We start from the raw sequence: 57,671 nt of genomic DNA, 5'->3' as shown, positions 1-57,671 counted from the left end.
CATCGAAGCGGGCACGCAGAAGGAGGGCTCGATCGAGGGGCTCTTCGATCTGCGTCTCCTGAACAAGCAGCTCGAGGCCGAGGGTGAAGGCACCGTCTCGGCATCAGGGCTCGGCGAGGACTGACATGAGCACCGCTCCCGCATCCGCCTCCGGGGCCGCGCAGGCGACCCCGGAGGCGGGCGCGCCTGCCCAAGAGCAAGCGGGCGCGCCTGCCCAAGAGCAAGCTGGCGCGCAGGCCCGCGCGACGCCCCGCAGTCCTCTCGGCCCCAGCTTCGACAGCGTCACCCCCGTGCCCGCAGCGGCACCCGCGCCCGCACCCGCGGTGCGGATCGACGGCGTCTCCAAGCGCTTCGGCGCCGGACCCGTCGTGCTCGAGGACGTGTCGCTCGACATCGCGCCGGGCGAGTTCGTGTGCCTCCTGGGCGCCTCCGGTTGCGGCAAGTCGACGCTCCTCAACCTCATCGCGGACCTCGACAAGCCCACCGCCGGCCGCATCGACACGCCCGCCGAGGGTGCGGCCGTGATGTTCCAGGAGTCGGCGCTCATGCCGTGGCTCACCGCGCGCCGCAACGTCGAGCTGGCGCTGCGCCTGCGCGGCGTCCCCCGCGGCGAGCGGCGCGAGAAGGCGCTGACGCTGCTGGATGCCGTGAACCTGGCGGACGCGGCCGAGAAGCGCCCGCACGAGCTGTCGGGCGGAATGCGCCAGCGCGTGGCTCTGGCCCGGGCTCTGGCCCAGGACCGCCCCGTGCTGCTCATGGACGAGCCCTTCGCCGCGCTCGACGCGATCACTCGCGACCTGCTGCACGAAGAGCTCGAGCGTGTCTGGCGGGCCACCGGCCGCACCATCGTGTTCGTCACGCACAACGTGCGCGAGGCCGCGCGGCTCGGCCAGCGCGTCGTGCTCATGGGAAGCCGCCCCGGCCGCATCGTGCAGGAGTGGACCATCGCGAAGACCACGGGCCGCCGCATCGAGTCGCCCGAGGTCGCCGCCCTGTCGGTGGAGATCACCGACCAGCTGCGGAAGGAGATCCGCCGCAATGCCGCGTGACACAGTCCGGTCGTTGAGGGAGCGCCCTTCGACAGGCTCAGGGACCGCGAGCGAGACGAAACGCCACGAGCCGACGCACGACGCTTCGCCGACGCGTTTCGACTCGCAAGCTCGCTCAACGACCGAAGCGAACGACCTGCGCAGCCTTGCCGCCGGTCTCGACAACCTCCAGACGGATGCCGACCTGGGGCCCGGCCCCTGGCGCCGGTTCGCGACCAGCGTCGTGCCGCCGATCCTCTTCGTCATCATCCTCATCGTCGCGTGGCAGCTCTACGTCGTGATCGCCCAGCCGCGGCCGGACATCGTGCCCGGGCCGGTGGACGTGTGGAATGCGCTGGGCCTGGCGTGGGACTCGGGCCGCCTGCAGGTGGCCGTCGCGACGAGCCTCGAGCGCGGCATCGTAGGCTTCCTCATCGCGATCGTCGTCGGCACGCCCATCGGCCTGCTGCTCGCCGAGGTGCGGCCGATCCGCCGCGCTGTGGGCCCCATCATCTCGGGCCTGCAGGTGCTGCCCTCGGTCGCATGGGTGCCGGCCGCCATCATCTGGTTCGGCCTGTCGGACGCGACCGTCTACTTCGTCATCCTCATGGGTGCGATCCCCTCGATCGTCAACGGCCTGATCGCGGGCATCGACCAGGTGCCGCCGCAGCTGCGGAGGGTCGGCACCGTGCTGGGCGCCTCGCGGTGGCAGCTCGCGACCGCCGTCATCCTTCCCGCCGCGCTCCCGGGATACCTCGCCGGGCTCAAGCAGGGCTGGGCGTTCTCGTGGCGCTCGCTCATGGCGGCGGAGATCATCGCGACCGGCGGCACCATCGGCTTCGGGCTGGGCTCGATGCTCGACCAGAGCCGCGAGCTCGCCGACCTGGCCGGCGTGCTGGGCACCATCATCGTCATCCTCGCGATCGGCATCCTCATCGAGCTCGCCTTCTTCGGACCTCTCGAGCGACGGATGCTGAAGCGCCGCGGCCTGCTCGTCACGGGAGGCGCCCGATGACCGCGGATGAGCCCGGAACCCTGCCGGTCGTTGAGCGAGCGAGGAACGAGCGAGACGAAACGCCCACGGTTCGCGATGCGGCTGAGGACGTTTCGTCTCGCAAGCTCGCTCAACGACCGGAATCGACGACCGTCGGCAAGGTGTGGCTCGTGGGCGCGGGGCCCGGCGACGCCGGGCTGCTCACCATCAAGGGGCTGCGCGCCCTCGAGGCCGCCGACGTCATCGTGGCCGACCGGCTGGGCGCGCGCGCCGTGCTCGACGGCCTCGCCGCCGACGGCGTGGTCCTGCCGGGCGACGTCGTCGACGTCGGCAAGCAGCCGGGTCACCACGCCGTGCCGCAGGACGCCATCAACGCCCTGCTCGTCCAGCTCGCCCAGGACGGCAAGACAGTGGTCCGCCTCAAGGGCGGCGACCCGTACGTGTTCGGCCGTGGTGGCGAGGAGCTCGCCGCCTGCCAGGACGCGGGTGTGGCCGTCGAGGTCGTCCCCGGCATCACGAGCGCCATCTCGGTGCCCGCGATCGCCGGCATCCCGCTCACGCACCGCGGCGTCGCGACCGCCTTCACCGTCGCGACCGCCCACGACCAGATCGAGTCGCTCGGCGGCGGGCGGGACCACACCGTCGTCCTGCTCATGGGGATCGCCACGCTGGCGAACTCCGCGATCACGCTGGCCCGCGGCGAGCGCGGCGGCGACTGCCCCGTCGCGGCCGTCGAGGACGGCTTCGGGCCGCGCCAGCGGGTGACGGTGGGGACGCTCTCGACCATCGCCCACCAGGCGGCGGCCCGCGGCATCCGCTCCCCCGCCGTCGTGGTCGTCGGCGACGTGGTGCGGCTCAGTCCCTACGCACCCGCAGCGCTGGCGACCCTCGATCTGTCTTCGTACGACCCGCTCACTCCCGAGCGCAGCCCGCGCGCCTGACCGGCCGCACGCGCGCTCCGTCCGCCTGACCCGAAAGAACCCCCACTGTGACTTCTTCGAGCCTCCGCAATCTCCGCGTCGCGATCGTCGGCGCCGGCCCCGCCGGGATCTACGCCGGCAACATCCTCACCAACTCGGTCGTCGAGGCCGGCGGGTCCGTGTCGATCGATCTGTTCGAGTCGCTGCCGGCCCCGTACGGGCTCATCCGGTACGGCGTCGCCCCTGACCACCCCCGTATCAAGGGCATCGTCAACTCGCTGCACGAGATGCTCGACGCCGGCACCACGCGGTTCATCGGCAACGTCGAGGTCGGCCGCGACATCTCGCTCGCCGAGCTGCAGGAACGCTACGACGCCGTGATCATCGCGACCGGCGCGATCCGCGACGCCGCCCTCGACATCCCCGGCATCGACCTGCCGGGCTCGTACGGCGCCGCCGACTTCGTGGCCTGGTTCGACGGCCACCCCGACGTGCCGACCGAGTGGACGCTCGACCAGCGCGAGGTCGCCGTCATCGGCAACGGCAACGTCGCGCTCGACGTCGCGCGCGTGCTCGCGAAGCACGCTGTGGATCTGCGTTCCACCGAGATCGCCGACAACGTGCTGGCCGGTCTCGAGGCATCCGCGGTCACCGACGTCCACGTCTTCGGTCGGCGTGGGCCCGCCGACATCAAGTTCACGCCCATCGAGCTGCGTGAGCTCGGCGAGGTGCCGAACGTCGACATCGTCGTGCACGACGAGGACTTCGTCGACGCCGACCCCGCGAACGCGGCCAACAACCAGCTCAAGGTCATGCTGCGGGTCCTGAACAGCTGGCGCACGCGCGAGTCGACGGGCGCGAGCAGGCGCCTGCACCTGCACTTCTACCACGCGCCCGTGGCGGTGCTCGGCGAGAGCCGCGTGGAGGGCCTGCGCTTCGAGCGCACCGAGCCGACCGGTGACGGGCGTGTGCGGGGCATCGGCGAGTTCCGCGAGATCGCCGTGCAGCAGGTGTACCGCGCTGTCGGCTACTACGGCACGCCGGTCATCGACGCGCCCTTCGACGAGAGGGCCGGCGTCGTCTCGAACGTCGAGGGACGGGTGAAGGACGCCGCGACCACCGGCGACGCCGAGGCTCCGGTGATCCCGGGCCTCTACGCCACCGGATGGATCAAGCGCGGGCCGGTCGGGCTCATCGGCCACACGAAGTCCGACGCGATGGAGACCATCGCGCACCTCGTGTCCGACGTCGAGGCCGGGCGCCTGTCGGCCCCGACCGTCGGCGGCGACGTGCTCGACGTGCTCGGCGAGCGCGAGGTCGCGTACACGACGTGGGACGGCTGGCTCGCCCTCGACGCGCACGAGCGCGACCTCGGCGCGAACCACGTGCACACCCGCGAGCGCGTCAAGGTCGTGCCGCGCGACGAGCAGGTCGGCATCTCACGGGGAGTGCTCGTCCAGTGACGTACGTGATCGCCCTGCCATGCGTCGATGTGAAGGACCGCGCCTGCATCGACGAGTGCCCGGTTGACTGCATCTACGAGGGTGAGCGGTCGCTGTACATCCACCCCGACGAGTGCGTCGACTGCGGCGCCTGCGAGCCGGTCTGCCCGGTCGAGGCGATCTACTACGAGGACGACCTGCCCGAGGAATGGCAGGACTACTACACCGCGAACGTCGAGTTCTTCGACGACATCGGGTCGCCCGGCGGTGCGGCCAAGACCGGCGTCATCGCGAAGGACCACCCGGTCATCGCGGCGCTTCCTCCCCAAGGAGACGGCCATGACTGACCCCCTTCCCGCGGCGGAGTCGACCGAGGTCGACGTCGTCATCATCGGTGGCGGCCCCGCGGGGCTCTCGGCCGCCCTCAACCTCGGGCGTGCCCGCGCCTCGGTCGTGCTGGTCGACGCCGGGCGGCCGCGCAACGCCGCCACGCTGCGCTCGCACGGCTTCCTCACGCGCGACGGCGTGCCGCCGCTCGAGCTGCGCAAGCTCGCCCGCGCCGAGCTCGCCGCGTACCCGAACGTGCGCGTGCTCGATCGCACCGTCGTCACGGCGCTGCTCGAGAACGAGGGCGGCGTCGGGCTGCGCTTCATCGCCGCGCTGCACGGCCGGGGCTCCGGCATCCCGCCCGCCGTCGCGGCGCGATCCGTGCTCGTGGCCACCGGGCTCCGCGAGACCCTGCCCGACATCCCGAGCCTGCGCGCGTTCTACGGCATGACGATCTTCAGCTGCGCCGCCTGCGACGCGTGGGAGCTGCAGGACCGTCCGCTCGCGCTGATCGGCGAGACGCCCGACCTGGCCGCGCGCGCCCGGCTGATCGCCCGCTGGACCGACCGGCTCACCGTCTTCACCAACGGGTCGGATGCCGTCGACACGGTCGAAGAGGCGGAGCTCGCGGCATCCGGGATCGTCGTCGAGAGACGGTCGATCGACGACCTCGAAGGCGACCGCGGTGCGGTGTCGGCCGTGCGGCTCGTCGACGGCACCCGCGTCGAGATCGACGGCGGCTTCGTGCGACCCCAGTGGCACCCGGCGCTCGATTTCGTCGGCGGCATCGAGCTCGACCGCGACGAGTTCGGCAATCTGGTCACCGATCGCTCCGGGCGCACGTCTGTCGCGGGGCTGTACGCCGCGGGGGATGCCGCCTCACCGGGTCCGCAGCAGCTCATCGTCGCCGCCGGCCAGGGAGCCCGCGCCGCCGCGGTGCTCGTGCACGACCTCGTCGGGGTCCGCACCGCCCACTGAGACGCACGGCATCCTCGCCGAGTCCTTACGAAGTCCTTTCGCACCGGCGGGAAGGCGCCTGGACCGGTGCAGGCGCTCCGCCGGAGACCTATCCTGACCACGTGAGCACGGTGCTGGTCGTCGACGATGATGAGGACGTCGGCGACGTCGTCGCCGCGTACCTCCGCCGCGCCGGTCTCGTCGTGCGGCGGGCCGCGGACGGGATCGACGCGCTCCAGGCGGTCGTCGCGGATCGTCCCGACATCGTCGTGCTCGACCTGATGCTGCCCGGCATCGACGGCCTCGAGGTCTGCCGCCGGTTGCGGCAGAGGTCGCCCGAGCTCCCGATCGTCATGCTGACCGCCCGGGGCGAAGAAGACGACCGCATCCGCGGGCTCGAGGTCGGGGCCGACGACTACGTGACCAAGCCGTTCAGCCCGCGGGAGCTGGTGCTGCGCGTGCAGTCGGTGCTGCGGCGCAGCGTCTCGCCCGCCGCCGACCTGTCGGCCCCCACGGAACTGCCCGACGTCGCGGTCGACGGCGACCTCGTCATCGACCGGCGCGCCCGTCGCGTGCACCTGGCCGGCAGCGAGCTCTCGCTCACCGTGCGCGAGTTCGACCTGCTCTCGTGGCTCGTCGCCCACCCCGGCGACGCTCTGCGCCGGGACGACCTGATGCGGGACGTGTGGGGCTGGGACTTCGGCGACCCGTCAACCGTGACCGTGCACGTGAGCAGGTTGCGCGACAAGATCGAACACGACCCCGCGGCGCCGCGGCGGCTCGTGACGGTGTTCGGCGTCGGGTATCGCTGGGATGCCGCGCCATGAGCGTCTCGACGGACGCCCTGCTGTTCTCCGCCGGCGCCGCGGCCGCGACCGGCATCGTCGGCGCGGCGCTGGTGCTGGCGCTCGCCCGCGTGCGCGTGGCGGCCGCCGCCATCGTCGCCCCGCTCGTGGTCGTGCTGTCGATCGCGGTGGGCGTCGTCGTCGGCGCCGCCTCGATGCTCCTCACCGCCGGCGACATGACCGGCCTGCTGCTCGTGCTGCTCGCCAGCGTGCCGGCCGCCCTCGCCGCCGGCATCGTCATCGCCGCCCGCATCCAGTCCGCCGCACGCGCCGCCGAGCGCGCCGCCGCGGCCGCCGAGACGGAGCGCCGGGTCGAGGGACAGCGACGCGACCTCGTCGCGTGGATCTCGCACGACCTGCGCACGCCGCTCGCCGGCATCCGTGCGACCGCCGAAGGCATTCATGACGGCGTGCTGCCCGACACCGCCGCGGCCGCCACCACGATCCAGCGCAACGCAGAGCGCATGAGCGACATGGTGGACGACCTCCTCACGCTCTCCCGGCTGCAGGCGCCGTCGGTCGCCCTCGAACGCACCGACGTCGATGTCGGCGATCTCGTGTCCGACACCGTGGCGTCGCTGCGTCCGCTCGCCGACGCCGGCGGTGTCACGCTGGCGGGGCGCGCCGAGACCGGCGTGCGCGCGCGGGTCGCCGCGCCGGAGCTGCGGCGGGCCGTGGCGAATCTGGTGGCCAACGGCATCCGTCATTCGCCGTCCGGCTCGATGGTGGAGACCACCGTCGAACTGCACGACGGCGCATTCCGCATCGCGGTCGCGGACGCGTGCGGCGGCATCGCCGCGGACGACCTGCCGCACGTCTTCGAGACAGGGTGGCGTGGCAGCGCGGCACGGCCGACGGATGCCGGCGCCGGGCTCGGCCTCGCGATCGTCCGCGGCGTCGCCGACGCGCATCGCGGCTCCGCCACCGTCCGCAATGCGGCGGCAGGATGCGTCTTCGAGCTGGAGCTGCCGCTGCGCTCCGCGGTGTGAGTCTCAGGCCTCCGGGGCGTCGCCCTGCAGGGCGTCGCGTCCGGGGGCGAGCATCTCGCGCACCTGGTCGCCGTGCGTGGTCGCCGGGGTCACCGTGTCGGGCCACGACGCGATCTGATCCTCGGCCCAGTCCGCCCACGCGACGATGTGCTCGTAGTGGCCGATCATGAAGGTGTTCGCGAGCGCGAAGAGGTGGCGCCGCTCGGGGAACGTGCCGCCCGTGGCGCTGATGTACGCGGCGTAGCGGGCGAACATCTCTCGGTTGGCAAGAGCCCGCTCCTTCGTCTGCGCGAGCGTGCGGCGGAGGTCCTCGACCGACCCCTGGTCGGCGAGCAGCACCCGCACCATGCCCTCGAACTCCAGGGTCGGCGGGCGCACCGGCGTGCTCAGCCATGCGGCGAGCGCCTCCCGACCGGCCGTCGTGATCGAGTAGATGGTGCGCGCCCGCTTGCCGGTGTGCTCCTGTCGGGTGTGCACGAAACCCTCGTCGCTGAGGCGGTTGAGCAGGGCGTAGCGACCCCGGTCCGCCGACGGCCACAGCTCGGCGACGCCACGACCGAGCTGCTCGGCGAGCTGATAGGCCGACCAGTCGTGGTCGGCCAGGAGGCCCAGGATGAGGTAGCCCGTGGTCGAGAGTTCGCGATCGGCCACGGTGGGCTCCTTCCTCTTCGCATCGGCTTCCGTCGCAGAGCGTAAAAGAAATCCCGCCGGCGCGCGATCGAGCCTATACTGCGGAGTGCAGTAAGCGTGGGCGCGGCATCCGGTGTGGGGACAGGGACCGTTTCCGAGGACGGGCACGACGTGGGGGCGCGGGCTCGTCCGTGCGGCGGGCGATCTGGGGATCGCCCGCCGCACATCCCTCGCCCGGCACGCTGCCCGACACGATGCTGCGGCCCGTCGGCGCACGATCGCCTTCGCCCCCGGGGTGAGGGAGGATTGCCTCGATGTCAACGCCGACCGACCTGCCGCTGGACGAGCTCCGCGCTCTCCAGGCGCGCGCCTACGGGCGCGATGCCGACATCCACTCCGATCCCGCAGCGCTGGCGCGGCTGCACGAGCTCGAGGCCATAGCGTCTGCCGCGCGAGCCGGGTCGACCGCGCCGGCAGCCGACGCCGCTCCGGTGCTGGAGGCGGCAACGCGCGTCGAGGCGCCGGGGGCAGGCGGCGCGCCGGCACAGATCGGCGCCGATGGGGCATCGCGGGCAGGCGCACCCCGGGCGGCTGTCCGTCAGCCGGCGCTCCCGGGCGAGGACAGAGCGGGGACGGATGCCGCAGCCGGCGTGCACCGCGCCGCCACGGCCTCGGCTGAACCCGCACCGGGATCCGATGCTCCCACGCCGATGGCCGGGGCGGCGACGCCACCCGGTGCCATTGCCGGCGCCGGGGTGCGGCGCGGCGTCTCCGAAGCTGCGGACGCCGATGCCGGACCGGCGGCGACCGACCCCGGCGGTGATGACGCTCCGACCTCGGACATGTCCACGGACGCGCCGGTCCGGCCATGGTGGCGCCGCATCCCGGTGCCGTGGGCGGCCTCGGTCGTCGCCGCCCTGCTCATCGGCGCGGGGCTGTCCACCTGGATCCAGAACATCGAGGAGGGCGGAGTCGCCGTCCTGAGCGAGGATGCGGAGGCCGAGTGGCCGGACGAGTCCTTCGGGGTACGCCCCTCGGGTGGCCGCGTCTTCGACGACTTCCACGGCCTCCGCGTGCTGTCTCTTCGCCAATCCGTCGTACCGGGCAGCTCCCAGACCTGCCTCTACATCCTGACCCCGCCGGATGGGTTCGGTGCGGGCAGCTGTGCTGCCGGGTCGTATCCGGCGTCGGCGTCCTTGGAGGTCGTCCAGTCGTCGCCCGACGAGCTGCGTGAGCGCTTCCCGCTGGGCACGTCGCTCCAGTTCGTGCTCGAGGGGCCGAACGTGCGGGTCTACGCGCGGGAGCCGAGCATCGTCGAGCCGACGCCCTGAGCGTTCAGGAGCCGCGGCTCCCGGCATCCCTGTCCCCCACGTTCGTGCGGTGGAAGTTCTGGAACGAGCGCGATGCCGTGGGCCCCCGCTGACCCTGATACCGGTTGCCGTAGGGACCGGAGCCGTAGGGGCTCTCGGCGGGCGAGGTGAGCCGGAAGTAGCAGACCTGCCCGATCTTCATGCCCGGCCACAGCTTGATCGGGAGCGTCGCGACGTTCGACAGCTCGAGCGTGACGTGACCCGTGAACCCCGGGTCGATGAAGCCGGCGGTCGAGTGCGTCAGCAGGCCGAGACGACCGAGCGAAGACTTGCCCTCGAGGCGGGCCGCGATGTCGTCGGGGAGCGAGATCTGCTCGAACGTGGACCCCAGCGCGAACTCGCCGGGGTGCAGGATGAACGGCTCGGAGGGGTCGACCTCGATGAGCCGCGTGAGCTCGGGCTGGTCCTCGGCCGGATCGATGAACGGGTACTTGTGGTTGTCGAAGAGACGGAAGTACCGGTCGAGCCGCACGTCGACGCTGGAGGGCTGCACCATCGCCGGGTCCCACGGATCGAGCCCGATGCGTCCCGCGTCGATCTCGAGCCGGATGTCGCGGTCACTGAGCAGCACGCAGCCAGCCTATCCGGGCGGCGTCCTCGCCGACCGAACGTGACGGGCCCTACGCTCGAGACGACGATGACGGATGCCGCCGCCCGGCGTGCACCCACCCGTGCGCCGCCGGCCACGACAGAGAGGGATGACATGGCGACCGTGCTCTTCTGCCCGGTGACGTTCAACCTGGCCGAGACCACGCGCATGATCCAGGTCGCACGAGCCATGGATCCCGTGCACCGGATCGTCTTCATGGGCTACGAGGACGACTACGTCGCACTCATCCGCGAGGCGGGGTTCGAGTACGTCTCGTGCACGCCGGTGTTCACGTCGCGCGAGCGGGACCAGCTGATCGCGTTCGACCAGGGCAAGACGCTCAAGAGCCCGCTGACGCGCGAGCTCGTGGGCGCCCGCGTCGACGTCGAACGGCAGCTCATCCGCGAGCACTCCGCCGCCGCCGTCGTGACGGGATCGAACCTGACGTCGTACATCTCGGCCCGCGCCGAGCAGGTGCCGCTCTTCTACCCGGTGCCGTTCGCGCTGACCGAGCCGCAGGTGCGGCAGGCGCGCCACCTGTTCCTCGTCGGCGGACGAGGAAGGCTCGCCCGGTTCGCCGATCTGCTGGCGACGGCGGCCTTCCGGTGGATCTACACGAAAGCTCCGCTCGCGCCTCGGGCATTCGCCCAGGTCGCAGCGGACAACGGCGTGCCGCCGCTGCGCACGGTCGCCTCCCTCATCACCGCGGACCGGAACCTGATCACCGAGATGCCGTGGGAGCTCGACGGATTCACCCTGCCCGACGGCTTCGAGCGCGTGGGTCCGATCTTCGCCCACATCGACGCTCCGCTTCCCGAGATCGTGGAGCAGCTCGCAGCGGCCGCCGAGCCGCTGGTCTATCTCGGGCTCGGCTCGTCGGCCAACCGCGAACTCGCCCTGCGTGCGGCCCGCGCGCTCGGCACGCTGCCGGTGAACGTCGTCGCCCCGATCGCCCACTACCTCGAACCGGGTGACGACCTCCCGCCGAACGTCCACATCACCGATCTCCTTCCCGCTCACCGGCTCGGCGGTCTCGTCGACGCGGCGGTGCTCCACGGCGGACAGGGAACCGTCCAGACGGCGTGCGCCACCGGCATCCCCTTCGTCGGAATGGGGCTGCAGCCCGAGCAGACCTGGCACGTGCGCATGTGCGAGAAGCGCGGACACGCCATCGCGATCCCGCCGAAGCGTGCCGGATCGCCCGAGTTCCTCGACGCCGTGCGCCGCGTGCTGTCCGACCCCGGCATCCGCTCCGTCGCCCGGGACGTACAGCGGGCGTACGCCGACGAGGACGGCGCCGCGGCCAGCGCGCGCATCATCGAGGCATCGCTCTGATCGACGCGGGCGGATGCCGCGACTTCGTGCCCACGGCATCCGCTCTGTTATCCTTGCCACGCGCCGGCATCCGGCGTCCGGGGCTGTAGTTCAATGGCAGAACTTCTGCTTCCCAATCGGATACCACCCCACTGATGGGGCGTTCTGCGGATCAATTTCCGCGGATTTCCGGCCCTCTCGCGACACACCTCGCCACAGCGCGCCATGGCTATGTGTACACCTATGTGTATACCTCTTGCTACCATGCGGGCATGCCGAAGTCGCGCGAGCACGGCCAAGGGGCCCTGTACTGGGTGGAGAGCCGGAAGATGTGGCGTGCAGTCGTCGACGTCGGATTCGACCCGGAGAGCGGCACGCGCCTGCAGAAGGCGCGGATGTCCAAGACCAAGGACGGAGCCGTCAAGAAGCTGAACCTGATGCTTCGGGAGCGCGACTCGATCGGCATGGTTCTTGACCGCTCCACGCGTGTCAGCGACCTGGCACAGGCGTGGCTCGATGACGTCGCCGGCCGCACGAAGCCGAAGACGCTGACCGGGTATCGATCCAACCTCAAAGCGAGCATCCTCCCGGTCCTCGGTCATCGCATCGCCGCCGACCTCACGCCCGCCGACGTGCGACGTATGCACGCCGCCGTCCGAAAACGCGGCGCCGGAGACTCCACCGTCGCGAGCGCGCATCGCACGCTGGTGAGCCTGCTCGAGCATGCGAGGGCGGAACGCATCATCGCCGAGAACGTCGCCGCGCTCACCCCTCCCCGACGGACTCGCGCCGGGAAGGCCCGGTCTTCGCTGACACGCGAGGAGGCTCGGGCGCTGCTCGGAGCGGGCGATCCGCGTTGGACGCTCGCTCTACTCACCGGATTGCGCAGCGGCGAGGCACGTGCACTCCGCTGGGAGGACGTCGAGCTTGACCGGGGCGTAGCGAGCTTGTCGTGGTCACTGACTGACGCAACATTCGCCCACGGCTGCGATGGCGACTGCGGCAGGAAGCGTGCCGGCAACTGCCCCCAACGCCACATCGATCTGGCCGCAGACCTCGAGTGGGTAGCACTCGAGGATCGGCACGTGCTGGTGCGCCCGAAGAACATGCAGCCCCGCGAGATTCCCCTCACCGACTCAGCAATCAAGCAGCTGCGCGCTCATCGCGACGCCGATCTCGGCCCGAACCCACATGGGCTGATTTGGCATCGTGCGAACGGATCACCGAAGACAAACACCGACGACAACGCCGACCTCCGCACTGCACTGGCCCGCGCGGGAGTCGACCAAGCCTCGGCTACCACGCATTGGTTCCGCCACTCCTACGTCACACTGTCCGAGCACGCTGGCATCCCGTGGGCAGCGTCCGCGGGCGTCAGCGGTCACGGCAGCCCGGAGGCTTCAGACCCGTACCGTCACGTGCTCACTACCGAAGGCCGGAAGGCGGTCGAGACGTTGGCAGCCTGGGTCGATTCCCATTGACCGTGGTGTCGGAGTCAGGACATCACGGCTGACCGTGGGAATTGAACCCAAAGAGGTTCGATCCATCTGGATCCGTCTCGCCCGAGATCTGCGGAATTCCGCGGCTTGCGACCGACCAGAATCTGCTGCCGCTCCCTCTGGATCCGTACCAATCGTGATCGTCCGTGGGCACCATGTGGGCACGAGTTCCCAACGCGAGAACGCGTGAGACGAATCGGACGACGTATTGTCTTGTCCGCTAAGCGTCTCACCGCACCTCATCTGAGGGCAACAACACCCGAGCGCCTGAGTCTCGCCTCGGTCATCCAGAACGCAGGGATTTGAACCCCGCCCCCGGCAATAGTCTCGAGAGTGTCGGAGGACGTTCGCGTGATTCGGCGCGGTTCGACGTTATGTTCGCGCACGTTCAAGGATCCCTGCCCGCGTTCAGTTGTTCGCGGATTCTTCGCAAGAGCGCGGCCCGCCGCTTCGCGATTGTCACGATTACAAGCGACTCGTCGACCCTCGGTGGGCCAGGCTTAGGCTTCCAAAGTTGCCGCCGATGTCGTCGCGTTCGATGGGTGGCGCTCGTGAAGCGACCGGGTCGCACGAGAGTTGAATGCCCGTCGATCCGGCAGACGGCCGAATCGTAACCACCACGAATCTAGAGATCGTGGGCAACTAAGAGCGCGGCCCCCTGCGACTTCGCCGTCCGTGAGGAGCATGCGATCGCAGAGGGCCGAGTGGCGTCAAGGGGCGGTCGAGGGGTGAGGCAACCGTCCGTGCAGTTACTTGCGGGGGGGGTTGAGCGGCAGCCAGTCCTCCAGACGCGTGTCGAAGATCTCGGCGCCTTCGACTGGGAGAAGCGTGCGCTCTTCAATCTGTGCACCGTAGTACGGTGCGCTGTCGTCGCGCACGACCTCTCGAGGGTCCTTACGGAACGTGAGGCCGCGCCGAATGAACTCGTACATGCCGAAGGCCTCAGGTCCTGCGATCTCGATGTCGCCCTGTGGTGTGCCCGCGGCCGTGCGAGCGACGGCCGTCGCGACATCCTCTGCGGCGATCGGCTGGACCAGACCGCCCGGAAGCCGGACCGTGTTGCCCTCGGTCGAGATGTCGGCAATGCTGCCGATGAACTCGAAGAACTGCGTGGCGTGCACCAGCGAGTATCCAATTCCCGAGTCACGAATCAGCTTTTCCTGGGCGACCTTCGCCGAGAAGTACGGAATACTCTGGGGCCTGTTTGTGCCGACAATCGTGAGAGCAACATGATGCTTCACTCCGGCCGTCGACTCCGCGCCGAGCAGGTTTTTCGTCGACGTGGTGAAGAACTCCATCACATCTTCGGCCGCGAACGACGGCGAGTTCGACACGTCTACGACGGTATCGGCACCCTGGAGGACTTCCGCCACACCCTCGCCGGTCAGCGTGTTGACGCCCGTGTTGGGCGATGCCGCGATGGCCTCGTGCCCGTGGGCGGTGAGCTTCGAGACGACCTTCGATCCGATGAGGCCCGTGCCCCCGACAACGACGATCTTTGCCATTTCATGCCTTCCTCTCGAGAGCACGGTGAAGGCGTGCCCATCAGTAGTGACCACGGTGAGGCAATGGATGTGACAGCCACTTTGCTGTAACCGCAGCGCGGCGTGGCGTCACTCAGCGCGAGAGGGGGTCACGGTTGCGTCGGCAACGCGCGATTGGATCCGCCAGTCGTGATATCTCGTCGGCGCGATCCTCGCCGTTGCTCCGGGGAGGAGGTCGCGGCTCTGCAGGTGTGCGCCGAAATAGGTGCTGAGGGGGTCCACCAGCACGTCTCGCTCGTCCTGACGGAACCGCAGATCCTGGATCGCTAGCTGCTCGAGGGTGAAGACTTCCGGTCCTCCGAACTCGGCCATCCCGTACAGCGGCGTCCCGAGGGCAACCTCAGCGACGCCGCGGGCGACATCCGCGGCGGCCATAGGCTGCACGAGCACATCCGCTACACGAAGTTTCCCGCCGTGCGTCGCTCGATCGGTGATGTTACGGATGAATTCGAAGAACTGTGTTGCGTGCACAAGGGAGTATGGCTGCTGCGATTCGACGATCAGCCGCTCCTGTTGCTCCTTAGCCGCGAAATATCCGCCTTCAGCGCGGGCGAGTCTGTCCGTTCCGACGACCGAGAGCGCGACATAGTGCGGGACACCAACTGCTCGACCGTAGCTGAGCAGATTCATCGTTGAGGTGTAGAAGAAGTCGCGGGCGGCCGCTTCGTCGGTGTACGAGGAGTTCGATACGTCGACGAGCACGTCCGCGCCGGTCAACGCTTCTTCCAACCCCTCGCCGGTGTACGAGTTCACGCCCGTTGCGCGTGCCGCAACGAGAACATCGTGGCCGGCGTCCTGGAGTGTGCTGGTGAGTCTGCCGCCGATCAATCCGGTTCCGCCGATGACCGTGAGCTTCATGGTGCTCCTTCGGTTGCCGCGGGCTGTCACGGATGCCCGCCTGTACCCAATTGACCGGGCAGGCATAGCGCTTGTGACACGAAGAACCGAGAAATGTTTGGCCGCAGAGTTGTCACAATCGCCGACTCGACGTGGTCCTTTCTTGCATGGGCTGCAGAACCGGTGACGGTCGAGAACGGCTCACACCACAAGACCGAAAGGATCTGTCATGACTCAGCATGTTCTGGAGCCGGAAGCCCAAGCGTTCGCCGACGCCGCCTCCAAGCCCCCGTTCCTCGCGGACCTCGGCGTCGACGGTGCCCGGAAGCTGTTGGACGATGTCCAGGCGGCACCGATCGCCAAGCCGGACGTAACCGACGAGTGGATCACCGTCCCGGCCGAGGTCGGCGATGTGCGGGTGCGCATCGTGAAGCCGGTGGGCACCACCACCGACCTCCCGGTCGTTCTCTTCGTGCACGGTGGCGGCTGGGTGCTGGGCAATACCGGCACCCACGACCGCCTCGTGCGCGATCTTGCGACGGGCGCCGACGCGGCGATCGTGTTCGTCGAGTACGACCGGTCGCCTGAAGCGCATCATCCGGTCGCCGTCGAACAGGCTTACGCGACGGCTCGCTGGATCATGAACGAGGGCGCGGCCAAGGGCCTCGACGCGTCGCGTCTTGCCATCGCCGGCGACTCCGTCGGCGGGAACATGGCTGCGGTCGTCGCGATCCTCGCCAAGAAGCGCGGTGATGTCGCCTTCATCCACCAGTCGCTGTATTACCCCGTCACCGACTCCGCCATGGACACCGGCAGCTACCGCGAGTTCGCCGAAGGATTTCACCTTCGAGCCGATGCGATGGCCTGGTTCTGGGACAACTACCTCCCCGACCTCGACGCCCGCAAGGACGTCACCGCATCCCCGCTGCAGGCCCCGATCGACGAGCTGAAGGGTCTCCCCGAGACCTTCCTGATCGTCGACGAGAACGATGTCCTCCGCGACGAGGGGGAAGCGTACGGGCGAAAGCTCATCGAGGCCGGCGTGCGCACCACGCTCGTCCGCTACGACGGGACGATCCACGACTTCATGATGCTCAACCCGCTTCGCAGCTCCGCCGCCAGCACCGGCGCCATCGAACAGGCCATCCACGTCCTCCGCAAGGCCTTCGCCGCCGCATAACCACCCACGCTCACACCCCAAACACCCACACCAACACCGAAGAGAGAAGAAATCGTGACCCCCGAAAAGCCCACCATCGTCCTCGTCCACGGCGCGTTCGCTGAGTCTGCGTCCTGGAACGCCGTCATCGCCCAGCTCCAGAGCCATGGCGTAAAGGTCGTCGCCGTCGCCAACCCGCTGCGCAGCCTCGCCGGCGACGCGTCCTACGTGCGCGACGTCATCTCGGCCATCGGCGGTCCGGTCGTTCTCGTCGGACATTCGTATGGCGGACTGGTGATCACCGAGGCGGCCTCCCTCAACAAGGCCGTCGTCGGCCTCGTCTACGTTTCGGCGTTCACCCCGGATACCGGGCAGAGCGCGTTCGACCTATCGAACAGTGCACCGGGCAGCACTCTCGGGGACACCCTCAGCGTGTACCCGTTGGCATCGGGCGGCAACGAGTTCGCCATCCGCCCAGAGGCATTCCACCACCAGTTCGCCGCCGACGTGGCGGACGACACCGCCGCGCTCATGGCCGCGACCCAGCGGCCCGTCACCGAAAGCGCTCTCACGGACGCACTGCCCACCACCCGTCCTGCATGGAAGGACATCCCCTCGTGGCACGTCTACGGCGACCAGGACCGCAACATCCCGGTGGCGGTGTTCCGCGCTGGCGCAGAGCGCGCATCCTCCCGCGGAACACAGGAGATCCAGGGGGCGTCCCACGCCGCTCTGGTCTCGCGCCCGGAGGTCGTCGCTGAGGTGATCGCGTCCGCCGGCAAGGCGTACTTCGCCAGCGTCACGTCGAGCGTGGCCTAACAAGACCGTGGCGTCCCGCAGTGCCCTGGCGGTGCGGGACGCCACACCATCGCCGAGAAGGACCACCCATGACCTCTGACTCCTCCCCCTTTCTCACCACTAAACACATCGACGCCGGCGAACTGTCCGTCGCCTACTTCGACCTCGGCGACTCGTCTGCGGACCCCGTAGTGCTCCTGCACGGCTATCCCTATGACGTGCACAGTTACGTCGAGGTGGCACCGATGCTGGTCGATGCCGGATATCGAGTCATCGCGCCGTATCTGCGTGGACACGGCCCGACTCGGTTTCGAGACGATCGAACCCCCCGCACCGGTCAGCAGGCTGCATTGGGATCTGACCTCCTGAACTTCATCGACGCCCTGGACCTGGACGAGCCCGTTCTCGCCGGATACGACTGGGGCGGCCGCGCCGCATGTGTCGTCGCAGCACTGTGGCCGGAGAGGATCTCCGGACTAGTCTCCGTGAACGGCTACCTCATCCAGAACATCGCCGACTCTCAGACGCCAATACGCCCAGACCTCGAGGCCGGATTCTGGTACTTCTGGTACTTCGCCACCGATCGAGGTCGTCGCGGCCTGGATGCGAACAGACGAGACATCGCCGAGGTGATCTGGCGGAGGAATTCGCCAGAATGGGCGTTCAGCGCAGCACAGTTGAACCGCGCCGCACGCGCTTTCGATAACCCGGACTACGTCGAGGTAGTCATCCATTCGTACCGTCACCGGCTGGGTTTGGCGGCCGGGGCGGCGGCATACGACGAACTCGAGCAGCGTTTGGCTCTGGCCCCAGCGATCAGCGTTCCCACGATCACGCTCGACGGGACGGCGGATGGAAACTTCCCCGCGACGGACGGGTCGCAACACGCGCACCTATTCTCCGGGCCCCGCGAACATCGACAGATCGACCACGCGGGCCACCATCTGCCGGCGGAAGCACCGCAAGCATTCGCCCAAGCGGTTGCGGATGTTGCGGAACCTCCGGGCGACGGAGCCGGCACGCCGTAAGCACGTGGTGCACCGTCGACAACTCGACGACACACCATCTTCGGCATCCGCTCAATCGCGAGAGCGGTGGCGCCTCCGATTCTTGATGTCGACGATGCACCGGTGACGAGAACGACCTTGCGTTCCAGGTTGTCTTTCATGCGCTTCTGATGATCCTGACACCCCGACAGAAGGTCACTCCATCGCGATCGCGGGGCGGGCTACCAATGTGACTGCGGATAACGGTGAGGTGTGACCAGCGCTGACCATCATGCGCACGCATCGCGTCCCGGCGCCCGTCACAATTCGGGTTCCCGCTCGGTCAGTGAAGTGAACAGCGGCGTGATCCGTCACACCCACATCCGGAAGGTGAACATGTCGACCATCAGCCAGCAAGAAACAATTTCAGATACCGAGACGATGCCCGGGTTACCTCCCGCGCACCTCGATCACGCCGCACCCGCTGTCTACAAGGCGCTCCTGTCGGCAGGCAAGGAGGCCAACCTCCTAGCGGCACGAGCAGGTCTTGACCCGCACATCATCGAACTGATCCGCGTTCGCGCGTCTCAGCTGAATGGTTGCGCGTTCTGCCTGCGGATGCATACCCGCGACGCGCTTGCCACAGGCGAAACATCCGACCGACTCGCCGTTCTCAGCGCGTGGCGCGACACCGACTACTTCACGCCGGTCGAAAAGGCCGCGCTCGCTATCACGGAGACCGTGACGCTCATCGCCGACCAACAGGCCGGGCGAGCGTTGCATCACGACGCAACTGATGCGCTCTCAGTGGAACAGCACGCCGCGGTGAGATGGCTGGCCATCATCATTAACGCCTTCAATCGAGTAGCAATCACGAGTCACTACGAAGTGGCCCCGGAGCACCGGAGCGTCTCATGATCCCCTTGATGCGCGCCCTTCCAGACGAGCGCCGGGGTCTCCCCGCGTTCGCGGAGTCACAGGTGCACTGATGGCGGATACGAATCCCGACACGGCCGCACTTAACAGTGCGGTCGGCACTGAGCTATTCGTTCTGCAATCGGTCGCCAGCTCGACGATCGCCGAGGCGGGAACGCGCAGCACGATCTACCTGTCAGCGCTGTCCAGCGGACTGGTAGCCATTGGATTCGCGGGCGGATCGCCGGCTTTGCTGGCTGCCCTCACATCTACAGTCGTCCCCACGATCTTCATGCTCGGCTGGTTCACCGTCGTGCGTTTGGTCGACACCAGTGTCGAGAACATCACGGTGCGTCGGCGTATGGTGCGGATCCGTGAGCACTTCGTCAGCCTGCATCCTTCCGGCCCGGGACTGATCTCTCTCGACAATCCGCGCACTGGAGAGCTAGGTGTGCGCTACTCGCGTTCATCATTCCTGTTCACGATGGCGAGCATGATCGGAACCGTGAACTCCGTGCTCGGCGGAGCTCTCGTCACCCTCTTCCTGGTCTTCGGAGGGGGCGTCCAACCACTCCTTGCACAGGCATCCGGAGTAATCGTCGGATTGGCGCTGTTGACCGCGACGCTCACGTACGAGCGACGCCGCATACGAGCGGCGTACCCCGACTGATGCTGCGGCTGCGCGTAGTCAGCAAAGTACCTGGTCCATCTGTCACAAATCGAATCCCCACCCGGTCTCATGTAGAGGACGGCATCTGAGCAGATCGAAGTCGTTCAGAACGGAGCGGGCACTAATGCGGATCGTTGTGTTGGGTGGAACAGGACAGGTAGGCCGGAAGGTTGTCGAGAACCTGGAGCGCCGGGCCCAAGCCGTAGTGGTGGCGTCGCGCGCGACCGGTGTGGACGCGCGGACGGGCCGCGGCCTGGACGCCGCTCTGGAGCTCGCGGATGCTGTCATCGACGTGACGAACGCGCCAGATCTGTCCAGTCATGCCGCACGAGAATTCTTCGAGGACACCACCACACGTCTGCTGTCCGCCGAGGAGAAGGCGGGCGTGAACCACCACGTCGTGCTCTCGATCGTCGGCGCAGACCACACAGGCGAAGAGGGGTACTTCGCGGCCAAAGGCATCCAGGAGCGCCTGGTGCGGTCCGGTTCGACGCCCTTCTCGATCCTGCGATCCACCCAGTTCTACGATTTCGCGCGCAGGATCGCGGAATGGAACACGACCGAAGACACCGTGCACCTGCCGGCAAAGCCCGTGCAACCGGTCGCAGCTTCGGAGGTCGCTGACAAGCTCGTGGAGGTGGCCATGGCGGCACCACTATTCGGTGCGGTAGACATGGGCGGGCCCGAACAGATGCTGCTCCCAGAATTCGTTCATCGCGTCCTCCGCGCCGACAACGACCCGCGCTATGTTGTGGCGGATGACGAGATCACGCCGCTCGGTTTCAACATCTCCAGTGAGATGTTGCTCCCGCACGCACCCTCGGTGCATGCCCTTACGACGTTGGATTCCTGGGTGCGCGAAGAAAGCAGAAGCAAGGTCTCACGTGGGCGCTGAAGAGACCAACGTGCACGAATGCACGAAGACCGACGAACATTTCGGTGTGTGCACCGAACTAGAGGACGCGCTGAAAACGTTCGACGCGCACCGCCGACGCTTGTTCGGCATCGCTTATCGGATGCTAAGCACCGTCACCGATGCCGAAGACGTCGTCCAGGAAGCCTGGATCCGTTGGCAGAACACCGACCGCACGAAGGTACAGGAACCAATTGCCTTCCTAACTACGATCGTTACGAGGTTGTCGATAAACATCCTTCAGTCTCCCCGTGTGCGCCGCGAGACGTACATCGGACCGTGGCTCCCGGAGCCGGTCAACACGGAAGACGATCCCGCCCTCGGAGCGGAGCGCGCCGAAGCACTGCAGTACGCGATTCTGCTCACGCTGGAAAAGTTGACACCAACAGAGAGGGCGGCGTACATACTCCGCGAAGCCTTCGACTACCCCTACCCGCGCATTGCTGACGTGATATCGTCCAGCCCGGCCAGCGCACGACAGCTGGTCAGCAGAGCACGCGCACACCTCTCGTCTGCAAGGAATTCGACGGTGGACCCGGGAGCGCAAAGGCGTCTTCTCGAAGCGTTTCTGACTGCTGCGCAGAAGGGGGATGTCCGCGAGCTCGAGTCGCTCTTTGCGGCCGATGTCGTGAGCTACACAGATGGCAACGGGGTGCGGCAGGCCGCACGTATCCCCGTGATTGGGCGCAGACGGGTGGCAAAGTTTGTCTCCGCGTTCGCGCACCACTTCTGGACAAACAAGACCATCGATTGGGTCGAGGTCAACGGGCAACCTGCCGCAACCCTCACACAAGACGGGCAGGTCACCACCGTGGTGACCGTGACACCGTCGAGTGACGGCATCCTGCAAATTCTTTGGGTGATGAGCCCGCAGAAATTGCGGCACGCCACCGCGGTCAGCGCATGACCCGCGGGCAGTATCCGGCGTGGATACGCCGGATGCATGGTGGCGCCAATGAGGCAGCCATGGAAGAGCTGTCGAGATCGCTGACGGCGAAGGACGAGCAAGCGCTTCGTGCTCTCCTTCATCGATCGGTGACGTTGGTCGTCGATAGCGGAGGGCACGTGCACACCGCGTCAATCCCGCTGAACGGGCGGTCTGCCGCGTCCTCAGAGCTGGTGGCGCTGATGACCGCGGGTACTACTGCTGTGATTGCGTCCATCAACGGCGTCCCAGGGATCACGCTCCTTCGGGACGAGCGCGTCGTCGGCGTCATCACGGCGGAGTTCCGCTCGGGCCGGCTGTCCCGTGTCTGGGTGGTGTGCAACCCAGAAAAGCTTCGCCACTGGAATCGATGACAGCGTCACATCCAACATCGCTCGTCGGTCAACTCTTTGGGACATCACGTCGGTGTCTCAAAGACGGAAGGTATCCGAAATGGCAAGGATCGTAGTTATCGGAGGCACCGGGCACGTCGGCTCCCGCGTCGTGGAGAAGCTCATCGAACACGGCCACGATGCCGTTGCTGCGTCCCGCAAGACCGGTGTCGACACGGTGACCGGTGAGGGGCTTGCGAAGGCACTCGAGGGAGCCGACGTGGTTGTCGACACGACGCAGTCGCCCTCGTATGCTCCGGATGTGGTGATGGACTTCTTCACGACGTCCACGAGGCACCAACTCGCTGCGGAAAAGGAAGCGGGCGTCAAGCACCACGTTGCGCTGACCGTGGTCGGAACAAACCGGCCTCAGGACATCAGCTATTTCCACGGAAAGGCTGCTCAGGAGAAGCTGATTGCGGACTCAGGTGTGCCCTACACCCTGGTCCACGCCACGCAGTTCTTCGAATTCGCTCCGGCGATCGTCTTCACCTCCACGCAGGGAGAGGAAGTTCACGTCGCCGACGCCCTGATACAGCCGATCGCCGCGGAAGATGTCGCAACGGCCGTAGGGCGCGCCGCCGCCGGGGAACCCGCCAACGGCCCCATCGAGGTGGCCGGACCAGAATCGTTCCCCATCGAGGAATTCATCAAGCGAACGTTCGCCGCAACGAATGATCAGCGCCCGGTCAACACCGGCCCCGACGCTCAGTACTTCGGAGCGAACATCGAAAAGTCAACGCTTCTTCCGATCGAAGGCGCGCAGCTCTCGTCGACCACACTCGACGAATGGCTCGCCTCACAGGGCAAGAACTGAGAGTGAGGGTGTGAGGAGTGACCACCATTTCTCACACCCTTCATCCGTCCCGAAAGAAGGTAGGTCCAATGCAAGACCCACGCTTCCAACCCGAAGAACTCTCCGGCACTGTCGACGACCGACAAAGGCAACTCGCGTCCCTGCCGACTGACTCGTTGTCTGCTGAGTGGCTCCGGCGGCAGCTCGACAGTGCACTCACCGCTTGGGCCGCGACCCAAACAGGACTCGACATTTCGATGGAATCGCACGCCGACTACTGACCAACCATTCCTCCGGCCCAGGTCCGCCGAACTCCGCGGCAACCGTCACAAACCACATTGCCACCTGGTCTTTATTTGTGAGGGAATGGAGACAGACTGATGAAGAACATCCTCATCGTAGGTGGCGGTTACGCGGGGTTTTACGCGGCGTGGAACCTGGAAAAGCGGCTTCGCAACAGACAGGCTCGCATCACCATCGTCGAGCCGCGGCCGTACATGACCTATCAGCCGTTCCTTCCCGAAGTGGTGGCGGGATCCGTCGAAGCGCGTCATGTCGCGGTCTCGCTCCGCAGCCATCTGCGGCGGACTACGGTGATACCGGGCCCCGTCACATCGATCTCGCACGCCGACAAGCACGTGCTGGTCGAGATGCCGGATGGCACTGTTCAAAGACTGGACTACGACATCATCGTGGTGACTGCGGGGGCCGTGTCCCGTGTCTTCCCGATCGACGGGATCTCTGAGCATGCCATCGGATTGAAGACCATCGAGGAAGCCGTCGCGGTGCGTGACCAACTGCTCACCGCGTTCCAAGCAGCAGCAGCACTCCCTCCAGGGCCCGAGCGTCGGCGCCTCCTCACGGCGACGGTCGTCGGCGGGGGGTTCTCCGGTGTGGAGGCTTTCGGCGAGATGCTTGCTCTTGCGTCGTCACTGCTGAAGTCCTACCCGGAACTCCGCTTCTCTGAGCTCAGCTTCCACCTGGTCGAGGCCAACGCGCGGATCCTCCCCGAGGTGACGCAGAAGCCCGGCCGATGGGTGGTCGAACATCTGACACAGCGCGGCGGGATCCTGCACCTCAACACCCAGCTCGTGTCGGCCGTCGGCGGAGAGGTTCGGTTGTCCACCGGCGAGCGGTACGCATCGAACGTGTTGGTCTGGGCTGCAGGCAACGCGACGAATCCGGTCGTTGCCTCGCACACGGATTTGCCGGTCGACGCCAGAGGATTGTTGATCACGCGACCAGACCTCCGGATTGGTACCGCTCACGAGATCATCGAAGACGCGTGGGCCGCCGGCGATAACGCTGCCATCCCCGACCTGACTTCTCCAATCGCTGGAGCGCGCACGGTACCGAACGCGCAACACGCTGTCCGGCAGGGACGCCTCCTCGCCAAGAACATCGCAGCAGTCCTCCAGGGAGAGTCGCCCCACGACTATGTGCACCACAGCCTCGGCACCGTCGCGACCCTCGGTCTCGGATACGGCATCTTCGAGTACAAGGGCATCGTCATCAAAGGGCTCCTGGCTTGGCTGATGCACCGCGGCTATCACGTTCTGGCCGTACCCACGTGGGACCGCAAGGCGCGCGTGCTGTTGTTGTGGGTTGTCTCGTTCCTGTTCGGCCGCGACATCGTCTCTCTCCAATCGGTTCAGCATCCACGAGCAGCCTTCCTCGACGCTGTTCCGCCGATCGTCCGCCTTCCGGATCGTCTACCGGGCGAGGCACGGCATGCCAGTTGATCGACGGCGCACGCAACCATTCACGGACCGCGCGTCGGATCGCCTCCGCAGTACCCGCGCGGGTGCTGTGGTGGCCTCCGTCCGGCAAGAAATGCGCGGACGCTCCATACCCGTGCACTGGACGAACTTATTCGGCGTCATCACCGTAGCCAGCGTTGCGGTGCTCTTCGTCACTGGCATCGTGCTGATGGTCGTCTACGCGCCGTCCAGCGAGGCTGTCACCTATCTTGGGCCGTACGAGCCCTTAACTGGCGCCACTGCCTCGCGGGCCTTCGATTCCGTGATGCGCGTGTCGTTCGAAGTACCTGGCGGACTACTTCTTCGTCAGCTCCATCACTGGGCCGCCTTGATGGTTCCCGCGTCAGTCCTGGTCCAACTACTGGTGACGTACTTCACCGGTGCATTCCGACGTCCTCGTCGAGGCAGCTGGCTGATGCTGTTCCTCCTGCTCATCTTCGTCCTCGCCGGGGGGTGGAGCGGATACGCCCTGCCTGATGACATGCTCTCCGGATCAGGGCTCCGTATCGTGGAGGGCATTACCCTCGGGATCCCCATGATCGGCACGTGGCTGTCAACGGTTCTTTTCGGAGGCGAGTTCCCGGGAAGGATCATCGAGAATCTCTTCCTGATTCACATCCTCGTGGTCCCCGTCGGACTGCTTGCACTGATCACGGGTCGCGCTCGATCCGCGTTCACGAGCCAGCCTCCACAGTTCGCCGCGGGTGGCCGTGAGGAGAACAACATCGTCGGCATTCCTCTGCTCCCTAACGCCGCTCTACGAGCGGGCGGGCTCTTCACCGTCGTCGTCGGCCTCCTGGTTCTCATGGCGACGCTCGTCACCGTCAACCCAATATGGAACTATGGCCCCGCCGACCCGGGCAACGCGTCCGCCGGGAGTCAGCCCGACTGGTACACAGGGTTCCTTGACGGTGCGCTGCGCTTGGTGCCCCCAGGGTGGGAGTTCGAGTTCCTCGACCGGACCTGGACACTCGCCGTTTTGGTTCCGTTGGCAGTCGTCGGCGCATTCCTCCTCATTGTCGCCCTCTACCCGTTCCTCGAGGGGTGGATCATGCGGGACAGCGCGGACCACCACATCCTCGACCGCCCCCGCAACACCACCAACCGCACCTCGATCGGAGTCGCCGGCGTCATTCTTTACGGAGTCTTCTGGGCCGCAGGCAGCGCCGACATCATCGCGCTGCTCTTTCACCTGTCGATTGAGACAGTGATCGTCACGCTGCAAGTGGCGCTGCTCGTTGGACCTCTAGCGGGCTTCCTCGTCGCCCAGCGCGTCTGCATCGCATTGCAGCGCAAGGACCGGGAACTTGTGCTGCACGGCTACGAGACTGGGCGCATCGTCCGAATGCCCGGTGGTGAATACATCGAGGTGCATCAACCGCTCGATGAGTATGAGAGATGGCGGCTCGCCGCCCACCAGCCAGTGCAGGCCGTTGAGGCGCGACCGAACGAGGCCGGACGGCTGCGACGAGTGGAGCGAATGCGCGGCTGGCTGGCCGTGCGCCTGCTCGCCGATCGAATCTCGCCGACGGCCACCATGAAAGGCGAGGAGATGTCGCCTACGGCGTCACGGCCGTCATTGGCGGATCCTGCTCCCAACGGCACGAAGCCGTGACGCCGAGCCGACGCCTCATCCGGTCGGGAACTCATCGAGGGCGCCGGAGGCGTGCTCGGCGAAGGCGGCTGCTGCTGCATCGGCGTTGCCCCCGGCGAGGGCGTCGACGAGGTCGCTGTGCCAGGCGACGACGCGCGTGCGGTCGCCGAGATACCCGGGGTCGCCGATGGCGCGCTGACTGACAAGCATCGGCTCGAGGGTGTCCCACAAGCGCGCCAGCACGGAGCGGCGGGTGGCAGCGATGACGGTGCGATGGAACTCCACGTCGAGCGCGCGGAACGCGGCGCGGTCGTCGGCATCCATCGCCTGCTGCATGCGTTTGACTACGCCCCGCAGAGCCTGGAGGTCGTCTTCCGACACCTCGGATACCGCGATGCGCGCCGCCTCCGCCTCGATCGAGCCTCGCATCGTGCGCGCTATCGCAAACTCGGCGGGCGAGATCTCAGTGACGTAGCTACCGTGGCGGGGCATCGAGACGACGAGTCCGGCGTGGATGAGGCGCTTCACGGCCTCTCGCACGGGAGCCTGACTGATGCCGAGCTGACGCGCGATCTCCGACTCGACCAAGCGATTCCCGGGCGCCCGAGTGCCGTCCAGGATCGACGCCAGAATCATTTCGTACACCTGATCAGACAGCAGTGCTGTGCTGATAGCCTCTGGCATTTGCTCCTCCTTCCGTGCGCGGTGCCCTGCCACACTAGCGATAGTCGATGGAAGGGCGTGCCGATGAATACTGTGGTGGAGGGATACCGTACCCGGCTTCGGAGCGGTGCGTCCGAGCACTACCGGCGGGTTCACTCGCAGATCCCCGCACCCCTGCATGCGGCCCTGACGGCGTGTGGGATGGTCAACTGGCGCATCTGGATTGACGGTGAGACACTTTTCCATCTCATCGAGACGCGCGACGGCCGTGAGCGGATGATCGAGCGGATGCGTGCCAGGCCCGCTGTCGACCCGGCGTGGGACGCGCTGATCTCGACCCTCATCGACGATTCGCCGAACTCCTCAGTCGTGCTCCCGCTGGTCTGGGACGCCTCTGCATGCTGAGGGGGCAGCAAGGCGGGCCGTCGACAGGAACCGTAGCTCTCCGTTGACGAACTCGCCCTCGGGTGCTTTGATCGGTTCGTTGTAATCGACTATCGATTGGAGTGTCAATGAGGATCCCAAGACAGGCTGCCCTCGCGGCGGTCGCTGCTGTAGCGGTCGGAATGCTCACGGGAGGTCTGGTCGCGCCGACCGCGAGCGGCAGCGTCGTCGGACGCACATTCCACGTAGGAATTGGCGGCGACGACGCGAGCGGGGGGTCGTCATCCACGCCGTTTCGAACGATTCAGCACTGCGCCGACGTCGTGCGGCCAGGCGACACATGTGTCATCGGAGAGGGCACGTACCGCGAAACGGTCACCCCGCCACGCAGCGGTACCGCGCTTCTTCCGATCACGTTTGAAGCGGCCCCCGGCGCCCGGGTCGTCGTCGACGGCACTGACCCGATTAGTAACTGGACAATGGTCACCGCGACAGAGCTAGCCGCCCTCACCGCGGAAGACCCCACCCTGGCCGGCTCCGAGTTCGCCTCGTCGGTCGAGGGGGGTACCGTTTACCGCGCCGCGGTCAGCCCCTCCCCTGAGCTCCCCGGTCAGCAGATCTTCGTCGGCGACACGATGGCGCCCGAGGCCGCCTGGCCGCATGCCGGCGACGACCCCGCCCACGCCCTGAAGGCGCACGCCGACTGGGGTTCACAGACCCAGCTGGGTGACGACGCGCTGTCGCAGCCGGAGGGCTATTGGGTCGGTGCCCGGCTGCTCTCACACAACTGGTTCGTGAGCGAGACCGGCCGTGTGACATCTTCGTCGCCCGGCTCCGTCACGGTCGATGGACTGCCCTCGTGTGTGGGGTTGAGCCCGAACACAACGAACTACTACGCGCTGTCGGGCAAGCTGGCCTTGCTTGGGCGGGATCGCGAGTGGCACTACGACGCAGGCGACGGCCAGCTATACGTGCGGGTGCCGGGGGACGACCCCGACGCGGCGAACATCGCGGCGAAGCAACGCGAGTTCGGCTTCGACCTCTCCGGCCGCTCGCACGTCAGCATCATCGGTCTGGGACTCAAGGGCACAAGCATCCTCACCTCCGACACGACCTCGCACGTCACCCTCGACGGGTTGTCCGTGCGGTACGTGTCGGAGTACGCCGATCTGAAAGTGGACCCTAACAAAGTCACGCCCACAGACGCGTGCGACGTGCTGACGGCGGGCGAGACGACCAGCGGAATCCAGCTGCACGGCACAGACAATGTACTGCGCAACTCATCGATCGCATACAGCGCGGGCAACGGCGTCGTCGTGACGGGGCAGCGCAATAGCGTCGTCAACAACGTCATCACCGACACCGACTACATGGGCAGCTACGCGGGCGGCGTCAACCTGTTGGGCACCGACAACACGGTCATGCACAACACCATCACGGGCACTGGGCGCAGCAGCATCAACATCGACAATAAGGTCGCGGGTTACGACGCGTCCGGCCACCGCATCGCGTACAACGACATGAGCCATTACGGGAAGCTCGTGCACGACGTCGGCGCGGTGTACGTGTGCTGCCGGGTGGACCTCGGCGACACCCTCATCGACCACAACACCATGCGTGATGCGGCCCCGGTGTCGACGGTCGCTCCCGCTCCCGGGGTCTACCTCGACCTTGAGACCGTCAACGGCGTGGTGGCCGACAACGTCACTTGGAACCGCACGACCTACGGCGTGGTGCTGATCAACCCGAACGGCGGTCATGCCTCGGGCACGAAGATCATCAACAACACCAGCGGCACCGACCGCAAGGCACTGAGCCTATTCGGCGGCACGTACGAGGGCATCGAGGTCACAAACAACCTCGGCGACGTCGATAGTGCGGCGGGTGTGACCCTGGCGACCAACCTGCCCAACGGCGGCGCCGCCTTCGCCGACCCGGCGACGCACGACTTCACGGTCGGCGAGGGGTCCACGGCTCGCAATGCGGCGACACCTCGTCCGCCCTACTCGGACGGAACCACGGATGCCGCGCCGACGGTCGGCGCTTTCCAATACGGCGCCCCGACCTGGGGCTCGGGTGCGACGCTCGTAGGCGGAACCGTGGAGGCCGAGTCCTACGTCGGGACATCCGGCACGTCGACCAGGTCGGGCGCGACCGGAACGGTCGTGGGTAGCTTTGACGGCGGCGACTGGGTGTCATACAGTGCACTCGACTTCGGCGCTGGGCGCGACCTCGTGCGCATGAACGTGGGAACCGACGACCCGTACGAGAACCAGACGTTCGAGATTCGCATCGACGCCGCGGACGGGCCTGTGATCGCAAACTTCCGCGTCGACTCGACGGGCGGATTCGACCGCTTCTCTGAGCAGTACGCCAGCATCGTCCCCACCTCGGGTGTGCACGACGTATACATCCGCTCGATCGGGTGGGCGGGGATCGGTGATCTAGACGCATTCTCGTTCCTCACCACCGGCACGCAGCTCGAAGCGGAGGACGCGTCCCTCAGAATCGGGACCTCGACGGCCGACGGTGGTACCGGCAGGGTGGTCACGCGGATCGACGGCGCGAACATCCTGGTGTTCCGCCACGTCGCCTTCGGGGCCGGCCGCACCGAGTTTGCCGCGTCGCTCGCCTCGGAGGCCGCAGGAGCGCAGTACGCGATCCGCCTTGACTCGCCCCTCGGGACGAAGATCGGCACGCTGAGCGCGACCCCCACCGGATCCACTGCGCGATTCGAGACGCAGGCGGTCGCAGTTACCGCGACCTCAGGTGTCCACGACGTGTACCTCATCCCGTCGGGAGGGCGGACACGCGGTTCGCTCGACTGGATCGCGTTGCGCTGACCTCGTCCGTGAGGCGGGAACAGCTCCCGCCTCACGGACGATATTCGGAGCGTCTTCGAGACTGTGCACCCGACCGCCCGTCACGTTGCTCACGATTTGGGCGCAGCTGTTCAGGACGGCTCGTCTTTTGAACCTGCCTGGTGGGCGCAGACCGTCACGAATCAGGCAGCTTGACGGTCCTCCTCATAGGGGGTGCATCCATCCCACACGTGAGCCAAGAGATCAGGAGTGCCAGACATGCACGACCACAATTCCATCTACGACAACCTCGAACCTGCTCAGCGCCCGGAGGTCCAGGTTTTGTCATCTGTGGATCTCGCAGCCATCGACGGTGCACGGGACGCGATGACAATCCACGTCACGCTCCCGCCCGCAAGTCCAGGAACACGCCCGCATCGCCATTCGGGTCCCGCCTTCGGTTACGTGGTCGAAGGTGAACTTCTCTTCGAGCTAGAGGGCGAAGCCCCGCGGGTGGTGAAGACAGGTGAGACCTTCTGGGAGCCCGGCGGAGACGTGATCCACTACCAGGACGCCAACAACCTCGCAGACGAATCCACCACGTTCGTGGTCACCATGCTGTGTATCCCGGGCGAGCCCATGCTCACTCTCGTATCGGAGGAGGAGCTGAGCAGCAGAAGCGCCCGCCGCGTGCCGTCGTCGTCTTGATGGCACTGACCCCCTGAAGGTCCGCCCAGTTGAAACGAGCCCGCCGCCCGCCATCTCTGGCGGAGCGGCGGGTCTGACACGAAGTCGAGCCAATCTGAGTTGCCGCTCAACATCGTTTGCGCTACTCTGCAAATCGCCTATCGATAGGCGATTACAATCAAGGAGGATTCATGCGACACACAACCCGAAATGTCGTCGCGCTGATCGCCACGTCGACTCTAGGAGTCGGTCTGCTGGCGGGATGCTCGACAAGTAGCGCGGACGGCGGCGACACCCAGCTGCGCCTTCTGGCGAACATCACGCCCGTTCTGACCAAGGAGTACTACGAGAAGCTCGTTGAGCCGTGGGTCGCCGAGCACGAAGGCGTGAGCGTGACGATCGAGGTGCCTAGCGGCGAGAACGTGCAGGCCACCCTGCAGCAGGAGCTCGCCTCCGGAGACATCCCAGACATCGTTGCAAGCAACCTCGACCCTGTCGTAGCACCGCAGCTGCTCGACTTCCCAGACGAGCCGTGGGTGCTGGACACTCCTCTCGCCGAGCAGAACAAGGTCGACGACAAGATCTGGCAGGTGGCCACCGGCGCTCAGATCCAGTCGCTCGTCTTCTACAACAAGGACGCGTTTGCCGCGGCGGGCGTGACCGAAACCCCGACCAGCGTCGACGAGTTCACCGCGGCGCTGCGGTCGGTCAAGGCCGCCGGCGGCCAGACCCCGCTCGGCACGGCCGGCGAGTGGGTTACCGGCGCACAGTTTGCGATGATGGCCAATCCTGATCTGCTCGGCTCGGGTGACTTCTACACCGAGGTCACTGACGGCGAGGCGACCTTTGCGGACAGCGCCTACGCCGACTACCTCGAGGCATACTCCGGCTGGATCACCGAAAGCCTGGTCGACCCCGATGCGCTCGGCCTGAAATACCAGGACTCGATCGACGCCTTCACCGGCGGGGAGTCAGCCGCCATAGTCATGGGCAACTGGCTGGTCCCGTCCATCGACGAGGCTGGTGTCGACTTCGAGGTCGGCGTGTTCGCCGCTCCCTCGCTTGACGGCCAGCCCGCCGCACAGATGAGCGGTCCCGCCCAGCCTTACTCGATCCTGCAGGGCTCGAAGAACCAGGAGCTCGCGCTCTCACTGGTGGAGTACCTCGTCACCGACGAGACCGCCGTGACCACGTCGCTGGAGTCGGAGGGTAACTTCCGGGCGGGCTACTCCTACGAGGGCACCCCGCTGAACCAGGACGTCGGCGCCATCCTCGACGCAGCGCCCGGCCTCGTGATCGGGACTTCCGGTCCCGGCATCCCCGCAGGTTTCGGGGACGAACTGAACAAGCAGGTGCAGGCGCTGTACGTGGGCAATACGCCCGCCGCGGCGGCCGCCGCGCTCGACTCGTGGTGGAGCATGAATGCTGCTGCGCAGTGATGTCAAGACCGCAGCCGGCGAGGCTCTGTCCTCGCCGGCTGCGGCCGCGGGTCGGCGTCGTCGCGGTCGCGCCGAACTGCTGTCCGACACCGTCATGATCGCACCGGCGCTCGTCCTCGTTGCGCTGTTCGTCCTCATCCCCATCGGGATCGCCGCCTACCTCAGCTTCACCAACTGGGATGGGTTCACCATCCCACCCTCCTGGGTCGGCATCCGCAACTATGAGCGCCTGTTCCAAGATCCCGACGCAGTGCGCGCCGCGACCTACACCGCCGTGATCGCTGTCATCGGCACGCTCGCGTGCAACGCCTTCGGCCTTGGCATCGCACTGCTGCTGAACCGCAACACCCGCGTCAACACCGTGATGCGCGTGCTTGTCTTCTCCCCCTACGTCATCGGGCCAATCATTCTCGGATTCCTATGGGCGTCGATCCTCGGCACCAACGGAGCGTTGAACTCGGTGCTCACCTCCCTCGGTGTCGAGCGGGTCCCGTTCCTCGCCGAACCCGTCTGGGCAATGGCGACCACGCTGCTCGTAATCATCTGGGCGAGCTTCGGACTCAACGTGATCCTCTACCTCGCCGGCCTGCAGACGCTCGACGACTCGCTGCTGGAAGCGGCCAAGATCGACGGCGCCGGGCCGTGGGCCACCTTCTGGCGCGTGAAACTCCCGGTGCTCGCCCCGACCGTAACCCTCAACATCGTGCTCACCGCGATCGGTCTCCTGCGCGTCTACGAGATCGTGCTCGCCCTGACCGCCGGCGGACCCGCCGGCTCGACGCAGACAGTGGTTTTCAACATCCTCACGACCTCGTTCAGCCGCTCGCAGCTCGGCTACGGCGCCGCACAGTCGGTCGTGCTCATGCTCGTCATCATCTTGGTCACCGTGGTCCTCACGCAGGTGCGCCGCCGCAGCGAAGAGGCGGTCGCCGCATGATCGCCCGTCGCACCGGATGGATCACTGCCATCGCCGTCATCGTGCTACTCATGGGCGCGCCCCTGTACCTGCTCGTCACAAACGCGTTCAAGACCGAGGACGACATTCTTGGCTCGCCGTTCGGGCTGCCCACCCAGGGCTTCACCCTCGACAACATCGTCGCCGCCGCGACCTCGACTGACTTCAATGTCATCGCCGCATACGGCACCACGGCGTTCCTCGTCGTCGTGGTCAACGTCCTCTCAATCCTCGTGACCGGCCCTGCCGCTTACGCCATCGGCCGGGGCGTGCGCCGCGGACACCGAATCATCCTGCTGGTGATGCTCGCTGGACTGTTCATTCCCAGCCAGACCATCGTCATCCCCGTCATCTACGTGCTGAAAACGTTAGGCCTCATGGGCACGATTCCCGGGCTCGTCCTCTTCCAGACCGCACTGACGATCCCGACGACCCTGTTCCTGTTCACTGCGTACGTGCAGAGCATCCCGCGTGAGCTCGACGAGGCTGCGCGCATCGACGGCGCCTCTCGGATCGGCACCTTCTGGCGGGTGATCTTCCCTCTGATGATGCCGGCGATCGCGACAGCGGTGGTGCTCAACGCCGTAGGCGTATGGGCCGACTTTGTGAACCCACGCATCATCCTCGGCCCCGGCTCGGGCCTGTACACGGTCACGACCGGCGTATACGCGGCGATCAGCAAGTACTCCACCGACTACACGCTGGTGTACTCCAACATGCTGCTCGCCGTCGTGCCAGTCATTGTGTTCTACGTGCTACTGCAGAAGCGCATCATCGGCGGCCTGACCTCGGGGGCGATCAAGGGATGACGCGTCTAACCGCCTCCGTACCGCTGCGGGACATCCCACGCTGGGCGGCGCTCGAGCGCGAGCTGCTCGCCCTTCTCGACACAGCGTGGCGGCGATTCGCCGTCCGGTTCACCGAACCGGACGGGAGCCTTCGCTACTCGGGCGGGATGTACGGGCGCGACGGCGTCGACGACTTCTACGAGCCGTTCTTCAACTGGCCTGCGCTGTACCGGCTCGGCGGCGCGGACGATCTGCTCGCCGCCGCGAAGCACCACTGGGAGGGCGTGACACGGCAGATGACTGCGTTCGGGTTCGTGCGCGACGAGTACGAACTTGGCTACGACTGGTTCCACCAGGGCGAGTCGCTGCCACTGTTCCTCGGCATCTGCGCAGCTGACCCCGCCGACCCCGTCTTCCGCGAACGGGCGCGCCGGTTCGCCGGCTTCTATCTGCCCGGGTCGCCGACCGGCAACTATGACCCGACCACCCGCACCATCGTCGCGCCGCACACCGGGTCGGGCGGTCCGCGATACGGCGTCGGCGAGGACTGGACGGAGTATCGGGCCGACCAGGAGGGGATGCGCATCTACGGTCTGCCGCTGCACGACGTCGAGGGCATCCACGAGTGGGACGATCTCGCCGCCCCCGGAGCGGCGGCGCGCATGGGTGCCGCCATGCAGGAGCGAATGGGCCGCGGCGACACCGTCGTAAACCTCGCTGCCACGACGCTCGCCACCAACGCGTGGCTATATGACCACGACGAACGCCACCGCACGTGGGCACTGGAATACGTCGATGCGTGGCGAGAACGCGCGACCGTCGCAGGAGTGCTCCCCGACAACGTCGGGCCGGGAGGCATCGTAGGCGAGCTGCATGGCGGCGCTTGGTATGGCGGGCACTACGGGTGGACATGGCCGCACGGCTTACACACCATTGCCGCAGCCGCGACCGTCGCCGCGTTGAACACGGTCGTGCTTACCGGCGACACCGCCCGCCTCGATTTTGCACGCGGAGTTCTCGACACGGTGCTCGCTCACGCGGTCGCGCAGGACCGTATCGCCTCACGCGGCAGCCTCGGACCCGGCTGGGCCGAACGGCTGGGCGCGGATGACGACACCGTCGAGTTGCTCGTGCCTTACCGCCACGGGCCGGACGGGTGGTTCGATTACCACCCGATCCCGGTCGAGCCGGTGATGTGGCTGGACTGGATCGGCCATGACCAGGAAGACCGCGCACTGCTCGATCGAATCCGCGCGGCTTCTACCTCCGACTGGACTGCTGTGCGCTGGTTCCACGACAAAGAGGAGCAGGGGCACGAGGCACCGTGGCTCGAATTCCTCGCCGGCCGCAACGCCGACTATCCCGAGCGAGCACTCGAGATGGCGATCGGCCAAGTTCTCCGCCGCCTCGCGCTCATCGCCGAGGCCCCCACGGAACCGGAGGACGGTGACATCCACTTCTGGCAGCGGCTGAACCCTGTCGTCACCGAGGTGCTCACGCAGCTCGTCACCGGGGCGCCGCCGGCCGTCTATTACGGCGGGCTGTCGTTCGCGCGTGTGCTCGTCGCCGACGCCGCACGCCTCCGCCCTGGCCTGCCGGCAGACGTGGCCGCGCTCGTCCGCACTGCGGAGGAGGACACCGTCGTGATCGAACTGGTCAACCTCGGCGACGCCGCGCAGGACGTCGAGCTCGTCTGCGGCGCCTTCGGCGAAGACCGCATCGACACCGTGGAGTTCGATGCCGCATCATCCGACGCCGCTTCCGGCTATCCCGGCAATTCGCATCGATACACCATCCCCGCCGTCTCGACCATCCGGGATCGGATCCCGGTGGACGGCAACCGCCTCGTCGTCGCGCTGCCGCCACGCACCCGCATCCACCTCACTCTGACCCTCACCCGACGCGCCTTCCAGGCCGCCCATCAACTCATCCGCCCAAACCAGGAGAACTCATGAACACCACCTTTGAGAATCTGTCGTCCGTCTGGCCACTCCCCGTGCGCGGCGATGCGTTCGACCGCGCCGATGCCGACATCGTGAACCGTATGAACATCGTGAGTGCCGCAACCGCGTGCGCGAAACTCAGCGGCATGGGGATCACCCGCAGTTACATCCAGGGGCCGACGCCGCTCGACCGCGGTGCACGCGTGGTCGGCTCGGCACTCACACTGCAGTTCATGCCGCAGCGCGAAGACATCGCCAGCGGCGTCAGCCAGGAATACGTCGAGCGTCACACCGCCCTATGGGAGGTGCTCGAGACCGTGCAGGAGGGAGACGTGCTGGTCGTTCAGGCATACGGCAGTGCGTTCACCGGATGCCTCGGCGACATGCTCGTGCGCTACTTCAAGCGTCGCGGCGGCGCCGGCATCGTCGTGGACGGACGCATCCGCGACGCCGCCCGGGTACGCGAGCTGGGTGTGCCGATCTGGTGCACCGGTGTCACGCCGCACTACGCGTCGCAGACGGACCTGTTCCCGTGGGCATACGACGTGCCGGTCGCGGTCGGCGGCGTGCTCGCTCTGCCGGGCGACGTGGTCATCGCTGATGACGACGGCGCAGTGATCGTGCCGCAGGGAAAGGCCCTCGAGCTCGTCGAGTCGGCCGAGGATCACGAGAACTGGGAGGAGTTCAGCCGCATGCGTCTGGAGCAAGGCGCACGCCTGTCTGACTACTATCCCCTGAACGCCGACAGCCGTGCCGAGTACGAGGCATGGCGCGACGGCGGGCGCATCCCGCTGGTCTGACGTGATCGACGCGCATCTGCATGTGTGGGGCGGGGAATTGCTCGACGTCGCCTGGTTGACAGATGAGCGCGCATGCTCCCTTCGTCGCCCCTTCTTGCTCGACGAGGCAACGGCGATGCTGCGCGCGGAGGGCATCACGTCGGCTGTCGCGGTCACGGCCGACGAGTCCGATGCCGGCAGCGCCCTGCTGCTCGCGCGCTGTCACGGGCGCGACGAGATCGCAGCCGTCGTCGGCTGGACCGACCTGACCGATCTCGACGTCGGCGCGCGCCTCGACGCCCTGCAGACGGGAGCCGGGGGTGGAACACTGCGCGGCGTGCGCCACGTGGCGCTCAGCCGCGACGCGATCGACGCCACCGCACTTGAGCCGGGCGTGCGCGCTCTCCAGGAGCGCGGCCTGGTACTCGAGCTGCTCGTCGATGAACCCGCGCTCAGCTCCGTGGCCGGGCTCTGCCGCGCCGCGCCGGAGCTGGACGTCGTCGTCGACCATCTCGGCAGCCCGACAGCCGCGGAAGGCGCCTGGCAGGACGCGGTCACGCAGCTCGCCCGGCATCCGCGCGCCCATCTGAAGGTCTCGGGTGCGGTCGTCCACACACCCCGCATGCCGCAACTCCTCGCGATAGCGCGCGCACGTTTCGGCGCCGAGCGACTGCTCGCCGGCACGAACTGGCCAATCCACACCCTCTCCCCCGGTGCCGGACCCTGGCGGCGGCTGCAGGCGGCGACGCGCAGGTGGAATGACCATGAGCGCACAGCTCTGTTCGGGGCGAGCGCCGCCCGCGTGTACGGGGTGACCACCCCGTGAAGACCACCCGCATCCGCGACACCGCGGTCCACGTCACCGAAATGGGGTTGGGCACTGCGCAACTCGGCGATCTCTATGTGCAACTTGACCAGCGCGACGCCGACGAAATCGTAGACGCGGCGTGGGGACACGGCATCCGTCATTTCGACACCGCGCCCCATTACGGGCTCGGCCTCTCGGAGCACAGGCTCGGGCGCGCGCTTCGTGGCCGCGACGACGCAATCGTGAGCACCAAGGTCGGGCGCCTCATCGTGGGTGGGGGCGCGCACGCCCGCCGCGAATGGGATCTCAGCGGCGAAGGCGTTGCGCGCTCGCTGGTGGCGTCGCTGCGCCGTCTGGAACGCGTGCACGTCGACATCGCGTTCGTACACGATCCCGACGACGACGATCGCGTCGACGAGGCCATACGCACGGCCGTGCCGGCGCTGCAGCGCTTGCGCGATACGGGCGATCTCGGCGCGATCGGTGTCGGAACGAAGGACCTCCCCACACTGCTGCGCTTCGTACGCGAATGCGACATCGACGTCGTGATGGTCGCGGGCCGGCTCACCCTGCTCGATCACTCGGCCCTCGCAGACCTGGTGCCCGAGTGTGCCGCCCGCGGAATTGCGATCATCAGTGCAGGCATCTTCAATAGCGGACTGCTCGCTACGGACCGGCCCGACCCGGCGTCGCACTTCGAGTATGCAGCGCCGCCAGCAGCGGTGCTCGAGCGGGCGCGCGAACTCGCGGCGATCGCTGATCGCCACGGCTACACCCTGCCCGAGGCCGCAGTCACATATGCACGTGAGCCGGCGCCGCCGGTTGCCTCGATCGTGGTCGGTGCCGACTCAGCGGCGCAAGTCGCCCGCAATGCGGCGCTGCTGCGCGCCGACGGCGACGTGGCAGGGCTGCGCGCCGAGGTCGAGGCGACTGCGGCCATTCGATCCGAGACGAACCAGCGGTGATCATCGTCAGCGAGTTGCGGTACGCGGCCAGCCGTGACGAAGCGTCGGCCGCAGTCGCCGAGTACGCATTCACGCACGAGGTATCTGAGCGGGAGCATCAGCTCGCGTATGGCGGCACGCGGTGAAGGCCGGAGCAGAGAGCCGATTAGACCTCTCGGCGCTGGGTTGTTGCATCCGCCAGGCTGGTGAGCCGCACAACATGCCAATCTGACTGAACGACACCTCCGCCAGGACGGCAGCACCACGAGCATGATCTTCCGCTCTCGCAAGTCGTGCGATGCTCATCTCATTTCATGACCCTCTACCCGCAACATCGTCAACACTGACACGCCGACGTCGCCATCGACCGCGCGCTAGGCGCCAGTAGCCGCGTGACCTCGTTGCCCCCGAACACGCCCCGGACAGACATCTTCGAGTTCGCCGATGTCCACGCCCTCCCCCTTGTCGGCGCCTCCGCTGTCGGCCTCGCCGTCCGTACCGGGCGCTCATCACTCACCTAGCGTGTGGCCGTGCTCGATCTCGACCCGGACAACCCGTCGGCTGGCGTCGGCTGGCTCGCCGACAACACTCACGGTAAAGATGGATGGGCGCGTGCTGAACATCCCTCGCGGTCATACCGCCTCCGTATCCGTCGCAGCGTCTAATCCCCACCGACCCGACGTCGTCGGGGAGCAGCTGGTCGTGGTCGCGTGAGCTCCGGACGGCAGGGGCATCCGGGAGGCGAATCACGACCTCCCCGAAGCCCCCGCACATATGTCCGATTACAGCGCTACGCCGCCCGTCTGCGCCTCGCCGAGTTGGATCGCCTTCAGCTCGGTGAACTCTTCGATTCCGAACGTGCCGAACTCTCGGCTGTTGCCGGACTGCTTGTATCCGCCGAACGGCGCTCGCATGTTCAAGCCCGCACCGTTGAGATACACCTGCCCAACGTGCAAGCGACGTGCCACTGCCACGGCCTCATTGTGAGGACCGAACACGGCGGCTGTCAGTCCATACATCGTCGAGTCGGCGATCTCTACCGCCTGGTCGACGTCGTCATAAGCGATCACCGAAAGCACCGGCCCGAAGATCTCCTCCTGCGCGATGGCGGAATCAGGATCGACGCGAGCGAAGATGGTCGGCCGCACGAACGCGCCTGTCTCCAAGCCTTCGACGCGCCCCGGGCCACCATATGCGAGGGTCGCACCATCGGCGATGCCGCGTTTGATGTATCCGTTGACGCGCTCCCACTGCTTCTCCGAAGCGAGCGGCCCCACCCGCACCGCGGGGTCTGAAGGGTCACCAACCGAATACTCAGCAGCCGCCGCGACCAACCGCTCGACGAGCTCGTCATGCAGGTTCGAAGGAACGAGCAAGCGCGTCCACGCGCCGCAAGCCTGACCGCTGTTCGTCCAGGAGTTCATGAGGGTATGCGCAGCAACTGCGTCCAGGTCGGCACCGTCGAGCACGATGTTGGCACTCTTGCCGCCGAGCTCGAGTGCCACCCGCTTGACGGTCCCGGATGCGACGACAGCGACGCGCTTACCCGCGGCTGTCGAGCCAGTGAAGGAAATCATGTTGACATCGGGGTGCGCGGCGAGCGCCTCCCCGACCACGCCACCGGCGCCGAAAACGACGTTGAAGACCCCTGCGGGGATGCCCGCATCCTCGATCGCACGCGCAAGGATCGCGGCCGTCAGCGGGGCCAGTTCCGCGGGCTTGAACACCACGGTGTTGCCCGCGAGCAGCGCCGGGGCGAGCTTTGTCATCGTTTGCTGAAGCGGGAAGTTCCAGGGGGTGATGGCGCCGACGACACCGACTGGCTCGCGAACGATCAGCGAGTCGCCGATCCGCTGCTCCCAATGAATCTCGGACACGATCTGCGCTGTGGCGACTGCGACCGCGGGCGGCAGGGCCGCCTGAGCGGCACGCGACAGTGAGATGGGTACGCCGATCTCCGCGGTGATCGCCTGCGCGATCTCCTCGTTGCGCGCGGTCAACTCGGCGGCCATGCGTTCGAGAGCTTCGGCACGGGATAGGGGCGACCATGACGACCAGCCCGGCAGAGCCGCACGCGCAGCGGCAACCGCGGCATCGACGTCCGCGGCGGTTCCAGACGGGACGGTCGCCACGACAGCTCCGGTCACGGGGCTCGTAACGGCGCTGCGGGACGGAGAGTCTTCGGTGAAGACGCCTGCGATCCAGTGGCCGCCGACGCTGAGGTGAGGGTGAGTTTCAGTCATGTTCTCCAGCTTCATCACGACGTCTGCGATGCACCATGCTCGCTCCTGGCATGGCTGACACCCCGATTCCCTTGCCCCTTTTTGGCATGGATCCCTGTCCACCTGCACCGCAAGATGAGAACTTCAACCCGAAGCACGGAGGAACCATGACCAGGAGTACTGTCGGCGTCCGCCTTCCCGATCTCACAGGCAAGCGGGTGCTGATCACCGGCGCGAGCGACGGTATCGGAGCGATCATCGCCGACCGAATCGCCGGGGCAGGCGCCTCGCTCGTGTTGCCGTTTCGCACCCCCTCGAAAGGGCAGGCGGCGCTGCAGCGGCTACGCGACGCGCATCGCGGGCTCGAGGTGGCGACTGTGCCGCTGGATCTGGCGTCCCTTGCATCGGTGCGTCAAGCCGCCGACACACTGCTGGATGAGGGGACGAGCATCGACATCCTCATTGCCAATGCGGGCATCATGACCCCACCCACCCGCGTGGTGACGGAGGATGGATTCGAACTACAAATGGCCACCAACCACCTGGGACACATGGCATTCATTGGTCGACTCCTTCCGTTGCTACGCATGCCCGGCACTCGTGTCACCAGCATGGGAAGCGCCGCGGCAAAGTCGGGTCGCATCGACCTCGACGATTTTCACAGTGAACGCCGTTTCTCGACCGCGCGCGCCTACATGAACTCGAAGCTCGCCCAGATGTTGTTCGCGCTGGAACTCGACCGGCGGGCGCAGGACACCGGCGCAGCGCTGCGCAGCAACGTAGCCCATCCGGGAACGACGCTCACAAACCTCTACAGCGCAGGGCCGAACATGGGTCGGTCACGGCCCGCACTGCTCGCGAAGATTGTTGGCGCGTTCGCGCGGGCGGGGCTCTTCGTCCAGCAACCCGCGGATGGCGCCCAGCCGGCGCTGCTGGCGGCGGCGCATCCCAATGCTGAGGGCGGGCGATTCTACGGCCCCGATGGACCCGGGCACTTCACTGGGAGCGCGGGCGAACAGCGTATCTATCCGGTCGCGACCGACGCGCTGCTCGCGCGTGCAGTGTGGGACCGTTCGGTTGAGCAGATCGGTGTCGACTTCCACTTCAATACCGCGGAGTCGAAGGCATGACTCGTCGAGCAGACCTCGCCCGTTTCCTGCGCTCCCGCCGGGAGGCGTTGCAGCCCGGTGACGTGGGGCTGCCCAGCGGTCGGCGACGCCGCACGCCGGGCCTTCGTCGCGAGGAGGTCGCGTCGCTGGCAGGGATCTCCAGTGACTACTACAGCAAGATCGAGCAGCCCGAAGGCCCCGCACCGTCCGACCAGGTGCTCGGAGCCCTCGCGCGCGCTCTGCAACTCACTCTCGACGAGCGTGACCACCTGTTCCGCTTGGCCGGGATCGCCGTGCCGCCGCGTGTCGCGGGAGGCCACCATGTGAATGCAGGGTTGGGGCGGGTGCTAGCCCGCCTGACCGACACGGCGGCGAACGTCGTGACGCCGCTGGGTGAAACGCTGGTTCAGACGCCGCTCGCCAGGGCGCTATTCGGCGATGAAACCGGGTACGAAGGCCCTGCCCGGAGCCGAATCTACCGGTGGTTCACCGACCCGTCCGAACGCGCGCGTACTCCCGAGGTCGATCATGCCCGGCACTCCGAATCAATCGTGGGGCATCTCGTTTCGGCGTCAGGCAACCTAGCGCTGGAGCGGCAAGTGACTGCCCTGGTGCGCCGACTCACCGAGCACAGCGCGGAGTTTGCCGAACTCTGGAAGAGCAAGCCCGTCCCCGGACTCTACTGCGAGGCGAAGACCATCCTGCATCCCGATGTCGGAAGGATCGAGGTCTATGGGCAGACGCTCGTCGACCCCGACCAACAACAGGCGCTCACAGTATTCACTGCGGAGCCCGGTAGCGAGAGCCAGGAGAAGCTAACCCTGCTTTCGGTGCTCGGCACCCAATCCGTGGCGACGAGCTGATCCGGGCCGCGCGGGTCGGTCGAGAACCCCGGATTTCGCGGGCGTTTCGGACCTCTCCCATCACCCGCTCCGAGGCCGAGAGAACTTGGTTACCCGCCAGTGACCGAGAGTGGCAGCAGGGGAAATATCTGACGCCTATCGTCGAACGTATCCTCGCTGCTGCCCGATTCAAGGAGTGCCCGAACATGGACTTCGACATCCCCACCCGTACCTCCGTCCTGATCGTCGGCGGCGGGCCGGTCGGCTGCGCGCTAGCGATCGAACTCGCCTCGCGCGGCGTCGACGCCGTCGTCGTCGAGAAGGACCTGACGACCCCCGCTGTGCCCGTCAAAGCGATGCTGTTGAACCCTCGGACGCTGGAACACATGGCGCGGTGGGGCATCGCCGACGAAATCCGCGCAGCCGCTGTCACTCCGGACGGCTGGCTGCAGGGCGTAACCTTCGCTACCTCGCTCACGGGCCGCGATCTCGGGCATTTCCGCGAAGGGTTCGACTTCCACAGCGAACACGAGTCGGAGGATCTGCGCGAACGCGCCCAGGTCGTCATGCAGCCCGACACGCTGCGGGTGATGCGGGCCGCGATGCAGCGGGCGGGCGCCGGCTACGCCGCGGGATGGGAAGTCGTGCGGATCGAGCAGGGCGGTGCAGTGACGGCGCTGCTCCGACACGTCGAGACCGGCGAGGAACGGCACATCGGCGCGGACTACGCCGTCGGCGCGGATGGTGCTCAGAGCATCGTGCGCAGCACGGCTGGCATCACCCGCTCGGGTCGCGGCGGCATCAGCGCGACGCTGCTGCTGCACTTTCGTGCGCCAGGCGTGCTCGAGGACTACCGTCCGACGCCGGCGGCGTTCTCGAACCTCACGCACCCCGAGGGTGGTGCCCTGGTGGTGCCGATCGGCAGCGACCTGTTCTGCGCGCACGTGCCCGGCTACCCGGTCGACGTTGACATCGCCGACATCGACCTGCAGAAGCTCGGCCGCCGCATCATTGGGCAAGATACGTTCGAGGAAGTGGAGTACGTGTACGCGGGCGTCTACAAGGTGCACGAGCGTATAGCGGACGCTTACCGCGCCGGTCGCTTGTTCCTCGCCGGCGACGCTGCGCACCTGTACGCTCCGTTCGGGGGGCACAACCTCAACTCCGGCGTCGGCGACGCGGTCGACCTCGGCTGGAAGCTCGCCGCGGTACTTGGCGGGTGGGCCGGCGATGCCCTGCTCGACAGCTACGAGCAAGAGCGGCGCCCAGTCGCCATCCGTAACGCCGCAGAAGCGTCCGGCAACGTCGCACGGTTCGTCAGCGAGGCGAAGGCCATCATGACCGAGATGGGCGCGACCGACTACCTCGCCACCGGCGTCGCCGCCGAGGCCCGCCGCCGCTCTTGGGGTGAACGTCTCTGGCGCGCCACGCGACAGCAGTACATTGCACGCGGCATCGTGCTCGACCAGCGGTACGCCAGCGCTGTGATCGCCACCGACGACTCAGCCGTCACCCCGTGGTCGTCGCTGAGTTACGACCCCGTCGCCAAGCCCGGCCACCGCGCTCCCCACATGCGCCTCGCCGACGGCACGTCGCTGTACGAGGCGTTCGGCCCGGAATTCACATTGGTGGTAGCACCGGGTGCGGAGGCAGCCGCCGAGCAGGCCCTCGCTGCGGCCGCCGAGCGCGGCGTGCCGCTGACGTCCCTTGTCCTCGACCATCCGCGAGCCCGCGCGCTGTACGGCGCCCCGCTCGTGCTCGTGCGACCCGATCAACACGTGGCGTGGCGCGGATCAGAAGACATCGACTTCGCGTCCGTGCTGGAAGTCGCAACGGGACGCGTATCGACCGAGCACGCACTTGTGGCCGCAGCCTGAAGGCTGCCATGTGCTGCCTATGACGCAGCGGTTCACTTACCGCAGAGTACTCGGCAGCCAAAGCATCCGCGATATGGACCGTCCCTGGATGCTCTGCCGCCGTGGTGCGAGTTTGCGGTCACTGCCTCCTGCGTCAACGCGGAGGTCCGAACTTGTGTTCTCCGTCGTGCACCGACGCGCCTCATTGCTCCTACTTCACTCGGTGGAGAGGCTGACGACGGTCGCAGAGCATCACCGTTCGGGCTGGCAATGCTCAGCTGGGTGGGTGAGGCGCCCCATGGCGACGACTGTGGACGAACCAGACGCCGATGAACTCATCGTCTCCGATATTGCGCAACACATGGGGAATCGTGGAGTCGAAGCCCAAGGTGTCGCCTTCCTTCAGCACGAACACCTCGGCCCCGATAGTGACCTCGAGCATGCCTTTCAGCACGTACCCGTACTCATACCCTTCGTGACCCACCAGATCACCACCGGCCGTTGACGTGGCACCAGGAGCGTAGATTATCCGCAGGAATGCCATCCCTTGCTCCGGCGTCGCGGCCAGCCGCTCCCATCGCACACCGTCCGCCATCTCCAGATGTGCACGGTGCGCCGGATGAACGACGGAAACGCGACTGGAGAACTCGCTGGGAACCCACGCGTTGATCGGGTTATTTTCACCATCCGGCCCCCACCCATCTACCAGCGGAGCCTGCCCAGCACTGCGCTCGTCGAAGAGTTCGTCGACGGAGATGTCGAGGATGCGGGCAAACCCGTAGAGGGTCGCGACGGATGGCTGGGATTTGCCGTTCTCGATCTGGGACACGAAGGACGGCGAGACGTCGGCCTGGCGAGCCAGACCGCGCAAGGACAAACCGGCACGAATTCGGGCATCCTTTATTCGCTCACCCAAGTTGTTCATGTACTCCTCCAACCGGGACGAGGCCGAGACCAGCCGCTCGCGAACCACATTAGTGCGGCCCACCGCGTTGATTCCGGGTGGTCAGCCGGCCAACTCTCAGCCAACTACGCTCGTTCCCCGCCCAGCAACCGTGTTGAGATGCGACTGTGAGCTCCGCACAGTCGGCAGCTCCCCCCCGACCGAGTAGTAGCGCTTACCCGCAATCAGCAACTCCTCGGCGGGGAACTTCGTTACTACTTCGCAGCCGGTGGCGGTAACCAGCACTTCCTCTTCGATGCGCGCAGCCCCAACGCCATCAGCCGAGGGCCAGTATGTCTCGAGAGCGAAGAACATTCCTTCCTTCAGCTCCTCCGGGTGATCGAACGAGACCAGTCGCGAGAAGATTGGCTTCTCCCAGATCGAAAGACCGACCCCATGCCCGTACTGCAGAGCGAAGGCAGCTTCCTCGTCGGGGAACCCGAACTCCTGTGCGGCGGGCCACTCCCTTACGACGTCTGCGGTGGTAACCCCAGGTCGCACGAGCGCGATGGCCCGGTCCATGTATTCCCGCGCTCGCCTATATGCGTCGGCCTGCGCGCGGCTCGCCGACCCCACTGCGAACGTCCGGTAGTAACACGTCCGGTATCCGTTGAAGCTGTGCAGGACATCGAAGAACGCAGGGTCGCCGGGGCGGATGATGCGATCGGAGTAGACGTGCGGGTGCGGCGAGCAGCGCTCGCCAGAGATCGCGTTGACACCTTCGACATATTCAGAACCGAGGTCGTACAGCGTCTTCGCCACCAGGCCGACCGTCTCGTTCTCCCGAACCCCTGGGCGAAGGAACTCATAGAGCTTGTCGTAGGCAGCATCAACCATGGACGCCGCGCCGGTGAGCAGACTCACCTCGTCCTGGGTCTTGACCACACGTGCGGAGAGGAAGACCTGCTGCCCATCCACGACCTGGATGCCCTCATCCTGCAGGGCGAACAGGATCGGAGGCTCGACCACGTCGACGCCGAGCGGCTGATCCGCGACGCCGAACTCCTCGAGCTCGCGCTTAATCTTGCGCGCTACGTCGCGAGCGATGCCAGCATCCGGATGGAAGGCGCCGCGGAGAGTTGAGATACCCGCCCGCGCACCCGACTCGCGACGCGGACGCACCGCACCGTGATGCGGTGCGTGAGGGTCGGAGTCCAGCTCAGCGGTCGTCGTCGACAGCCACGGGTTGAATTGCTGGTGGTGTTTGGCGGCCGAACCGAAGTCCCAGACGATTGGATCAGTGTGGCGCGTCAGCAACGCGAACCGGATGAGCTTGTCAATCGCCCAAGTGCCGATGTGGGTGGCAGACATGTACCGGATGTTGGCGAAGTCGAACGCGAGAACCGCGCCGAGGTCTGAGCGGTCCAGCTCCCGCTTTAAGCGCTGAAGCCGCTGGGACCGGAGACGATCGAAGTCGACGCGCTGTTCCCAGTCGACTGCGTTCGTGCCCGTCGTTGCCGTGTTCATCTAGCGACTCCTTCATCTTGCCGTGTAACAAGCCTATTTAGAGACTGTAAACAGTGTCAAGTGTTACTTCACACGCCGTTCAGTATGTGTTATGTTCCTCGCGTGTCTAAGGCGAATGCAACGGTCAGCGACCGAATCTCCACCGTCCGGGCCCCTCGGAGGGACGGGATCAGTCGCCTGTCCAACGAGCTGCTCATTGCCGCAGGCATCATCGTTCTCGCGGGTGTCTTCGCGCTGACGCTGGGAGAGAAGTTCTTCAGCGTCGGCACGCTGAGTCTGCTGGGCCAGCAGCTCGGCATCCTGGTCATCGTCGCCGCAGCTCAGACCTTCCCGATCCTGGTCGGGGGCTTCGACCTGTCTGTCGCCGCCAACATGGGATTTGCGAGCACCATCGCCGCCCTCGCGATGGTGAACAACTACACCGTCGAGTCGAGCATCGCCTTCGCTCTGATGGCCGGGGCACTGGTTGGCGTCGTCAACGGCGTATGCATCGCTGTGCTGAAAATCAGTCCCTTCGTAGTGACCCTAGGAACCCTCACGTTCCTGGGCGGTTTCGGGAACACTCTCGCCGGAGGTTCGTCGATCGCGGGGCTCCCGGACCGGTTCACCGAGAACTGGGGCGGTGGGACCTGGATGCTCGGTATCCCCAGCGCTGCAGGCATCGGCGCGATCGTCATCGCACTCGTATGGTTGCTGCTGTCCTACACGCGCGTGGGGCTGCAGGTGTACGCGGTGGGCGGCAGTAGCGAGGCGAGCTCGCTGGCCGGCACGCGCGTGTGGGCAGTCCAGGTGTTCGCATACCTAATGAGCGGTCTGCTATCCGCACTGGGCGGCGTCGTGCTCGCCGCTCGCGTGGGCATCGGGCAGCCCAGCCTGGGCGGTCAGTACGACCTACTGTCGATTGCCGCGGTCGTAATCGGCGGCGTCGCGATCGGCGGCGGCGTGGGTCGCATCGGCGGCGTTGTGCTTGGTGCCCTGCTACTGACGCTCGTCACGATCGGACTCGACATCGGAGCTGTTTCCCAGTTCACCCAGCAAATGGTCACAGGCGTCGTGCTGATCGGTGCGGTTTGGCTGTCTCAACTGAAGGGCCAGCTTCGCTTCCGACGCTCCTGGGGCACGCTCCGGACCGCCCGGACAGAGACCTCCCCATCCTCCTGAATAAAGACAAACGCAAGGGAGTATCACAGCAATGAACATCACCCGCACTACCCGCACTGGCGGGGCACTCACGCTGGCGGTGATGACGGCTCTCGTCGTCGCCGGCTGCACGAACGCTCCCGGATCCGCAGAAGCCTCGGCCGCGGCCGACAACGGCGGCTACGCCGACAAGCTAGCCCCGATCCCCTGCGAAGCCTCGCCCACGACCGACGAACTCCTCAACGCCGAAGCCCCCCGGGCCGACGAACGGTACGAGATCACCGTCCTGCTGGCGAGCCTGTCCGGTTACTACTACCAGGCGATGGCGTACGGGGCGACCCAGGCTGCCGAGCAGTCGGGCGTGGAAGTCACGATCCAGGCCGGCAGCGGGTACACCACACCGGAGGCGCAGCTCACGCAAGCGCAGACGGCGATCCAGCAGGGCGCGGACGCGATCGTGATCCAGCCTGTCGACCCCCGCGGATCATTGCCGGTGCTCAAAGCAGCGCAGGAAGCTGACATCCCAGTGATTGTCACTAGCACCGAGCTTGCCTCCTCCGAGCAGGCGGGAACGGTCGTGCAAGACGACTACGCGATCGGCGTCGCGGGTGCGGACCAGCTTGCCAAGCTGCACCCCGACGGCGGCAAGGGTGTTCTCATCGCGGGTCCGGCGACAGCCACCTGGTCTGTCAAGCGGGCGGCCGGATTCACCGACCGCATCAAGGAGGAGTACCCCGATTTTGAGATCGTCGCGAGCCCCACTCAGCCGGTGGACCCTTCCGTGGGGCTCTCCGACTTCACCGCGGCGGCACAGGCTAACCCCGGTGTGGAGTGGGTGTACTCGGTGTTCTTCTACCAACTGCTCCCGGGCTCGCTGCCGGCCCAGTACGCCGGCATCCCATTCGTAACCACTGGTTATGAGCCGGCCGCGATCACCGCGCTGCAGGACGGGTCGCTGAAAGAAACCATGCAGCTCGACAACGTGTGGATGGGCTCGGAGCCGGTTTACCAGGCCATCAGCGTTCTGAACGGCGACAGCATCCCGAGGATCACGTGCATGCCTCAGGACGTCTACAGCGTCGCGGACATCGGATCCCCCAGTGCCGACGGAGAGCTCTATCCAGAAGAATTCGTCGCCAAATAGGCGGTCGCGCTTCCGGGCCGGAGGCCTCCGGCCCGGTCGTTCTCAACGAATACGAAGGAACTACGATGATCGACCCACGCGCAGTAGCCCTGGATCTCCAGAACGTGTGCAAGAGCTTCGGCCCGGTGACCGTCCTTCGAGACGTGTCACTCACGTTCCGGCGTGGCGAGACCCACGCGGTCCTTGGTGAGAACGGCGCCGGCAAGTCGACGCTGATCAAGATCATGACGGGCATCTACCAGCCCACCTCCGGCGAGGTGGTCATCGACGGCTACCCGTCGGTGCTGCGGACTCCCCGCAGTGCCCAGCAGCGAGGCATCCACCTCATCCCACAGGATGTCGTTGCCGTCCCCGAGCTATCGGTCGGGCGCAACATTCTCCTCGGCGACGAGGGAATAGGCGTCGCCCGCAACCGACTGAGCCGCGCGGAGCGGACCCGCGTCGATGACGCGCTGTTCCGCGTCGGGGCCGGATTCGACGCGGAAACGCTCGCCTCGAGCCTGAGCGTTCCTGAGATCCGGCTCATGCAGATTGCTCGCGCCCTCGCACGCCCGGGTTCCGTTCTGGTGCTGGACGAGCCCACCGCGGCCCTGTCGGCCTCGGACTCCGAAGCACTCCTCGATCGAATCCAAGCTCTCCGATCCGAAGGCGTCGCGATCGTGTACGTGACGCACCGCCTGTCTGAGGTCGAGCGCCTGGCGGACCGCGTCTCCGTCCTGCGGGACGGACGGTTGGTGTCGTCCGTCGAACGCGGCGCCTTTACGATCGATCAGATCGTCGCGGACATGAGCCGGATCACCACCGAGTCCGCGCGCGAGTCGCTGCACGAGCTCGAGGCGAAGACTCACAAAGCGAAGCGATCAACAGGTGAGGGGCTGAGAATCCAAGGGCTCACCGCCGCCGGCGGATTCTCCGACGTCACGTTTGATGCGCCTGCCGGCCAGATCATCGGAATCGCGGGTGTACAGGGGTCCGGTCAGAGTCAGCTGCTCGCCGCAATCGCCGGCCGTAGCCAATCAGACGAGGGAACTGTGCGCCTCGGCGGCAAGTCGTTATCGCCGAAGGCTCGTCGCCGCTATCGGGCCGGGATCGTCCTCGTTCCCGCCGACCGGCGCGTCGGCGGAGTGATCACAAAGGCCACGCTTGTGGATAACCTCGCACAGCCCACGGCAGGAACCGGTCCGCTACACCGATTCGGCCTGCGCAGGCGCCGCAAGGAGACACGGCAGGCGGCAACGCTCTTGGGCAGTCTGAGCACACGATACGGCTCACTGCAACAACCCGCTGGCACCCTCTCCGGAGGAAACCAGCAGAAAGTCGCCCTGGCTCGCGCAGTCATCAGTTCACCGAAGGTCATCCTGGTCGACGAACCCACCCAGGGCATCGACGTCAACGCGAAGGCCGAGGTCCGCGCCCTGCTCAGCCGACTCGCTACCGAGGACGGCTGCAGCGTCGTGATCGCAACATCGGAATTCGAGGATCTTGTGGATCTGGCCGACGTCATCCATGTGCTGACACGCGGAGAACTGGTTGCGACCCTCGACAGTTCAACGTCCTACCAGGAAATCCTCCGCCACGCGCTCGGCTAGGTATTGCCGTCGCCTATCGCCCCACCGAAGATGTGAACACACCACCGAAGGAAGACCATGCCATCTCACGACCTCCTCTCACGGCGTAGCCGGCGCGCGGGAGACCTCGTCTACGTAGGCGCGACCGACGCGACCGACGAGGACGGCACCATTCAGTACCCCGGCGACGTGCTTGGTCAGGCGCGAGTCGTATGGCAGAAAGTTGCTCTCGAACTGCAGGATCACGGCGCCAGCCTCGACGACATCGTTGACGTCGTCGTCTTCGTGAAGGAGCCGCGAGAGATCGATTCTGTGTGGCGGCAGGGCTTCAACGCAAGCAACCGCGAGGGAGCTGCCTGGACACTCGCGGCAGTCAGCGGCACGCGCCACCCCGCAGCGCTTGTGGCCGCCCGCGTCATCGCGCACACCGGAGATCTGCCCCGATTCACAGCCACCCCTGCCGCTCAATCGTGGCGCAAGAGATTCCCGGGCGCGGCGGTTGTGCGCAAGGGAGACTACCTCTTCGTCTCGGGCCAGTCAGGACTAGAGCCCGACGGAAGCGCCCCCATCCCGCAGTTGCACATCCCACAGGCGCGGAAGGCCTACGAACTCCTCCTCGAAGCGGTCGCAGAGGTAGGCAGCAGCCTGGACGACCTGCTTGACTTCACCTCGTTCCATGAGGACATCCGTGGCGCAGAGCCCACCCTGGCCACCGTCTACATCCCCGAACTCTTGCGGGGCGTTGACCCCGACAATGCGCCGACGACCAGCCACCTGGGCGCCCTGGGCCTCGCGTCGCCGGGAACTTTGAGTACGTTCCGAAGCATAGGAGACATGTCGCCCGGTCGACGCGTGGCGGCCACGCCGGACTCCATCTGGTGGAAGGGCTTCTACCCGATCGCCGGGGCGGCCAAGAAGGCGGGTGGGCGCCTGATCACTATCGCCGGCCAGGTGGCATGCAATCCGGATCAGTCCGTGCATGCCCCCGGCGACCCTCGCGCCCAGGCCGAGTACATCTGGCACTCTATGGCCGAGTCGCTCGCAATCTTCGGCGCCACCATGGCCGACGTCATCGAAGTGACCTCGTTCCACAAGGATCTGCGGAACCTTCCCGTCGTGCTGGACGAGGCAGCCGCGCACTTCGAAGAGGCTGGGCCCGCCTGGTCGGCCGTTCAGGTGCCCGGGCTTTGGATGGAAGGGTACCTTCACGAGATCTCCGCCACCGCGTGGCTGCCGGAAGGGAACGGAGCATGACGACCAAGCGCTTTGAAGGCATTACCGCCCTGGTCACCGGCGCCGGCACCGGCGTCGGCCAGGACGCCGCGATCGCATACGCCCGCGAAGGTGCCGCGGTGGCGTTGCTCGGGCGGTCACAGGACACACTTGACGCTACCGCTGCGCACATCCGTGATAAGGGCGGCGAGGCACTCGTCGTACCGACCGATGTCACCTACGAGTCCGACGTTGAGTCGGCGATCGACGCGATCCTGGCGTGGCGGGGTCGCCTGGATATCGCCTTCAACTGTGCGGGCACATTCATGCTGGCGCCGATCGAGGATTTTGAGCTCACCGACTGGGACGCGGTCATGTCACTCAACGTGACCGGAGTATTCCTCGGCATGAAGCACCAGATCCGCGCCATGAAGCGTAGCGGTGGCGGCGTAATCGTGAACATGTCGTCCAACCTGGGCGCACACATGGTGGCCCCAGGGATGGTCGCTTACATCGCGAGTAAGGCCGCGGTGAGCGCGCTGACGCGCGCGGCCGCACGAGAGGTCATAGGGTCGGGAATCCGGGTGAATTGCATCAGCGCGGGCCCGATCGACAACGTGATGTCGACGCGCCCGGGCGAAACTGCCGAGGAGAAGGCGTCACGAATGCAGGACATCATCCCGCTCGGCCGCGCCGGCTATCAGCACGAGATCGTGGCCGCAGCCTTGTGGCTGTCGTCACCGGAGTCCGGGTACACCGTCGGACACGACCTCGTCCTCGACGGCGGTGAGTCGCTCTAGGGACGCTGAACCTCGTCGCACGTCGCAACGGATCCTTCGCTGTTACGACATGCGACGAAGATGGCGCGGAGAAGGCCCGAGGATTCTTCCTGCCGTGCTGGCCCGCTGGAATTGCCCGGCCGCACCCGCGATCTCTTGAGACGTTGCATCAGCGCGCAGTGCAGGCGCCGCACCACAGCGACCGGGGTGAGCGAGGCAGTGCTAGGGCCCACCCCGGTCGCGCGAGTTCCCTCCACCACCCCCGGGCACTCAAGGTCACCCGGCATGAAGGATCCAGAACGTAAGCGCCTCTTCCGAAGAGCGCTGACGATCAGCTGAGTCCCGCTGCCTGGCCGCCACAGGCCGCACTGACTATGTCTCCGCAGCGAGCACGAGGACTCAGTGGTGCCGGACTCCCCCTCACGTCAGCAGGAAGCCTGCAGCGACGCGACCCCGGCCGCCGCCCGGCCGACGGAGTCTGTGCTGTCGTGCTCCGAACCGCCGGAACGCTGCAATTGAGTGAGGGCATGGGTAACGTGACCCTTTGAGCCGCATCGCCCGCGAGTCGGGCGTGAGCGAAGCCTCGCTGTACAAGTGGTGGCTCTGTCGATGTTCTTACGCTCGGCGGGTACTTGCACGCGATCGAAGACACCCTGGCATCAAATGAGGATGGTGAAGGGGTTCTCGATGCGCCGCTGGAATGCAGCCAGCCATTCCGCCGCGACCGCGCCGTCGAGCACGCGATGGTCGGCAGATAGGGTGACCGTCATCACCTGACCCACCGTCAGCTCGCCGCCCGTGCCGACCAAGGGCATCGCTCGGGCAGCTCCCACCGCGAGGATGCCCGACTGGGGCGGGTTGAGAATCGCGGAGAACTGGCTGGTGCCGTACATCCCGAGGTTCGAGACAGAGAAGCTGCCGCCCTCCAGTTCGTTCTGCTTGAGCCGGCCTTCGCGCGCCCGGCCGGCCATCTCAGCGACGGTAGCGCTGACCTCGCTGAGCGACAATCGCTCGACACCGCGGACCACCGGGGTCTTCAGCCCGCCCTCGGTGGCGACGGCGACCGAGATGTCCACCGTGCTGTAGCGCCGGATGCTGTCGCCGTACCAGATCGCGTTCGCCACCGGGACGTCGACCAGGGCCCCGGCGACCGCCTTGAGGACGAAGTCGTTCACCGAGATCTTGCGGGTCGCGTTCTCGTTGACCGTGCGCCGCAGCTCGAGGAGTGCGTCGACTCGGCAGTCCGCCACGAGATAGAAGTGCGGGACGGTCGACTTGCTCTCAGTGAGCCGGCGAGCAATCGCCATCCGCATTCGGTCGAGGGGCACATCCTCGAAGTTGTCGGCCCTGGTCGCCTCTGCCGCGGGTGCGCTTGCGGGCGCGGCGGCGACCCGAGCGGCCCCCGCCGGAGCAGCCTGCGCCATCGGGAGAGAAGACCCGCGATCCTCCAGATGACGCTCGAGATCGCGACGCACGATGCGGCCTTGCGGCCCGGTACCGCGGATGTGGTTCAACGCGACTCCCGCGTCGCCGGCAAGCCTGCGCACCAGCGGGCTCGCGAATAGACGACGGGTGCTGTCCGCGGGCGTCTGGACCTCGATAGTGACGGGCGCCGGGGCCGCAGCCGGAGCGGCGGCAGGAGCAGCAGGCGTCGTCGGCTGCGCTGCGGCCGGCTCGGGAGTCGATGGCGGTCCCGGGGTCGCGGCCGGGGCGGAAGGGGAGCCCGCCGAGGCGTTGCCACCCGTTTGCACCCCGGCGGCGGCGAGCGCCGGTCCGATGGCATCCTGGCCCTCGCCGTCGGCGAGGAGCACCATAATCGGTACACCGACTCGGACGTTGTCGCCCTCAGCCACCAGTAGCCGGCCGATTGTTCCGGCTGCTTCGGCCGTCAGTTCGACGATCGCTTTGTCCGTTTCGATCTCAGCCAACCCTTGGTTGACTGCCACCGCAGCGCCCTCAGCGATGAGCCAGGTCTGGATGGCAGCCTCGGTCGCGCCGGCGAGCACTTCGGGCATGCGAATTACTTCGGCCATGATCAGGCTCCGAATCCGGCACGCACGGCTTCCAGGCCGGCGACCACTTCTTCCGTGCGGGCGATCGCCGCGCGCTCGAGCACACGCGAGATGCTCGGCGACGCCTCCTGGCCTGTGACGCGAGCGACCGGCTGGTCGAGCCAGTCGAAGTAGCGACGCTGAATCTCGTCAGCGAGCCACGCACCATACGACGTGCCTTGGGCGCCCTGTTCGACGATGAGGACCGTGTTGGTCTTCTTGATGCTCTCGCCGATGGTGTCCCAGTCGATGGACGCACGATCGAGCCAGCGCAGATCAATCAGATCGGCATCGACACCGGTCTGCTCGAGCGCGTCCTTCGTGTGCCCGACCATCGACAGGTAGCTGAGGACGGTGAGGTCCGACCCGGTCTTGACCAGTGCGGCCCGGCCCGGGGGGATGACGTAGTCGAGGTCACCGACCGGCACCTGGTCGGCCTGACCGTACAGCTCCACGTGTTCGATGACGAGCACCGGGTCCTGGAGTGTTAGTGCTGCGTTCATCAGGCCGACATAGTCGGTGGCGTTGGATGCCGCCACGATCCGCCAGCCGGGGTTTGTCGCGAAGATGCCCGCCGGGTCCATCAGGTGCTGGGAGCCGTACCCCGAACCCATCGCGACCTTCGTGCGGAGCACGAGCGGAACGGCGTTGTCGCCGCCGAACATGTGCCGCGCCTTACCGATCTGGTTGAAGACCTGGTCGGCGGCGACCCACATGAAGTCGGGGTACATGAACTCCACGACGGGCCGGAACCGTCCGTCGAGGGCGAGTCCGCCGGCCAGACCGGTGAACGCGTTCTCACTGATCGGCGTGCCGAGGATCCGGTCGCCGCCGTGCTTCTTTACCAGGCCCTTGGTGGCGCCGTTGGTGCCGCCATTGAGGCGGTGCACGTCCTCTCCCATTACGACGATCCGCTCGTCGAGCTCCATGCGGCGGTCCATCACCTGTGCGACAGCGTCGATGAATTTGAGCGCGCGGGTCTCCCGTACCTCACCGAGGACTGGAAGTCCGTTCAGTTCGCTGCCGTCGCCGCGGACACCGACGTTCACGAAGCTGGTCTCTGGCCACAGCGACGGCTTGATGCGCCGATTGCCGGGGTTGTCGGGGTCCGGTTCCAGCAGCTCGGCAACGGCGTCCGTCATCGCTCGCTGCACACGGCCACGTAGCTCGGTGACATGCGACTCCTCGATCAGGCCGCGCTCCTGCATGCGCGTAGCAACCAGGTCGAGCGGGTCACGGGCACGCCACGACGCTTCCTCGTCCTTGCTGCGGTACCCGAAGGCGCTGCCCGGGTACGGCCCGTTCTGATGGAAGAACCGGTACACCTCTGCCTCGATGACGGTGGGGCCCTCACCGGACCGCATCCGGTCCGCGGCCTCCTGCATCGCGAGATACACAGCGAGCGGGTCCATGCCGTCGACGCGCCAGGACGGGATCCCGAAGCCCTGTCCCCGCACCGAGAACCGCGGATCCGCGGTGATCTCGTCAGCGCGGGTGGAAACGGCGTACAGGTTATTCTCGATGAAGTAGGAGACCGGCAGCTTCCACGCGGCGGCGAGGTTCATCGACTCCAGGACGGAGCCGATCTGCGCGGCACCGTCGCCGAGGTAGTTGATGGTCAGGTCGGTGGTGCCGCTGTGCTTCTGTGCCCACGCGTTTCCTGCCGCCATCGGGGCGCCACCGCCGACGATGGCGTTGGTACCAAGGGCGCCGGCTTCAAACCATTGAAGGTGCATCGAGCCACCGCGGCCGCGGCAGTATCCCTGCGCGAGACCCAAAATCTCGGCGAGCGTCCGCTGCAGGACTGTCTGGATCTGCGAGTCCACCGGGTCGTTCGGGTCGATCACGCCGGCGGAGACGTGAGTCACGGCCTTGGCCAGGAACTGGTGGTGCCCGCGGTGGGATCCGTTCACGCCGTCACTGGATCGAAGTCCGACGATCGAGCCGACCGCGCCACCCTCCTGGCCGATGCTGGAATGCGCCGGTCCGTGCACCAATCCCTCGCCGGCAAGTTCCAGCACCGTTTCCTCGAACGCTCGGATGAGATGCATCTGCGCGAGCATCGTCCCCAACAACGCAGGGTCGGCGGCGTCCCAGTCCGCCTTGGTGGTGGATAGTTCAAACCAGTCCACTCCGGTCTGCAGGCGCTTCTTCTTCGGCATCCTCGCCTCACTCCTTCGAACGGCCGGGGTTCACCGGTCGATCAGCATGGTAGGGCACGATTTTATCCAATACAAGCGCGTTCCACCCGAGGACCTCGGATTATCCTCCAGCCATGATGACTATCGGATACAATCGATGTTGCAGTGACGACGACATGGAGGTCGAATGAGCACTCTGAGGGGAGTCCCTGGCATCCGAGGCACCGATCACATCGGGTTCACGGTTCCCGATCTGGAGGAAGCGCACGCGTTCCTGATCGACATCCTGGGCTGCGATGAGGTGTACCGGCTTGGCGCCAAACGTTCAGACGGCGATTGGATGCATTCGCGTCTGGGTGTGCATCCCCGCACCATCATCAGCGAGATCCGCTTCTACCGTCTCGGTCAGGGTGCGAACTTCGAGGTGTTCCTTTACGAGTCGGCGGACGGCCAGAACCCGCAGCCCCGCAACAGCGACATCGGCGGCTACCACATCGCTTTCTACGTTGATGACCTGGATGCGGCCGTGCAGTATCTGCACGATAACAATGTCGAGGTGATGGGTACGCCGACGGCGAGCATGCAGTCCGCGGAAGGGCAGCGCTGGGTCTACTTCCGTAGCCCGTGGGGACTGCAGTTCGAGCTCGTAAGCTTCCCAGAGGGGAAAGCGTACGAAGAGCAGGCCGCGCGCCTTCTCTGGCACCCCGCCCACCCGGAGCGATGAGGCGATCACCAGTGACCAGCAGGGCATCCCACGGCGCGACCGGCGCAGCGATCGCGGCAAGTCTCCGTAATGCGATTCTCGCGGGGACC

Annotated in this window: 54 protein-coding genes (2 of these 54 cut by a window edge); 44 read left to right on the top strand and 10 right to left on the bottom strand. The window is 66.6% G+C overall.

Translation table 11 applies throughout. The annotated features are described in order from the left end of the window. The 9 genes from ACI3KX_RS04685 to ACI3KX_RS04645 form a co-directional block, all read left to right on the top strand. A protein-coding gene (locus tag ACI3KX_RS04685; RefSeq protein ID WP_404908147.1) for an ABC transporter substrate-binding protein crosses the window boundary here: on the top strand, positions 1-124 show its 3' end. The gene continues 947 nt to the left of window position 1, outside the view; 124 of the gene's 1,071 nt are visible here — the last part of the coding sequence; the start codon falls outside the window, past its left edge; it ends in the stop codon at positions 122-124. A gap of 199 nt (positions 125-323) precedes the next feature. Then, positions 324-1,049, top strand: a complete 726-nt coding sequence (locus ACI3KX_RS04680; RefSeq protein ID WP_404908166.1) for an ABC transporter ATP-binding protein — start codon at positions 324-326, stop codon at positions 1,047-1,049. Continuing rightward, entirely contained in the window at positions 1,039-2,043 is a 1,005-nt protein-coding gene (locus tag ACI3KX_RS04675; protein ID WP_404908145.1) for an ABC transporter permease, read from the top strand. The genes ACI3KX_RS04680 and ACI3KX_RS04675 overlap by 11 nt, the downstream gene beginning before the upstream one ends. A 140-nt stretch (positions 2,044-2,183) precedes the next feature. Beyond that, positions 2,184-2,963: a uroporphyrinogen-III C-methyltransferase gene (cobA, locus tag ACI3KX_RS04670; RefSeq protein ID WP_404908163.1), complete on the top strand. Its 780-nt coding sequence runs from the start codon at positions 2,184-2,186 to the stop codon at positions 2,961-2,963. 47 nt (positions 2,964-3,010) lie between these two features. Further along, complete coding sequence (locus tag ACI3KX_RS04665) at positions 3,011-4,405, top strand: FAD-dependent oxidoreductase (RefSeq protein WP_404908143.1); 1,395 nt, start codon at positions 3,011-3,013, stop codon at positions 4,403-4,405. Further along, entirely contained in the window at positions 4,402-4,731 is a 330-nt protein-coding gene (gene fdxA, locus ACI3KX_RS04660) for a ferredoxin (RefSeq protein ID WP_045299416.1), read from the top strand. The genes ACI3KX_RS04665 and fdxA overlap by 4 nt, the downstream gene beginning before the upstream one ends. Continuing rightward, a complete protein-coding gene (locus ACI3KX_RS04655) occupies positions 4,724-5,689 on the top strand; it encodes an NAD(P)/FAD-dependent oxidoreductase (RefSeq protein WP_404908141.1) in 966 nt (321 codons plus the stop codon). Before fdxA ends, ACI3KX_RS04655 begins: the two co-directional genes overlap by 8 nt. A 101-nt stretch (positions 5,690-5,790) precedes the next feature. Beyond that, positions 5,791-6,495, top strand: coding sequence for a response regulator transcription factor (locus ACI3KX_RS04650; protein WP_404908138.1), 705 nt, complete (start codon positions 5,791-5,793; stop codon positions 6,493-6,495). Continuing rightward, positions 6,492-7,502 carry a sensor histidine kinase gene (locus ACI3KX_RS04645; protein WP_404908136.1) on the top strand — a complete coding sequence of 337 codons (1,011 nt, stop codon included), beginning with the start codon at positions 6,492-6,494 and terminating at the stop codon, positions 7,500-7,502. The genes ACI3KX_RS04650 and ACI3KX_RS04645 overlap by 4 nt, the downstream gene beginning before the upstream one ends. Before the next feature lie 3 nt (positions 7,503-7,505). Here the strand turns inward: ACI3KX_RS04645 and ACI3KX_RS04640 are convergent, their stop codons facing one another. Beyond that, entirely contained in the window at positions 7,506-8,153 is a 648-nt protein-coding gene (locus ACI3KX_RS04640; protein WP_363355672.1) for a PadR family transcriptional regulator, read from the bottom strand. Positions 8,154-8,446: 293 nt separating this feature from the next. On the opposite strand from ACI3KX_RS04640, the gene ACI3KX_RS04635 reads away from it, so the two are divergent. Further along, the gene (locus ACI3KX_RS04635; RefSeq protein WP_404908133.1) at positions 8,447-9,463 is read left to right on the top strand and encodes a hypothetical protein; all 1,017 of its coding nucleotides are present in this window, start codon (positions 8,447-8,449) and stop codon (positions 9,461-9,463) included. Positions 9,464-9,467: 4 nt separating this feature from the next. Here the strand turns inward: ACI3KX_RS04635 and dcd are convergent, their stop codons facing one another. Further along, the gene (gene dcd, locus ACI3KX_RS04630; RefSeq protein WP_349425623.1) at positions 9,468-10,073 is read right to left on the bottom strand and encodes a dCTP deaminase; all 606 of its coding nucleotides are present in this window, start codon (positions 10,071-10,073) and stop codon (positions 9,468-9,470) included. A 39-nt stretch (positions 10,074-10,112) separates the two neighbouring features. On the opposite strand from dcd, the gene ACI3KX_RS04625 reads away from it, so the two are divergent. Next, on the top strand, positions 10,113-11,426 hold the full coding sequence (locus ACI3KX_RS04625; RefSeq protein ID WP_404908130.1) for a glycosyltransferase: 1,314 nt from the start codon (positions 10,113-10,115) through the stop codon (positions 11,424-11,426). 251 nt (positions 11,427-11,677) lie between these two features. Next, positions 11,678-12,886, top strand: coding sequence for a tyrosine-type recombinase/integrase (locus ACI3KX_RS04620; protein WP_404908127.1), 1,209 nt, complete (start codon positions 11,678-11,680; stop codon positions 12,884-12,886). 767 nt (positions 12,887-13,653) lie between these two features. On the opposite strand, the gene ACI3KX_RS04615 is transcribed toward ACI3KX_RS04620, so the two are convergent. Beyond that, on the bottom strand, positions 13,654-14,409 hold the full coding sequence (locus ACI3KX_RS04615; RefSeq protein WP_404908124.1) for an SDR family oxidoreductase: 756 nt from the start codon (positions 14,407-14,409) through the stop codon (positions 13,654-13,656). Positions 14,410-14,517: 108 nt separating this feature from the next. After that, positions 14,518-15,306, bottom strand: a complete 789-nt coding sequence (locus tag ACI3KX_RS04610) for an SDR family oxidoreductase (RefSeq protein WP_404908121.1) — start codon at positions 15,304-15,306, stop codon at positions 14,518-14,520. 208 nt (positions 15,307-15,514) lie between these two features. On the opposite strand from ACI3KX_RS04610, the gene ACI3KX_RS04605 reads away from it, so the two are divergent. The 11 genes from ACI3KX_RS04605 to ACI3KX_RS04555 all read left to right on the top strand — a co-directional run bounded on the left by ACI3KX_RS04605 (position 15,515) and on the right by ACI3KX_RS04555 (position 26,214). After that, a complete protein-coding gene (locus tag ACI3KX_RS04605) occupies positions 15,515-16,465 on the top strand; it encodes an alpha/beta hydrolase (protein ID WP_404908118.1) in 951 nt (316 codons plus the stop codon). Positions 16,466-16,519: 54 nt separating this feature from the next. Further along, positions 16,520-17,263 carry an alpha/beta fold hydrolase gene (locus tag ACI3KX_RS04600; protein WP_404908115.1) on the top strand — a complete coding sequence of 248 codons (744 nt, stop codon included), beginning with the start codon at positions 16,520-16,522 and terminating at the stop codon, positions 17,261-17,263. Between the two features lie 68 nt (positions 17,264-17,331). Further along, positions 17,332-18,270: an alpha/beta fold hydrolase gene (locus tag ACI3KX_RS04595; RefSeq protein ID WP_404908113.1), complete on the top strand. Its 939-nt coding sequence runs from the start codon at positions 17,332-17,334 to the stop codon at positions 18,268-18,270. 231 nt (positions 18,271-18,501) lie between these two features. After that, positions 18,502-19,146, top strand: a complete 645-nt coding sequence (locus ACI3KX_RS04590; RefSeq protein ID WP_404908111.1) for a carboxymuconolactone decarboxylase family protein — start codon at positions 18,502-18,504, stop codon at positions 19,144-19,146. 70 nt (positions 19,147-19,216) lie between these two features. After that, a complete protein-coding gene (locus ACI3KX_RS04585) occupies positions 19,217-19,813 on the top strand; it encodes a hypothetical protein (protein ID WP_404908108.1) in 597 nt (198 codons plus the stop codon). A gap of 124 nt (positions 19,814-19,937) precedes the next feature. After that, positions 19,938-20,708: an SDR family oxidoreductase gene (locus tag ACI3KX_RS04580; RefSeq protein WP_404908105.1), complete on the top strand. Its 771-nt coding sequence runs from the start codon at positions 19,938-19,940 to the stop codon at positions 20,706-20,708. Continuing rightward, positions 20,698-21,633: an RNA polymerase sigma-70 factor gene (locus tag ACI3KX_RS04575; protein ID WP_404908102.1), complete on the top strand. Its 936-nt coding sequence runs from the start codon at positions 20,698-20,700 to the stop codon at positions 21,631-21,633. The genes ACI3KX_RS04580 and ACI3KX_RS04575 overlap by 11 nt, the downstream gene beginning before the upstream one ends. 59 nt (positions 21,634-21,692) lie before the next feature. Continuing rightward, positions 21,693-22,025, top strand: a complete 333-nt coding sequence (locus tag ACI3KX_RS04570) for a hypothetical protein (protein ID WP_404908099.1) — start codon at positions 21,693-21,695, stop codon at positions 22,023-22,025. Positions 22,026-22,104: 79 nt separating this feature from the next. Continuing rightward, positions 22,105-22,860: an SDR family oxidoreductase gene (locus tag ACI3KX_RS04565; protein ID WP_404908098.1), complete on the top strand. Its 756-nt coding sequence runs from the start codon at positions 22,105-22,107 to the stop codon at positions 22,858-22,860. 359 nt (positions 22,861-23,219) lie between these two features. Further along, a complete protein-coding gene (locus tag ACI3KX_RS04560; RefSeq protein WP_404908096.1) occupies positions 23,220-24,581 on the top strand; it encodes an NAD(P)/FAD-dependent oxidoreductase in 1,362 nt (453 codons plus the stop codon). Positions 24,582-24,693: 112 nt separating this feature from the next. Beyond that, positions 24,694-26,214, top strand: coding sequence for a cytochrome bc complex cytochrome b subunit (locus tag ACI3KX_RS04555; protein WP_404908094.1), 1,521 nt, complete (start codon positions 24,694-24,696; stop codon positions 26,212-26,214). A gap of 15 nt (positions 26,215-26,229) precedes the next feature. Here ACI3KX_RS04555 and ACI3KX_RS04550 read toward each other — a convergent pair whose 3' ends face one another. Next, positions 26,230-26,877 (bottom strand): GntR family transcriptional regulator, encoded by a 648-nt coding sequence (locus ACI3KX_RS04550; RefSeq protein ID WP_404908092.1) that lies wholly within the window; start codon positions 26,875-26,877, stop codon positions 26,230-26,232. Between the two features lie 63 nt (positions 26,878-26,940). Between ACI3KX_RS04550 and ACI3KX_RS04545 the strand changes: the two genes are divergently transcribed. The 11 genes from ACI3KX_RS04545 (at position 26,941) to ACI3KX_RS04495 (ending at position 38,530) form a co-directional block, all read left to right on the top strand. Continuing rightward, the gene (locus ACI3KX_RS04545) at positions 26,941-27,261 is read left to right on the top strand and encodes an L-rhamnose mutarotase (protein WP_404908091.1); all 321 of its coding nucleotides are present in this window, start codon (positions 26,941-26,943) and stop codon (positions 27,259-27,261) included. A gap of 458 nt (positions 27,262-27,719) precedes the next feature. Then, entirely contained in the window at positions 27,720-30,083 is a 2,364-nt protein-coding gene (locus tag ACI3KX_RS04540; RefSeq protein WP_404908089.1) for a carbohydrate-binding protein, read from the top strand. Positions 30,084-30,320: 237 nt separating this feature from the next. Then, positions 30,321-30,749: a cupin domain-containing protein gene (locus ACI3KX_RS04535; protein WP_404908086.1), complete on the top strand. Its 429-nt coding sequence runs from the start codon at positions 30,321-30,323 to the stop codon at positions 30,747-30,749. Between the two features lie 170 nt (positions 30,750-30,919). Then, complete coding sequence (locus ACI3KX_RS04530; RefSeq protein WP_404908084.1) at positions 30,920-32,167, top strand: ABC transporter substrate-binding protein; 1,248 nt, start codon at positions 30,920-30,922, stop codon at positions 32,165-32,167. Next, positions 32,151-33,104 (top strand): carbohydrate ABC transporter permease, encoded by a 954-nt coding sequence (locus ACI3KX_RS04525; protein WP_404908081.1) that lies wholly within the window; start codon positions 32,151-32,153, stop codon positions 33,102-33,104. The genes ACI3KX_RS04530 and ACI3KX_RS04525 overlap by 17 nt, the downstream gene beginning before the upstream one ends. Continuing rightward, a complete protein-coding gene (locus ACI3KX_RS04520) occupies positions 33,101-33,931 on the top strand; it encodes a carbohydrate ABC transporter permease (RefSeq protein ID WP_404908079.1) in 831 nt (276 codons plus the stop codon). Before ACI3KX_RS04525 ends, ACI3KX_RS04520 begins: the two co-directional genes overlap by 4 nt. Continuing rightward, positions 33,928-35,865 carry a hypothetical protein gene (locus ACI3KX_RS04515; protein ID WP_404908076.1) on the top strand — a complete coding sequence of 646 codons (1,938 nt, stop codon included), beginning with the start codon at positions 33,928-33,930 and terminating at the stop codon, positions 35,863-35,865. The genes ACI3KX_RS04520 and ACI3KX_RS04515 overlap by 4 nt, the downstream gene beginning before the upstream one ends. Then, the gene (locus tag ACI3KX_RS04510) at positions 35,862-36,653 is read left to right on the top strand and encodes a ribonuclease activity regulator RraA (RefSeq protein ID WP_404908074.1); all 792 of its coding nucleotides are present in this window, start codon (positions 35,862-35,864) and stop codon (positions 36,651-36,653) included. Before ACI3KX_RS04515 ends, ACI3KX_RS04510 begins: the two co-directional genes overlap by 4 nt. Then, a complete protein-coding gene (locus ACI3KX_RS04505; RefSeq protein ID WP_404908071.1) occupies positions 36,604-37,458 on the top strand; it encodes an amidohydrolase family protein in 855 nt (284 codons plus the stop codon). Before ACI3KX_RS04510 ends, ACI3KX_RS04505 begins: the two co-directional genes overlap by 50 nt. Next, positions 37,455-38,405, top strand: coding sequence for an aldo/keto reductase (locus ACI3KX_RS04500; protein ID WP_404908069.1), 951 nt, complete (start codon positions 37,455-37,457; stop codon positions 38,403-38,405). The genes ACI3KX_RS04505 and ACI3KX_RS04500 overlap by 4 nt, the downstream gene beginning before the upstream one ends. Further along, positions 38,402-38,530: a hypothetical protein gene (locus tag ACI3KX_RS04495; protein ID WP_404908067.1), complete on the top strand. Its 129-nt coding sequence runs from the start codon at positions 38,402-38,404 to the stop codon at positions 38,528-38,530. The genes ACI3KX_RS04500 and ACI3KX_RS04495 overlap by 4 nt, the downstream gene beginning before the upstream one ends. 636 nt (positions 38,531-39,166) lie before the next feature. Here ACI3KX_RS04495 and ACI3KX_RS04490 read toward each other — a convergent pair. After that, entirely contained in the window at positions 39,167-40,642 is a 1,476-nt protein-coding gene (locus ACI3KX_RS04490) for an aldehyde dehydrogenase family protein (RefSeq protein WP_404908065.1), read from the bottom strand. A gap of 35 nt (positions 40,643-40,677) precedes the next feature. Here ACI3KX_RS04490 and ACI3KX_RS04485 point away from each other — a divergent pair, with 35 nt between their 5' ends. The 3 genes from ACI3KX_RS04485 to ACI3KX_RS04475 all read left to right on the top strand — a co-directional run bounded on the left by ACI3KX_RS04485 (position 40,678) and on the right by ACI3KX_RS04475 (position 44,434). Continuing rightward, on the top strand, positions 40,678-41,736 hold the full coding sequence (locus tag ACI3KX_RS04485) for an SDR family oxidoreductase (protein ID WP_404908063.1): 1,059 nt from the start codon (positions 40,678-40,680) through the stop codon (positions 41,734-41,736). Further along, on the top strand, positions 41,733-42,578 hold the full coding sequence (locus ACI3KX_RS04480; RefSeq protein WP_404908062.1) for a helix-turn-helix transcriptional regulator: 846 nt from the start codon (positions 41,733-41,735) through the stop codon (positions 42,576-42,578). The genes ACI3KX_RS04485 and ACI3KX_RS04480 overlap by 4 nt, the downstream gene beginning before the upstream one ends. 185 nt (positions 42,579-42,763) lie before the next feature. Further along, the gene (locus ACI3KX_RS04475; protein ID WP_404908059.1) at positions 42,764-44,434 is read left to right on the top strand and encodes an FAD-dependent monooxygenase; all 1,671 of its coding nucleotides are present in this window, start codon (positions 42,764-42,766) and stop codon (positions 44,432-44,434) included. Between the two features lie 253 nt (positions 44,435-44,687). Here ACI3KX_RS04475 and ACI3KX_RS04470 read toward each other — a convergent pair whose 3' ends face one another. Then, positions 44,688-45,338, bottom strand: coding sequence for a helix-turn-helix domain-containing protein (locus tag ACI3KX_RS04470; RefSeq protein WP_404908057.1), 651 nt, complete (start codon positions 45,336-45,338; stop codon positions 44,688-44,690). Between the two features lie 96 nt (positions 45,339-45,434). Next, positions 45,435-46,823: a M24 family metallopeptidase gene (locus ACI3KX_RS04465; protein ID WP_404908055.1), complete on the bottom strand. Its 1,389-nt coding sequence runs from the start codon at positions 46,821-46,823 to the stop codon at positions 45,435-45,437. A gap of 102 nt (positions 46,824-46,925) precedes the next feature. On the opposite strand from ACI3KX_RS04465, the gene ACI3KX_RS04460 reads away from it, so the two are divergent. From ACI3KX_RS04460 to ACI3KX_RS04440, 5 genes are all read left to right on the top strand, one after another. Then, the gene (locus tag ACI3KX_RS04460; protein ID WP_404908053.1) at positions 46,926-47,984 is read left to right on the top strand and encodes an ABC transporter permease; all 1,059 of its coding nucleotides are present in this window, start codon (positions 46,926-46,928) and stop codon (positions 47,982-47,984) included. A gap of 31 nt (positions 47,985-48,015) precedes the next feature. Further along, positions 48,016-49,107, top strand: coding sequence for a sugar ABC transporter substrate-binding protein (locus ACI3KX_RS04455; protein WP_404908051.1), 1,092 nt, complete (start codon positions 48,016-48,018; stop codon positions 49,105-49,107). 65 nt (positions 49,108-49,172) lie between these two features. Beyond that, on the top strand, positions 49,173-50,696 hold the full coding sequence (locus ACI3KX_RS04450) for a sugar ABC transporter ATP-binding protein (protein WP_404908048.1): 1,524 nt from the start codon (positions 49,173-49,175) through the stop codon (positions 50,694-50,696). A 57-nt stretch (positions 50,697-50,753) separates the two neighbouring features. After that, complete coding sequence (locus ACI3KX_RS04445; protein WP_404908045.1) at positions 50,754-51,929, top strand: RidA family protein; 1,176 nt, start codon at positions 50,754-50,756, stop codon at positions 51,927-51,929. Beyond that, positions 51,926-52,687, top strand: coding sequence for an SDR family NAD(P)-dependent oxidoreductase (locus tag ACI3KX_RS04440; RefSeq protein ID WP_404908042.1), 762 nt, complete (start codon positions 51,926-51,928; stop codon positions 52,685-52,687). Before ACI3KX_RS04445 ends, ACI3KX_RS04440 begins: the two co-directional genes overlap by 4 nt. A gap of 638 nt (positions 52,688-53,325) precedes the next feature. Here ACI3KX_RS04440 and ACI3KX_RS04435 read toward each other — a convergent pair. Further along, complete coding sequence (locus tag ACI3KX_RS04435; RefSeq protein ID WP_404908040.1) at positions 53,326-54,681, bottom strand: dihydrolipoamide acetyltransferase family protein; 1,356 nt, start codon at positions 54,679-54,681, stop codon at positions 53,326-53,328. Positions 54,682-54,701: 20 nt separating this feature from the next. After that, positions 54,702-56,879: a thiamine pyrophosphate-dependent enzyme gene (locus tag ACI3KX_RS04430; protein ID WP_404908038.1), complete on the bottom strand. Its 2,178-nt coding sequence runs from the start codon at positions 56,877-56,879 to the stop codon at positions 54,702-54,704. 166 nt (positions 56,880-57,045) lie between these two features. Here ACI3KX_RS04430 and ACI3KX_RS04425 point away from each other — a divergent pair, with 166 nt between their 5' ends. Beyond that, on the top strand, positions 57,046-57,582 hold the full coding sequence (locus tag ACI3KX_RS04425) for a VOC family protein (RefSeq protein ID WP_404908036.1): 537 nt from the start codon (positions 57,046-57,048) through the stop codon (positions 57,580-57,582). Positions 57,583-57,593: 11 nt separating this feature from the next. Then, positions 57,594-57,671, top strand: partial view of a GntR family transcriptional regulator gene (locus tag ACI3KX_RS04420; RefSeq protein WP_404908033.1) — the 5' portion only. 579 nt of this gene lie beyond the right edge of the window; 78 of the gene's 657 nt are visible here — the first part of the coding sequence; the start codon lies at positions 57,594-57,596; its stop codon lies off the right edge, out of view.

The organism is Microbacterium sp. ZW CA_36 (assembly GCF_044987475.1).
Lineage (GTDB): Bacteria > Actinomycetota > Actinomycetes > Actinomycetales > Microbacteriaceae > Microbacterium.
Note: the sequence above shows the minus strand (reverse complement) of the source record. Positions and strands in the feature narration are given on the sequence as shown.

Excerpts from the sequence above, each read along its gene's own strand:
- ACI3KX_RS04595 (WP_404908113.1), top strand. The coding sequence starts at position 17,332 with ATGACCTCTGACTCCTCCCCCTTTCTCACCACTAAACACATCGACGCC.
- ACI3KX_RS04515 (WP_404908076.1), top strand. The coding sequence starts at position 33,928 with ATGACGCGTCTAACCGCCTCCGTACCGCTGCGGGACATCCCACGCTGG.
- ACI3KX_RS04565 (WP_404908098.1), top strand. The coding sequence starts at position 22,105 with ATGGCAAGGATCGTAGTTATCGGAGGCACCGGGCACGTCGGCTCCCGC.
- ACI3KX_RS04535 (WP_404908086.1), top strand. The coding sequence starts at position 30,321 with ATGCACGACCACAATTCCATCTACGACAACCTCGAACCTGCTCAGCGC.
- ACI3KX_RS04540 (WP_404908089.1), top strand. The coding sequence starts at position 27,720 with ATGGTCACCGCGACAGAGCTAGCCGCCCTCACCGCGGAAGACCCCACC.
- ACI3KX_RS04560 (WP_404908096.1), top strand. The coding sequence starts at position 23,220 with ATGAAGAACATCCTCATCGTAGGTGGCGGTTACGCGGGGTTTTACGCG.
- ACI3KX_RS04585 (WP_404908108.1), top strand. The coding sequence starts at position 19,217 with ATGGCGGATACGAATCCCGACACGGCCGCACTTAACAGTGCGGTCGGC.
- ACI3KX_RS04435 (WP_404908040.1), bottom strand. The coding sequence starts at position 54,681 with ATGCCCGAAGTGCTCGCCGGCGCGACCGAGGCTGCCATCCAGACCTGG.
- ACI3KX_RS04530 (WP_404908084.1), top strand. The coding sequence starts at position 30,920 with ATGCGACACACAACCCGAAATGTCGTCGCGCTGATCGCCACGTCGACT.
- ACI3KX_RS04615 (WP_404908124.1), bottom strand. The coding sequence starts at position 14,409 with ATGGCAAAGATCGTCGTTGTCGGGGGCACGGGCCTCATCGGATCGAAG.
- ACI3KX_RS04610 (WP_404908121.1), bottom strand. The coding sequence starts at position 15,306 with ATGAAGCTCACGGTCATCGGCGGAACCGGATTGATCGGCGGCAGACTC.
- ACI3KX_RS04545 (WP_404908091.1), top strand. The coding sequence starts at position 26,941 with ATGAATACTGTGGTGGAGGGATACCGTACCCGGCTTCGGAGCGGTGCG.
- ACI3KX_RS04445 (WP_404908045.1), top strand. The coding sequence starts at position 50,754 with ATGCCATCTCACGACCTCCTCTCACGGCGTAGCCGGCGCGCGGGAGAC.
- ACI3KX_RS04580 (WP_404908105.1), top strand. The coding sequence starts at position 19,938 with ATGCGGATCGTTGTGTTGGGTGGAACAGGACAGGTAGGCCGGAAGGTT.
- ACI3KX_RS04635 (WP_404908133.1), top strand. The coding sequence starts at position 8,447 with ATGTCAACGCCGACCGACCTGCCGCTGGACGAGCTCCGCGCTCTCCAG.
- ACI3KX_RS04450 (WP_404908048.1), top strand. The coding sequence starts at position 49,173 with ATGATCGACCCACGCGCAGTAGCCCTGGATCTCCAGAACGTGTGCAAG.
- ACI3KX_RS04430 (WP_404908038.1), bottom strand. The coding sequence starts at position 56,879 with ATGCCGAAGAAGAAGCGCCTGCAGACCGGAGTGGACTGGTTTGAACTA.
- ACI3KX_RS04440 (WP_404908042.1), top strand. The coding sequence starts at position 51,926 with ATGACGACCAAGCGCTTTGAAGGCATTACCGCCCTGGTCACCGGCGCC.
- ACI3KX_RS04480 (WP_404908062.1), top strand. The coding sequence starts at position 41,733 with ATGACTCGTCGAGCAGACCTCGCCCGTTTCCTGCGCTCCCGCCGGGAG.
- ACI3KX_RS04645 (WP_404908136.1), top strand. The coding sequence starts at position 6,492 with ATGAGCGTCTCGACGGACGCCCTGCTGTTCTCCGCCGGCGCCGCGGCC.
- ACI3KX_RS04490 (WP_404908065.1), bottom strand. The coding sequence starts at position 40,642 with ATGAAGCTGGAGAACATGACTGAAACTCACCCTCACCTCAGCGTCGGC.
- ACI3KX_RS04520 (WP_404908079.1), top strand. The coding sequence starts at position 33,101 with ATGATCGCCCGTCGCACCGGATGGATCACTGCCATCGCCGTCATCGTG.
- ACI3KX_RS04550 (WP_404908092.1), bottom strand. The coding sequence starts at position 26,877 with ATGCCAGAGGCTATCAGCACAGCACTGCTGTCTGATCAGGTGTACGAA.
- ACI3KX_RS04525 (WP_404908081.1), top strand. The coding sequence starts at position 32,151 with ATGCTGCTGCGCAGTGATGTCAAGACCGCAGCCGGCGAGGCTCTGTCC.
- ACI3KX_RS04605 (WP_404908118.1), top strand. The coding sequence starts at position 15,515 with ATGACTCAGCATGTTCTGGAGCCGGAAGCCCAAGCGTTCGCCGACGCC.
- ACI3KX_RS04475 (WP_404908059.1), top strand. The coding sequence starts at position 42,764 with ATGGACTTCGACATCCCCACCCGTACCTCCGTCCTGATCGTCGGCGGC.
- ACI3KX_RS04675 (WP_404908145.1), top strand. The coding sequence starts at position 1,039 with ATGCCGCGTGACACAGTCCGGTCGTTGAGGGAGCGCCCTTCGACAGGC.
- ACI3KX_RS04465 (WP_404908055.1), bottom strand. The coding sequence starts at position 46,823 with ATGAACACGGCAACGACGGGCACGAACGCAGTCGACTGGGAACAGCGC.
- ACI3KX_RS04620 (WP_404908127.1), top strand. The coding sequence starts at position 11,678 with ATGCCGAAGTCGCGCGAGCACGGCCAAGGGGCCCTGTACTGGGTGGAG.
- ACI3KX_RS04455 (WP_404908051.1), top strand. The coding sequence starts at position 48,016 with ATGAACATCACCCGCACTACCCGCACTGGCGGGGCACTCACGCTGGCG.
- ACI3KX_RS04485 (WP_404908063.1), top strand. The coding sequence starts at position 40,678 with ATGGCTGACACCCCGATTCCCTTGCCCCTTTTTGGCATGGATCCCTGT.
- ACI3KX_RS04655 (WP_404908141.1), top strand. The coding sequence starts at position 4,724 with ATGACTGACCCCCTTCCCGCGGCGGAGTCGACCGAGGTCGACGTCGTC.
- ACI3KX_RS04510 (WP_404908074.1), top strand. The coding sequence starts at position 35,862 with ATGAACACCACCTTTGAGAATCTGTCGTCCGTCTGGCCACTCCCCGTG.
- ACI3KX_RS04470 (WP_404908057.1), bottom strand. The coding sequence starts at position 45,338 with ATGAACAACTTGGGTGAGCGAATAAAGGATGCCCGAATTCGTGCCGGT.
- ACI3KX_RS04570 (WP_404908099.1), top strand. The coding sequence starts at position 21,693 with ATGGAAGAGCTGTCGAGATCGCTGACGGCGAAGGACGAGCAAGCGCTT.
- ACI3KX_RS04425 (WP_404908036.1), top strand. The coding sequence starts at position 57,046 with ATGAGCACTCTGAGGGGAGTCCCTGGCATCCGAGGCACCGATCACATC.